We start from the raw sequence: 57,671 nt of genomic DNA, 5'->3' as shown, positions 1-57,671 counted from the left end.
CTCAAAGAGAAAGATATTTTAGATATTGAAGAAGTACAACGAGAAAAATTGAAATTCAGAAAAGATTAATGGCTAAAAAGGTTTTTGTTTTTCTTCCTGATGGTGTAGGGCTCCGGAATTTCGCTTATACCAATTTTAACACCCTTGGCCAAGAACTAGGTATGGACGTGGTATATTGGAATAATAGTGTTTTTCCTTTACAAGAACAATTGGGGCTGGAAGAGGTTAAAATCGAACCAAAAAATGTGCATAAGTTTACGCCTATCTATTCCAGAGCACGGAAACGAATAGAACTTAATTTATGGCATAAGGAATTCGATGATTCGGTGTATCAGACCTATAAATTCCCTTTTGAATACAGCAATTTTAAGAAAGCTACACGTAGTTTTTTAACTCGATTTTTAATTGCAAAACATAATTCTGAAAAAGGATTAATTGCAATTAAAAAACGTATCGATAAATTAGAACGACAAAATCCTAAATATGAATATTGCAAAAAGCAACTGGAAAAGCATAAACCCGATTTAATATTATGTACCAGTCAGCGTTCTACCCAGGCGATTAGTGCTTTGTTAGCTGCTAAAGATTTAGTAATTCCCACGGCTACGTTTATTTATAGCTGGGATAATGTACCTAAGGCGATGTTAGTGGTGGATACCGATTATTATTTTGTTTGGAGCGATTTGATGAAAGCTGAAATGCTGAAGTATTATCCATTCCTAAAAGATCATCAGGTTATTGTTACTGGTACCCCTCAATTTGAGCCTCATTTTAATCCGGATTTAATTATACCTAAAACTAAATTTTTTGCAGATTACGGATTAGATGAAACAAAAAAGTATATCTGTTTCTCAGGAGACGATACAACTACATCTCCACTAGATCAATATTATTTAGAAGATTTAGCCATTTCAGTACAAAATCTTAATAAAGAAGGTTATAATTTAGGAATTATATTTAGAAAAGCTCCGGTAGACCATACAGGAAGGTATCAAGAAATTATAAAAAAATATAAACAAGAAGTTACGGAAATAGCACCGGCATGGAAAGCAATGGGGAAACAATGGAATACAATTCTTCCTGAACCTTACGATTTTTCATTGTTAGCAACAGTTTGTGAGCATTCAGAACTTGTGGTGAATATTTGTTCTTCTATGGTTTTCGATTTTGCAATTCATAATAAGCCTTGCATCTATATAAATTACGAACAACCGCAACTAAAAGCAGGAATTCGAGATATAGGGCAGAATTATAAGTATGTTCATTTTAGATCGATGCCTTCAGAAAACGCAGTGGCCTGGGGAACTTCAAAAGAAAGTTTACAAGTTACATTAGAAAATTTACTGAATAATCCTAAGCCTATTGTAACCCAGGCAAAAAACTGGTTTACAGTTGTGGCAGGTGATCATCCGGAAACGGCTTCATTAAAAATCTGGGAAACCATTGATAATATTTTAAACTAATGCATATAGGTTTTCTAACTCCTGAATATCCACACCTAAAAATAAGTCACTCTGGTGGTTTAGGAAGTAGTTTGCAAAATTTAGTACTGTCTTTACAATCACAAGGAGTAACTATTAGTGTTTTTGTATATGGGCAAAAAGCGGATCTCGAATTTGAAGAAAATGAGATTCATTTTTACTGTATTAAACAGAAAACCTATAAAATTGGCGGATTTTATTTCTATCGAAAATACATAAATAAAAAGCTGAATTATTGGATTCAGCATACTAATATAGGTGTATTAGAAGTTCCGGATTGGACGGGGATTACAGCTTATATGAACTTTTCAATTCCAGTAATAATGCGATTTCATGGTAGTGATACTTATTTTTGCCATTTAGAAAATCGATCCCAAAAATTCAAAAATAGATTTTTTGAACAGCAGGCGGTAACTAATGCAAATGCTTTTATTGCTCCCACTACTTTTGCCGGAAATGTTTCAAAAGAATTGTTTCATATTAAAAATAAAACCATAAAAACCATTCATTATGGATTGAATTTGGAACAATTCAATAATGAAAATTCAGAGCAATTTGAAGTATTTACAATTTTATATTTGGGTACCTTAATTCGCAAAAAAGGAGTTTTAGAATTACCTACTATTTTTGAAAAAGTTCAGCAGCAATATCCAAAAGTAACGCTATTATTGATAGGCGGCGATAGTCCAGATATTAAAACAGGCAGTACATCAACCTGGGCATTACTTCAGCAAAAGATAAAAGAAAAAAAACTTTCTGGAATAAAGTACTTAGGAAAAATGCCTTATTCTGACGTGAAAAACCATATCAAAAACGCACATGTTTGTATTTTTCCATCCTATGCAGAGACTTTAGGCATGGTGACTATAGAATCGATGGCTTTACAAAAGGCTGTGGTAAACACTAATATTGGTTGGGCACAAGAAATAATAACTGATGGAAAAGATGGATTATTAGCACATCCGGCAGATCATGATGCCTTTGCAAATGCAATAAACAAAATATTTGAAGATGATCTTTTAAGAGAAAAACTTCAAAAAAATGCTAGATTAAAAGTTGAAGAAAGATTCGATATTCAAAATAAAGCTATTGAAAATATTGAATTTTATAAGGAAATTTTAGCTATGCAAAACCATGATTAAGTTAATTCATCAAAATAATAGTAAAGTGGCTGCTATTTTCAAAGATGAAGAGCAGTTAAGTGGATATTCAGAAAATATAACAAAAACTTTTTGGAAACTGGCTGAGGATTTTCCGAGAGAAAAAATAATATGGATCGAAGAAGCACAACAGAATAATATAAATGAAGAAGCTTTTGCTGAGGTTTTTCATCATGACTTAATAATGGTTTCTTGTGCAGTTAAGACTAGCTTTTTTAGCGAAGATATTGGGTATGTCGATCAATTTCCTTTCGCAAACGTAAATTGGTCAGTACTTTATCCCACTTGGTTAATGAGTAGCGATATTGGAGGGATTTATGCTTCGGCAGTTTTAAAATTTAAAAAAGAATTTCAGCAAATATCGAATTTTGAATATTTATTAAATGCTATTGCCAAGTTAGGCCAGCACCATGGCTTATTTTGTTATCATGCACCGCAATTAGCTATAAAAAAAGCGACAGAATTAGAATATAAAGCTACAACGCAGGATTTGTTTTCTTTTACTTTTCAATTTTATAAAAAGGCAAGAGGAATTATTTTATTATGTTGTTTTGCGCAATATAAAAAAAGATATCCTTTAAGGTCACTTATTTCAACTGGTTTAAAAAGGAATTTTTTTAATACTGAAATTGATTTTGCTGATATTGAAGTTAAATCTTCTAAATCAGTTACCAATAATTCAATAGATGTGATAATTCCCACAATTGGTAGGCCAGAACATTTGCTGAATGTTTTAAAAGATTTAAAGAAACAGAGTTTGCTTCCGCAGAAAGTTATTGTAGTTGAGCAAAATCCGGATATGGGGAGTACAAGCGATTTTAATTTTGCTGCTGACGATTGGCCATTTAAAATTCAGCATATTTTTACGCATCAAACCGGAGCCTGTAATGCAAGAAACATAGCTTTACAAGAAGTTACTGCATCGTGGGTGTTTTTTTGTGATGATGATATTCGATTTAAAAGTAACGTTTTACACAATGCGTTTATGAGTTCAGTTCAATTTGGGGTTAATGTATTAAACTTGAATTGTAAACAGGAAAATGAAGTAAATACCTATCTTAAAGTAAAACAATGGGCGAGCTTCGGTTCAGGTACCAGTTTTGTTTATTCAGAAAAACTGAAAAACTTAAAATTTGATCTGGCTCTAGAGTATGGCTACGGCGAAGATATGGACTTTGGAATGCAATTACGCAATCAAGGAGTAGATATTATTTACCATCCAGATATTAAAATTGTTCATTTAAAAGCTCCAATGGGAGGTTTTAGAGCTAAAACCATTAAACCTTGGGAAAAAACAGAGCCAATTCCAAAACCTTCCCCAACGGTGATGACTTTTATTCAGAAAAATTATTCAATACCTCAGATAAGAGCATACAAATTTATTTTATGGCTTAAATTTTACAAAGCTCAGGATATTAAAAATCCTTTAAAATATAAAATAAACATGCAGAAGCGCTGGGAAGCAAGTGAAGCCTGGGCAAGAAAAATTGCTAACAAATAATTTTAAAGATGGAAAGTAAGTTTTCTCTAATAATTTGTACATACCAGCGGCCCAAAGCACTTTTAAAATTACTAAAATCTATAGGCGGACAAAAATTATATCCTCATCAGATCATTATTGTAGATGGTTCCACAAATCTGGAAAGTAAAAATTTAATTATAGAGCATGAATCTAGGAATATTGAATATTATTTAGTTGCTGAAAAGGATCGAGGTTTAACCAGACAAAGAAATTTTGGAATAGATAAAATAGGCCACGATAGCTTGATTACCTGTTTTTTAGATGACGATGTGGTGCTGCAACCTGATTATTTTGAAAAACTAATAGAAACTTATCAGGAGTATCAAGATGCTTTAGGCGTGGGCGGTTATATTATCGATGAAACTATAGAATGGAGAAAAACAAAAAAGAATGAGTCTGAATTTGATGAATTTGAATTTGATGGTTGGAAAAGAAAATTAGGTAGTAGGAATGTATTACGAAAAAAACTGAATTTGTTGAGTGATAAACCACCAGGGATTATGCCCGAATTTTCTCATGGGTTTTCAATAGGTTTTTTACCTCCTAGCGGAAAAACATATCCTGTTGAATTTTTTATGGGTGGGGTTTCTTCTTTTAGGACAAAAGTTCTGAAGGAAATCAAATTTTCAGAATATTTTGAAGGTTACGGCTTGTATGAAGATATGGATTACTGTTTGAGAGTTTCTAAAATAGGACAGTTGCATGTGAACACTTCTGCATGTTTATATCATTATCACGATCCCGATGGACGACCAAATCGATTTAAATATGGAAAGATGGTTATTGAAAATGGATGGCGTGTGTGGCGAACAAAATATGATCAACCTTCCCGAAAAGCAATTTTTAAATGGTATAAAACGGCTGGTATATTGATGATAGTTCGCTTAGTAAATGTATTTTCAACTTCGAAAAAACAAGAGGCTTTTACGGAATTTTTAGGCCGTTTTTGGGGACTTTTTACTGTAACTTTCAAAATGTAATTCTAGTCATGAAATTTGCAGTAATTACCCATGTTATACACAAAAAAATAAATCATAAATTTCTGGCTTACGCCCCTTACGTAAGAGAAATGAATATCTGGTTTAAGTATGTGGACAAGGTAAAAGTTGTGGCACCGCTTAAGCAACAAACAAAATCAGCTTTAGTATCGGCTTATAAGCATTCACATTTAAATTTTATTGAGGTACAGGGATTTTCCCTACTATCTTTGAAAGAAAAGCTGCTAACCATATTTAAACTTCCGCTATTAATATTTCAAATTAGCAAAGCTATGATCTGGGCAGATCATATTCATTTGCGTTGTCCTGGCAATATGGGACTTTTGGGATGTTTTATGCAGATATTTTTCCCTTATAAACCAAAAACAATAAAATACGCCGGCAATTGGGATCCTGACTCGAAGCAGCCCTGGAGTTATAAACTACAAAAATGGATAATTTCTAATCCTTTTTTAAGTCGAAATATGAAAGTTTTAGTTTATGGAGAATGGTCGAATTCTTCTAAAAACATTATTCATTTTTTCACAGCTTCTTTTTCAGAAAATGAAATTGAAAGTTTTAATAAGGATTTTTCAGGTCAGCTTTATTTCTTATTTGTTGGTAGTTTGGTAGAAGGGAAACAGCCGCTTTATGCAATTCGTTTAGTTGAAAAATTGAGGAGTGAAGGAAAAAAGGTCAGTTTGAAACTTTTCGGTGAAGGATCATTAAAATTGGATTTAGAAAAATATATTCAGGAAAATAATTTGAATGATTTTATACAAATTTGTGGAGGTGTTTCTTTGGAAGAATTAAAAGCTGAATACAAAAAATCTCATTTTTCAATCTTACCATCCAAAAGTGAAGGCTGGCCTAAAGCAGTTGCTGAAGCGATGTTTTTTGGATGTATCCCAATCGCTACCAAAGTTTCTTGTGTACCTTGGATGTTAGGAAATGGGGATCGTGGAATTTTACTTTCAGGAAAATTAGAGCAGGATTTGAATAATATTCTTGAAGCTTTGGATAATACTACGCGATTAAAAATGATGTCTAGTAATGCGATGAAATGGTCTCGAAACTATACTGTTGAATATTTTGAAAAGGAAATAGCAAAGCTATTATGAGAGTTTTACAGTTAATCGATTCTTTACATCCCGGGGGTGCTGAAAAAATGGCGATTAATTTATTTAAAGAATTAAATAATAGCGGTATTGAATGTTTTATTTGTACCACTAGACAAGAGGGACTGCTTAAATCTGAGATTATTGATTTTTCTAAATACCTATTTCTTAAAAAACGAAATTCAATTGATGTCAAAGCTTTGCGTTCTTTGTATTTATTTATTAAATCTAAAAAAATCAACATAATACATGCTCATGGAACATCTTATTTTACTGCATTTCTGATAAAATTTGCTTTTTCTAAAAAAGTAACACTTATATGGCATGATCATTATGGGAATAGCGAATTTTTAGAGCATCGGCCTTATAAGATATTGCGATTTTGTTCCAAATGGTTTGATGGTGTTGTATGCGTAAACAACGTGCTATTAACATGGTGTAAATCCAAACTTTTAGCAAGTAAATATTTAATGATCAATAACTTTGTAAGTTTGCCAGAAGGAAAAGTTGATTCTCTTCAATTAAATGGAAGTCAAAGTTTTAAATTGATTTGTATAGCCAATTTAAGACCTCAGAAAAATCATCATTTTCTTCTAAACGTTTTTAACGAAATTGTTGATCATTATGAAATTAGCTTACATTTATTCGGAAAGGATTTTTATGATGCCTATAGTGAAGAAATTAAAAAGAAGGTCGACGAAATGAGCAATGTATACTATTATGGATCGCAGAAAATAACTAAAGCTATACTTAAACAGGCAAATGTAGGACTATTGGTTTCTAAATCTGAAGGCTTACCTTTAGCTTTGTTAGAATATGGTATGGCAGGTTTGCCTGTTATTTGTACAGTAGTAGGAGAGTGCCGAGAGGTGATAGGGAATTTTGGATTATTAATTCCTTCAGATGATGAAAAAGCTTTAAATATTGCAATTAAGACTTATTTTACGGATGAAAATATGAGAAATGAGCATAGTAACCGATTAAAGGATCATATATTTAATAGATTCGGTGCTCAAAAAAACATAGGAGAATTTATTGATTTCTACGAACAGTGCAGTTAATTATAAACCAAAATAGAAACCAATATTTACAGTTATTGCTTCTGCATATTGCTATGGCTTTTGCCATCTATTTATATAGACCTATTTCTGTACTTCTTTGTCATGGTATTCTACTGTTTTGGTTAATTTATATTCTACAGAAAAAGAATAAAAATAACGAGGCTTTAATGGCGGCCGCTTATGTTGCGGGCAGTGAAGTATATTTTAGAATGACAGCCGGCATGATTTTTTATGAAACCGGAAAATATATGGTTGTTGTTTACTTGCTTTTAGGAATGTTTTTTAAAGGAACTTCTTCTAAAACAATCCCTTATTGGTTGTTTATACTAATGATGGTACCCGGCATTTTAGTTTCAGCAATTAATATTAGCTATGATGCTGAATTTAGGAAATTGGTTGCTTTTAATTTGAGTGGACCGGTTTGTTTGGGAGTGGGCGCCATCTATTGTTATTACAAAAAAATAAGAAAAGGCGATTTTGAGAAAGTGATTTTAATGCTTCTTTTGCCCTTGATATCCAATATGTTCTATTTGTATCTTTATACACCAAGTTTAAAGGAGTCTTTGATCAATGTATCGGCCAATTATACTGCTACTGGTGGTTACGGTCCTAATCAGGTCTCGACTATTTTTGGGATGGGTTTTTTCCTTATATGTACCCGATTGTTTTTAGTAAAAGATAAACTAATAAATCTTATAGATTTTATGTTGCTGGGATTGATGGGGTATAGGGCAGTGATTACGTTTTCTCGTGGTGGCGTTTTTACAGGGATTATTTGTATAACTACTTTTCTAATTTTTTATTATTATAAAATAGATAGAAGATCAAGATCGTCTGTATTTAGGAAAATTCTATTTATAGGTGCTGTTGGATTAGGAGTTTGGACGTTTAGTTTAGTGAAAACTTATGGATTAATTGGTAATAGATATACAAATAAAGATGCTTCGGGTAAATTGAAGGATGATATTACGACAGGTAGGTCTGAATTGATTGAAACCGAATTACATGCATTTATAAATCATCCATTACTAGGAATAGGTGTCGGGAAGGGAAAAGAGTATAGAGAGGAACAACTCGGGATAGAAATTGCCACTCATAATGAAATTAGCCGCATGCTTTCAGAGCAGGGTTTGCTTGGCTTGATCAGTTTATTGATATTAATTTTTGTTCCTGTTATATTTTGGTTTAAATTCGAAAACAATTATTATTTTTTAGCCTTTTTAGCATTCTGGTTTTTAACAATTAATCATTCCGCCATGCGAATAGCTTTGCCGGCATTTGTATATGGTTTGGCATTACTTTACATAGTAGATGACAAAAAAGATCCTGTATATAGGAAACGACTTGCGGGTAGATAGTTTTACGGCTACTTATATCTCTTTCTTAAGTAAAATGCTGCGCAAAGAAGGATTTAAAGTGAAAACTGCATCAGCAAAAAATAATAAGCTTGTCCGTTTGGCCGAAATGTTGTGCCTAATTTTTAAATATCATGCTACTACAGATATTGTAATTATAGATACTTACGGAGCAACTAATTTCTATTATGCATATTTAGTCGGGCGTTTTTGTCAGTCATACAAAATTCCTTATGTACCTATTCTACATGGAGGGAACTTACCAGAACGTTTAGATAAAAATCCCAAATTGAGTAGTAACCTTTTTCGAAATGCTTATGTAAATGTGGCGCCTTCAAATTTTCTTAAAAATGAATTTGAATCAAGAGGGTTTAACGATTTAAAATTGATTCCCAATTCTATCGATCTTAAAGATTATCCTTTTAAAAGGAGAGAAATTTTTCGACCAAAATTATTATGGGTGCGAAGATTTCAGCGTAGATATAATCCTAAAATGGCATTGAGAGTTTTAGAATTGCTCTCTATTGATCATAAAGATGCCGAGTTATGCATGGTGGGGCCAGAAAAAGACGGTAGTATGCAGGAATGTAAACGACTGGCTAATAAAAAGAAGCTTAATGTTAAGTTTACAGGGAAATTAAAAAAGAAAGAGTGGGCAGCGATTTCTACTGAATATGATTTTTTTATAAACTCGACCACCATTGATAATACGCCTATAAGTGTGATCGAATCTATGAGCCTTGGGCTTCCCATTATATCCACCAATGTAGGTGGAATGCCAATATTGATTGAGCATTCGAAAGATGGTATTCTGGTCAATTCTGAAGATGAACAGATGATGCTTGCAGAGATTAAAAGGATTATTGATAATCCTGAGATTGGAAAGAAATTAGCCTTTAATGCCAGAGAAAAGGCTGAATCTTTTGGATGGAAAAATGTAAGAAAAGATTGGTTAGAAGTAATTAATCATGTCGGGTAAAAAAAGTATTCTTTACATAGGGAACAAACTCGCTAGCCTTAACCGCACTCCAACAGCTGCCGATATTATGCCGAGTTTGTTAGAACATGAAGATTTTAAGGTATACTCCTTTTCTTCAAAAAAGAATAAATTTTTTCGACTTATAGATATGCTATTCAGGACTTTTGTTTTGGCTTCTAAGGTAGATTGGGTAATTATAGATGTCTATAGTACGCAAAATTTCTGGTATGCTTATCTCTGCGGAAAGATATGTACGCTAAAAAAGGTCTCTTATATTAATATTTTACATGGCGGTAATCTGGAAAGTAGACTAAAGAAAAGATATTTTCCTTTCTTCAATAATGCTCGTTTTAATATAGCCCCTTCTAAATTCTTGTTTTCTAAATTTGCTGGTGAGGGATTACAAAACTTAAAGTTTATACCAAATTCCATAGATTTAAATCAATATAAGTTTAAGCAGCGTAAAAAGTTAAGACCAAAACTAATATGGGTTAGAGCATTTGCAGAAATTTACAATCCTTTTTTAGCTATTCAATTATTAGAAAATTTATTGCAGGATTACAAAGATGCAGAACTTTTTATGGTAGGGCCAAAAAAGGATAATAGTTTTGATAAATGTAGGTCGTATGTTAAAGAACATAATTTGCCGGTATATTTTACCGGTAAACTAGAAAAAAATGAATGGCATCAACTTTCAGAAAAATGTGATATTTTTTTAAACACTTCAACTATAGATAATACTCCGGTTAGTATTGTTGAGGCCATGGCCTTAGGTTTGCCTGTTGTGAGTTCAAATGTAGGAGGGATTCCTTTTTTGATTGAAAATCAGATGGATGGAGTGTTGTTTGAGAATGGAAATCTTCAAGATTTTACCAATAAAATTACCGATTTATTAGAAAATAGATTAGATGCTATGAATATTAGTACAGAAGCTCGAAAAAAGGTTGAAAAGTTCGACTGGGGAATTGTTAAGAAACTGTGGGTTAATGTTTTAAGTTAAAATGTTATCTTAGCCAAAGAAATTTTCTAGAAATGGCAGACAAACCCCTACTACATTTCGAAATTTCAGAAAGAAAAGTACTTCTAAGAATTTTAGATGCTCTTTTTGTTCTGATGGCATTACTTTTATTAAGTGATCTTACTGATTTTGATTATTTTAGAATCACTAAGGATTTTTGGTATTGGACGGTTTTATTGGTTGCTTATCTTGAATTATTCGCTCATATTTTTGAACTCTATGATCTTCAGAAAGCCAGTAAGTTTGATACGGTTCTTAAAAACGTTGTTTTAACAACCTCGGTTACTGTTCTCTTCTTTATCCTTACCCCGGTTTTTAGTCCCAGTTTGCCAAATAACCGATTTCAAATTTTATATTTTTTTTTAACAATCACTTCTACGCTTTTAATTTGGCGAGCAGCTTACATTTGTTTGATCGCTTCACCAAGATTTAATAAGAAGGTAATTGTCGTTGGTGATAGTTTTGACATTCAAATGATTGCTGAAGCTTTTAAAAAAGCCGATCCTAATTATGAAATAGTAGGTTTTGTAAATACTGATGGTAGGAAAGAGCTTGCTAACGATAAACTTATGCAGTTTGAAGTTAAGGAGCTTAGAAATGCGGTAGAAAAATACCATATCAAAGAAATTGTGGTGGCCAGTGGTTATAGAACAGGATTGATGTTACCGCTCTATAATGAACTGAGTTTTCTGCTAAATAAAGGATTTCCTATTAGGGATTATATGCAGGTCTATGAGGAAATTACAGCGAGAATTCCCGTGCAAAATGTAGATCATGATTTTTATCGTTACTTTCCATTTAGCCGAAGTAATCAAAATAAATTTTATTTATATGGATTGCGGTTCTTTGACATTGTTATTTCAGTAATTGGTATTTTATTCGGAATTATTTTAATGCCAATAGTACTAATTGGTAATGTTCTGGGAAATCGAGGGTCTTTATTCTATATTCAGGAAAGAATAGGTCAAAATGGTAAGCCTTTTAAAATTGTGAAATTTAGAACAATGGTTAAAGACGCGGAAGCTCTGGGCCCACGTTATGCCGAGAAGAATGATTATCGAACTACTACGTTTGGTAAATTTATGCGTCGGGCAAGAATCGATGAAATTCCACAGTTTCTTAACTTATTAAAAGGTGAAATGAGCTTGATTGGCCCAAGACCAGAAAGGCCTGTTTTTGTTCAGGAGTTATCACATTCGATTCCTTTTTATAATATCAGACACGTTATAAAACCCGGACTTACCGGTTGGGCGCAGGTTAAAGGTGATTACAGTGGTGAGGAAGCAGGGGCCTTGGAAAAGTTACAATACGATCTTTTCTACATAAAGCATAGAAGTCTGTTCCTGGATATTAATATCATACTTAAAACCCTTAGTACCGTTTTATCCATGCGAGGACAATAAATTGGTTTGAATAAGTTTATTTTAAATTAGACCTTCTTCACTTGGGAAATCAAGAATCTAGAGTCAAGATGCAAAACAGAGAAAGCAGACGAATAGAAATAGATCTTTTCCTCTCAAATTCTAGATAGAACTTATACAGGGATGAAATTTGTAATTCGCAGGTTTTTCTTAAACCTTTCTACTGAAAATGTTTACTGCGCTTAAAACCTACAATAGCAAATAAAAATATAAATAAAGCCAAAAATTTCGAAATTCTGGCGATATAATCACCATGTTTTGCATAGAAGGTTATTTTATCGTTTAGGATAACTTCTCCAGTTAGCGTGCCCTGTTTTGCATATCCTAACTGCTGTGTGACATTTCCAACAGGATCAATAATTTCTGAAATTCCGGTGTTCGCACTTCTGGCAACAGCTCTTCGGGTTTCTATGGCTCTCAATTTGGCGTAACTGGCATGTTGCCGGTGTCCTGCAGTATCGCCCCACCAGGCATCATTGGTAATAATACTTAAAAATTGAGCACCGTTTTTCGCATAACCCGTAACATATTCGCCATAAATAGATTCATAACAAATAATAGGAGCGGTCTTCACGCGATCTTTTAAAGTAAAAACCTCGCGGTCTGGCTGTGTGGTTTTCATAGCTACAGTTCCACCCAAATCGATCATGATATCACCTAATATTGGTTTTAGGAGGCCCTGATAAGGAAAATTTTCTACACCTACTACTAATTTTGATTTGTGATAGATCTGGTTTTCTGAAAAATTATTGATTAGAAATGCCGAATTGTAATCGTTAAACCAATCGTTTTCTCGTAATAGATTGGATTGCGGACCAACTTTAGAGGGATCTGAAAATCGCTCGTATAAAGAAACACCACCTAAAAAGCTTAAATTGGGTTGAAGCGAAGCAATTTGTCTTCCAAAAAAAGCAGCTTCAGAATTATCGAATCTTGGCAATATGGTTCCGTCAGCAAACACAGTTTCGGGGGCTAACACAATAGAAGTTGAATCGGTTATGCTTTCCCGACTCATATTCAGTAATAATTCACCTATTTTAGTGTCGTTGGTGTTATATTTTTCGGTGTAGGGATTAATATTTGGCTGTAAGATTAAAGCATTTATATGGTTTTTAGGCATTTCATAATTCCACAGAATAAGATATGATGCAAGGATGGGTAAACCCATAAGTAAAACCGATTTTAGGGCTGCGCGAAATAAAATTCCATTTTCCTTGAATTCAGAATAAGAGAGAATTGCTTTGAATATGATAAAGTTTACGAGCAATATCCATAAAGTGCCACCAAAAGTACCGGTGAATTCGTACCACTGAATCCAATTAGTATAAGCAGAAAATCCATTTCCTAAGTTTAGCCAGGGCCATGAAAAATCCCATCCAAGATGAATTTTTTCAAAAACGATCCAAAAACTTATAAAAAAACTGGCAGAAGCTTTAAAACCAGTCCGTTTAGCTACAATATGGTAAATAAGAAATACCACAGACATGAGCAGTGAATTGGCCAAAATGGCGAAGGCACCGCCAAAAGGCGTTGAAAAATAAATCCAATAAGTAGTAAGTAGATTCCAAACGAAAAATGCCAAATATGAAACGCCAAAAATTTTCCATTTTATAAATTTTGCGTTAGAGTTTCGAATATTAAATTCGGCAACGAGTAAAGGCACAAAACCTAAAAATAGTAAAAGCGGAAATCCATTTACAGGCCAACCAAAAGCAAGTAAAAGTCCGCTTAAAATGGCTAAAAAAAAGTTTTTCATAAAGGTTTATTTTCTCGGCTGAACGCATTTTAATAAAGCTGATTTCAGTGCCGTAAAATCGCTTTTGCTTTCAGACCTCAAAAATAATAAACTAAGGTGCGAAAAAAGGTTTTAAGGAAATTTTATTAGACATTGAGGTGTAAATACCTATTTTAGTTGCACTGAAATTAACCAATCAATGAAAAAACATATTCCTAACCTTATCACGCTTTGTAATTTATTTAGTGGTAGTCTTGCAGTAATTTTTGCCGTTCAGGGTAATTTGATCGCCGCAGCTTTTTTTGTAGCGCTAGGAATATTTTTTGACTTTTTTGATGGGTTGGCTGCGAGGGCTTTAAATGTAAAAAGTGATGTTGGTTTACAATTAGATTCGCTTGCAGACGTGGTGACTAGCGGTGTAGTGCCGGGTATCGTAATGTTTCAGTTATTAACTATGGCGTTGCCGGGAGAAGATGGATTAGAGCAATGGACAGCAGATACTAACTGGTTGGAATTTACTTTTAATCCTTTAGCTCTTTTTGGGTTGTTAATCATTTTAGGTTCAGCTTTTCGATTGGCAAAATTTAATGTAGATGATCGCCAAACCGATTCTTTTATTGGCCTGCCAACACCAGCAAATGCATTATTGGTCCTATCCTTACCATTAATCTTAACTTTTCAGCCTAATAGTTTTGCAACAGGGATTATCTTAAATGAATGGTTTTTATTTGCACTAACGATTATTAGTGTGATTATTCTTAATGCAGAATTACCGTTGTTTGCTCTAAAATTTAAAAACTGGGGTTTTAAAGGAAATGAAATAAGGTATATTTTCCTAATCCTTTGTGTGGTTTTAATTGTGCTTTTTCAGTTTTTAGCGGTACCTATGATTATACTGAGTTATGTGTTGTTATCGGTTTTCTTCGGAAATAAAAAATGATGTTGAAATGATACAATTTCAGCTAGTGGTCTATTGAAAAAGTTTCTTCTTTCTAAGTTCGAAATTTTGTCCTAGATAAACTTTTCGAACCATTTGATCTTCTGCAAGTTCTTCTGGGATACCATGTTTAAGGATACTTCCTTCAAACATTAAATAGGTGCGATCTGTTATCGCTAAAGTTTCCTGAACATTGTGATCTGTAATTAAAATCCCAATATTCTTATTTTTTAACTGCGCTACAATACGTTGAATATCTTCCACCGCAACAGGATCTACACCCGCAAATGGTTCGTCTAAAAGAATAAATTTAGGGTCGGTTGCCAAAGCACGGGCAATCTCTGTACGGCGACGTTCCCCACCACTTAAAAGATCACCGCGGTTAGTACGAATATGATTTAATCCAAATTCTTCAATTAGGGATTCCATTTTCATGTGGCGCTCTTTTTTAGAAAGCTTAGTAAGCTGTAAGACACTCATGATATTATCTTCGATGCTCAATTTTCTAAAAACAGAGGCTTCCTGAGCCAGGTATCCAATACCATGCTGCGCCCTTTTGTACATGGGGAAATTAGTGATATTTTCCTTATCAAGAACAATACTACCACTGTTTGGTTTTATAAGTCCGACAATCATATAAAAAGAAGTTGTTTTTCCGGCTCCGTTTGGTCCCAAAAGACCTACGATTTCCCCCTGATTTACTTCAAGGGAAATTCCTTTTACTACTTTTCTTCCTTTGTACTGTTTTACAAGATTGTCGGCTCTTAATTTCATGCTGCAGGTTTAATTCAGTATAAACATAAATTATACCGATTTATTTTTCGGTATTTGCTTCTTCCAAAGATTCCCAGTATTCAAAAGCTCTTCTTAAATGTGGGATTACAATAGTACCTCCTATTAAGGTTCCAATACTTAAGGTTTCCATAACTTCTTCACGCTTTAACCCTTCATTAAAACTGCTTTCTAAATGGTATTTCACACAGTCGTCACATCGTAATACTAGCGAGGCTACAAGACCTAAAAGTTCTTTAGTTTTTTTATCTAAAGCTCCTTCAGAAAAAGCATTGGTGTCTAAATTAAAAATACGTTTTAGAACTTTATTATTCTCTCCAAGAATTTTATCGTTCATTTTTTGGCGATACGAATTGAATTCGTCAACCTGATTGATCATAGCTTATTTTTTATCTGTAATTTCTCTTTTATAAATGATCTTAGAAATAATAATACTTACCTCGTAAAGAATAAGTACTGGAACAGCAACGATAATCTGACTTACAATATCTGGAGGAGTTATAACCGCAGAAACTATAAGAACAATTACCAGTGCGTATTTTCTATAAGTTTTTAAAAACTGAGGTGTTACCACGCCCACTTTTGTAAGGAAATAAATAAGAATAGGGAGCTCAAAGATAAGTCCGGTTGCAATAACCGAAGCTCTTACCAGACTTATATAACTACTTAAGTCGAATTCGTTTAATACTACCTCACTAACCTGATATTTCCCAAGGAAGTTGATAGAGAGAGGAGTAACTACATAGTACCCAAAAAGAACACCTAAAAAGAATAAAAATGAGGTTACAAAAATAAAACCTTTAGCGTGTTTACGTTCATTTTCATGCATTGCCGGTGCTACAAACTTCCAGAATTCGTAGATCACAAAAGGGAAAGCGATAATAAAACCAGCGGTTATAGATGTCCATATATGAGCAGAAAACTGCCCACCCATGGTTCTACTTTGTATCGTAAATGGTAATTCCTCAAAGCAAAAGCCACCATCAATGCCCACCATTTCAGATAATTTGCAAAGCATACTATACGACCAGAAATCACCTTTACTTGGGCCAAAAAGAAGAACATCAAAAATAAACCCTTTAAGAAAAAAAGCCACGGTTGCAGCAATGACTACGGCAAGAACAGATCGTATTAAATGCCATCTTAATTCTTCAAGATGATCTAAAAAAGACATTTCCTGTTCTTCCTGGGGCTGGCCTATTTTTTTCATTATAAAATTCCTTCTCTTATTAAATTATGAATATGAACCACACCACTATACTTTCCGTCTTTGGTAGCCAACAACTGAGATATTTTATTTTCCTCTAAAAGATCAAGCGCCTGGGTAGCCAAAGCTTCTTCATCGATACTTTTAGGGGAGGTACTCATAATATCCTTAGCAGTAAGATTCTTAAATTCTTCATTGTTTTTTAGCATTCTACGAATATCGCCATCGGTTATAATACCAACAATTTTATCGTTTTCCAAAACGGCAGTTACTCCCAGCATATTTTCAGAAATAACCATAATGGCATCGGTAACAGTGGTTTCTGGAGAAACACTTGGTTTCATATTTTGCTGTGCGATATCCTTAACGCGCAAATATAGTTTTTTTCCAAGACTGCCTCCGGGATGATATTTCGCAAAATCTTCACGGGAAAATCCTTTTAACTCTAACAAACAAATAGCCAAAGCATCACCAATAACCAACTGTGCCGTGGTGCTGGTTGTAGGGGCTAGATTGTTAGGGCAGGCTTCTTTTTCTACATAAGAATTTAAGATGAAATCTGCCGATTTTCCTAAAGACGAATCACTGTTAGCAGTGATCGCGATAAGGGTATTATGAAAATCCTTGATAAAGGGCACTAAGACCTTAATTTCTGGACTATTCCCACTTTTGCTAATGCATATAACGATATCGTCTTTTTGAATAATACCAAGATCACCGTGTATGGCATCTGCGGCATGCATAAATATGGCAGGTGTTCCGGTAGAATTTAAAGTAGCAACAATTTTACTTGCAATAACAGCACTTTTTCCTATCCCCGTAACAATTACCCTTCCCTTAGAATTGTAAATATTTTCTACAGCTTCTACAAATTCATTATCAATAAGATGTTCTAAATTTGCAATCGCTTTAGCTTCAATTTTTACAGTTTCTTTGGCGACATTTAAAATTTTTTGCTGAAGTTTCAAATTTTGAAATAATTAAGGATTGCAGATACTAAAGAAATATGTATATTTAGATGTGCAAATGTATGTAAAATTGTAACACAATTGAATGAGTTTGACTGAAATTGATTTACATAAACAACTGAAGAAATATTTTGGCTTTAGCCAGTTTAAAGGTCTTCAGGAGGATGTTGTGGCCAGTATCGTAAATAAGAACGATACTTTTGTAATAATGCCAACAGGAGGAGGTAAGTCCCTATGCTACCAGTTACCTGCATTGATCGAAGAAGGAACAGCAATTGTAGTATCGCCCCTAATCGCCTTAATGAAAAATCAGGTAGATGCCATTCGAGGAATTTCTCCGGAATATGGCGTTGCCCACGTTTTAAATTCTTCGCTTAACAAGACCGAAGTAAAACAGGTAAAAGAGGATATTATCAATGGTGTAACCAAACTTCTATATGTAGCGCCAGAGTCGCTTACCAAAGAAGATTATGTTGATTTTCTAAAAGAGCAAAAAATATCTTTTTTGGCGATAGACGAAGCGCACTGTATTAGCGAGTGGGGACATGATTTTAGACCAGAATATCGAAATTTAAGGCATATTATTAAACGTATTGGAGAAAATATCCCAATCATTGCCTTAACAGCTACTGCCACTCCAAAGGTGCAGGAAGATATTCTTAAGAATCTGGGGATACCAAAAGCTAAAACGTTTAAAGCAAGTTTTAACCGACCTAATTTATATTACGAGGTAAGGCCAAAAACAAAAAATGTGGATGCCGATATTATTCGTTTTGTAAAACAGAATAATGGTAAAAGCGGAATTATTTATTGCCTTAGCCGAAAGAAAGTTGAAGAGCTTGCGCAAACGCTCCAGGTTAATGGAATAAATGCTATTCCTTATCATGCCGGTTTAGATGCCAAAACAAGATCGAAACATCAGGATATGTTCCTGATGGAAGAAGTAGATGTTGTAGTAGCAACCATTGCTTTTGGAATGGGAATCGATAAACCCGATGTACGTTTTGTAATTCATCATGATATTCCAAAAAGTATAGAAAGTTATTATCAGGAAACGGGTAGAGCCGGTCGTGATGGCGGAGAAGGGCATTGCCTTGCATTTTATGCATATAAAGACATCGAAAAGTTAGAGAAGTTTATGAGTGGTAAGCCTGTTGCAGAGCAGGAGGTTGGCCATGCGTTACTTCAGGAAGTTGTAGCTTATGCAGAAACTTCGATGTCTCGACGAAAATTTATTCTTCATTATTTTGGGGAAGAATTCGACGAGAATAGTGGTGACGGAGCTTCGATGGATGATAATGTTCGAAATCCTAAAAAGCAGCACGAAGCAAAAGAGGAATTAGAACTTCTTATAAAGGTAGTTAAAGATACAAAGGAGTTATACAAATCTAAAGAGGTTGTGAAAACCCTTATGGGAAAAAGTAACGCTTTAATTTTATCCCATAAAACCGATGCCAATCCGCTTTTTGGAAAAGGAAAAGACAAGGACGAAAGTTTTTGGATGGCTTTAACCCGGCAGGCCCTTGTGGCTGGTTATTTAAAAAAGGATATCGAAACCTATGGCGTGATAAAATTAACGCCAAAAGGAGAAGAGTTTTTGCAACATCCAGAGTCATTTATGATGACTCATGATCATGTTTTTGACGAAAATACTGATAATGCAGCGGTAACTTCCAAAGCTTCATCTGGAGTCGATGATAAGTTGGTAAGTATGCTTAAGGAACTACGAAAAAAGGTGGCCAAGAAAAATGGTGTTCCTCCTTTTGTAGTATTTCAGGATCCTTCTATAGACGATATGGCATTAAAATATCCCGTGGATCTAAAAGAACTTGGGAATATTCATGGTGTTGGCGAAGGAAAAGCTAAAAAATATGGTAAAGAGTTTGTAAATCTTATTGCAAGATATGTAGAGGATAACGAAATTATTAGGCCAGATGATTTGGTTGTGAAAACGACCGGAGCAAATAGTGGCTTAAAATTATTTATTATCCAAAGTGTGGATAGAAAATTACCTCTAGACGATATTGCTTCAGCAAAAGGTATGGAAATGCCTGAATTTATTAAAGAAATGGAAGCTATTGTATATAGCGGAACGAAGCTGAATATCGATTACTATCTTGAAGATATTTTAGATGAAGATCAGCAAGAAGAATTATACGATTATTTTCTTGATGCTGAAACCGATAAAATTGAAGCTGCTCTTGAAGAGTTTGATGGGGACTATGATGATGAAGAGCTTCGGTTGTATCGTATTAAATTTATAAGTGAAGTCGCAAATTAAATCAAGATGAATAAAAGAATTAACTTAATAAAAAAGAACGCTAAAATTTTAATAGTACTTGGTGTGTTATTAATCGCCATAGCAAATATTTTAAAACATGCTGAAAAAATATCAGACGTGTCAAATGGTTTAATGAGTGGTGTGGCTATAGGCTTTTTAGTTGTGTCAGTAATTACTTTAGCTAAAAAACGACAAAGTTTCAAGTAACTTATAACTATATCATAAAATATAAAAACAGCCTTTTTGAATTTTCAAAAAGGCTGTTTTTATATTTGCAAAATTAGAATATTATTTTCCGCCGTTGGCTTGAAGATCAGCAATACATTTTGGGCCTAATACTGGTGGTGTGCCCCGAATCTGATCGATGATTCCCGAGCCAAATTCTAGTGAAGCCCGCATTAAACAGTTTTCTTCGGTACAATGTCCATCAGATTCTGCATCTTCATGATCGCTTTGAAGCTCGGTACCCACGTTAACTAAACCAAATAAATGCCCAAATTCATGATTTAAGACCGCGGTTTCTATAACACTTTTGCTCGGCGCATTTACTCTGGCTGCAAACTTCTCTATGGTTTTTCCATAAATAACCATAGACGTATTGCGATAAGCCGATCCTAAAACGTAACGTTCATCGGTGTCATCTTCATTGCTGCCGTCAGCAAAATAAATATAGATGCTAATTTCGTCTCCCACGTTAAAGGTGCTGCGCTTATCGTCTTCGATATCTGCGATTTCCTGAATCTCAAAAGGAGCCAGTCCAGAAGATTCTACTTCGCGGTAGCTAATAGAAATACCATCTGGTTTATAGGATCGTTCTTCCAGAAATTCCTTAAAATTATCCATAGCAGCAACGGTAGGCTGATATCCACTTACGTATAGCACTTCGATGTTCATCGAGGTATAGGCATCATCACTTAATAAATCGTGGGCAGAGTCGCCAAGTCCTTTTCTATTTAATGATTTATCGATTACTGGTTCGTCATCACTAGGATCATCAATTCCATTACCATCACTAGAACAAGAGGTGATGGCTACAAATAAGCAAAGTGTATAAAAATACTTGTAAAACTTCTTCATTGATTATATAATATAGTGTTCAAATTTAATCATTTTTAATAGTAAGTTTTGCTAAATAATCGTAATGCTCTCCTTCGACTATTAATTCGCAATTAAAATCATTCTTTTGTGCTGCTAATTTAAGCAAATCAAAATCCATATAAAGCCATGGGAAATAATCAGATTTTTCTCCTTTATAGCTAATACAAAAATCAATCTCTCCTATATATTTACGATTTAAGTCATCATTTGGTTCTTCATCATCTTCCAGAAAACTAAGATCTGAAGAATCGATTAAAATCTGTCCGTCAGGTTTTAAAACTTCTTTACAAATGTTTAGAAAGTTATCGGTGTTAATAAGATTACCAATAATTCCGGTGCCGTTCATCAAGAATAATAAGGTATCATATTTGCCACTTTCAGCATAAAAATCTTTTACTTCAGCATCTAGTACACCACGTTCTTTGGCAATATCTATCGCTCCTTCAGAAGTATCAATAGCTTTTACCTTAATATTTTTTTGCTGAAGATAAAGGGTATGGCTTCCGGCGCCACAGCCTACATCAAGAACATCTCCGTAGGCAAGTTTTAAAGCCTGCTGTTCGGTTTTGGGCATTTCAGAAAAATTCCTGAAAAGGTATTTAATCGCTATCTCGTCGTCATCAAAATCTGGCGAGTGTACTATAATCGGAGTTTTATCTTTTTTGAAATAATAGGCCTTCATTGCCATTCCGAAGATATCTTTTTCCTTCATAATCTTATTATCTTTGCGGCATGCAGGAAATTTTAAAAGAGCTGCCGGGAAAGGCCAAAGATAAGCAGAAGGAAAATAAAAAGTTTTTTTCTAAGCTAAAGAAACGACCACCAAAAGATTTAGACGTTAAAATGCAGCAATTGCATGAGGAGGAGTTTGCCAGAACCAGTTGTTTGGACTGTGCAAATTGCTGTAAAACTACGGGGCCGCTTTTTACCAATAAAGATATAGAGCGAATTAGCAAATTTTTAAAACTGAAACCACAGCAATTTATCGATCAATATCTTCGAATAGATGAAGATAAAGACTACGTCCTGCAAAACGTTCCCTGTACTTTTTTAAGTCATGATAATTATTGTTTAATCTACGATGTGCGACCTAAAGCCTGCCGGGAATATCCACATACCGATAGAAAAGACTTTCATAAAATATCGAATCTTACCATTAAGAATACCGCGATTTGTCCTGCCGCTTATCATATTGTAGAAGAAATGAAACGCCGAATAAAAGTTTAAATTCGATAATTTTGAACTATAACTTTTCGGCGATAAAACGAAGTACAGATCCGGTGCCATTGTGATATAAACCTTCTTGAAGCGCTACAGGCTTTTCTTCTAAAAGAATCACTTTAAAATCGTTAAAATCCTGCTGTATTTCTTTTTTAGAAAATAAAGAAGCCTGATCCTTAGGGCCACCAACATTAGGATTTTCCTTGCGATATTTTAAATGATGTTCTCCAAAAGCTTCAAAAATAATACGACCACCTGGTTTAAGAAGAGTGCTTAATATTGAATGGAATTTTTTACGAATTTCGGCAGGAAAATGAGCGTAGATTAATGCTATAACATCAAAGTGGTTAGGTTTAAACTTTAAATCGGGGAGACGACCAACCCTATAATCAATATGAACTTGATTTGATTTTGCCAATTTTAAGGCCTTATTTTTACCTTCAGTACTAATGTCGAAAGCTGAAACATTCCAGCCCTCTTTAGCTGCATAAACGGCGTTTCTTCCTTCACCTTCAGCCCCAAAAAGTATTTTTCCCGGTTTAAAGTGGTTAAGTTGCTGTGCTAGAAACTTATTTGGTTCAATTCCGTAGGCGTATTCCTCTTTTTGAAAACGATCTTCCCATCTTTGTAACCATTCATTTTCCATAGTTTTTCTTTTTATTGATAGAGCAGGTATTTTTCTCTTTTATTTTTAAATTCCTGAAGTCCCGCTTGCCAGCTTTCCCTTATCTCTTTTTCGCTTACCCCATTTTCGATTTGTTGTTGAAGTTGCTGTGTACCGGCAAGTTTTGTGAAAAAACTATTGAAAAAATCAGCCTTATTTTTAGTGTGATTATACGCTTTGATAAGCCATTTTAAATTAATTTTCTCTAAATGCTCGCTATGGCTAAGATCTTCCCCAAAACATTCTTTGCCTAAGTATTTAGGGTTTTTTGCGCCATCCATTGATGTTGGCGTGTAGGTATATGAAAACTCTTTAGCATCTAAAAAAGGCGACCCAAAAACCTGAAATTGTTTATGGGTACCACGGCCGGCGTTTACATTAGTTCCTTCAAAAAAACAAAGACTTGGATATAGATTTATAGATTGATCATTGGGTAAATTAGGAGAAGGTTTTACCGGTAAACTGTATTTTTTTTGATGGTTGTAATTACTCATTCTAATTACTTCTAGATCACAATTAATCCCGTTTTTTAGCCAATTTTCTCCATTAATCATTTTTGCATATTCCCCCATGGTTAGTCCATGTACAACGGGGATAGGATGCATCCCTACAAAACTATGATGTTTTTTTTCCAGAATAGGCCCGTCTATATAATGACCGTTAGGGTTTGGACGATCAAAAACCAAAAGTTTAATGTTATTTTCAGCACAAGCTTCCATCACATAGTGTAGCGACGAAATGTAGGTGTAAAAACGAGCTCCTACATCCTGAAGGTCAAAAATCAGTACATCGATATCTTTTAGTTGTTCTGGTTTTGGCTTTTTATTATTTCCGTAGAGCGAAATTACCGGTAATCCTGTTTTTGGATCTTTACCATCTTCAACTTTTTCGCCGGCATCGGCTTTCCCTCGAAAACCATGCTCAGGAGCAAAAACTTTTTTTATCGCTACGTTGAGTGCTAAAAGCGAATCGACCAGATGAACAGATTCTTTATTTTTATTTAGGATCAAAGAAGATTGATTTCCTACGATACCAACTTTTTTACCGTGAAGCATAGGCATATATAAATCTGTTCGATTAGCACCAACCACAATATCGCCTATAATTTCTTTGGAAGAAGTGAGTTCGTCCTTATTTTTTGATGAAGATGGCTGTGTTTTATTTTTATCGGCTTCTATGTTTCCGCAAGAAAGAATTGCGATAAGACTGAATAAAAATGTACTTTTGAAGAACCGGTTAATCATATAATTGTAAATCTTGAATTTCGAGTTATTTGTAGTTAAGCGTTTAATAAACGCCAATAAAGATAAAAGTAGTATTTCCTCGCCTATTATAAAAATTGCGATTACGGCAATAGCAATTGGGGTAGTGATGATGCTGGTATCTTTTGCGACAGGTTTGGGATTACAAGAAAAGATTAGGGATAAGATTGCTGCTTTTAACGGGCATATTATTATCACCAATTACGATAATAATAGTAGTGAAGTGACGCTACAGCCGGTTTCTAAAGATCAGGATTTTTACCCTGAATTTAAATCGGTTGCTGGGATAACCCACGTGCAGGGGACAGCCACCAAGGCGGGTATCATTAGAACTACAGATGATTTTGAAGGAGTCATTGTAAAAGGAGTAGGGAGTGATTATGATTGGTCTTTTTTCAAAGATTTTTTAGTTGAAGGGAAATTACCCGATTATTCATCGAATCTTAACGATGAGGTTTTAATTTCCAGGTATCTTGCTAACAGGCTTCATCTAAAAGTTGGTGATCGTGCACCTACTTATTTTCTTAGGGAAGGCCGGGAAAGACCTTTTGTACGCGGATTCAAAATTGTTGGAATTTACGATTCGGGCTTTCAGGATTTTGACGAGCTGTATTTAATTGCCGATTTACGGCATATCCAAAAATTAAATGGCTGGAAAGATGATGAAGTGGGTAATTTTGAAGTTTTTATCGACGATTTTGATCAGTTAGATGAAAAATGGAAAGAGGTGTATCTTAATACCGGATCATTTTTAGATGCACAGCATATTGGACAGAAATACTATAATATTTTTGAATGGCTTTCTCTTTTCGATTTTAATATCGGCCTTATTATCGGGATCATGATTTTGGTTGCCGGGATAAATATGATCACCGCTTTATTGGTTCTTATTTTAGAGCGCACACAAATGATCGGGATCTTTAAGGCATTGGGAACCCAGGATTGGTCGATTAGAAAGATGTTTTTATATAATGCCGGTTACCTGATTTTACTTGGTTTATTTTGGGGGAATGTGATTGGATTGGGAATACTTTTTATTCAGAAGTATTTTAAGTTGATTCCTTTAGATCCAGAAACGTACTACGTAAGTGAAGTGCCAATTTTTATACATTGGGACTATATTTTAGCAGTGAACTTGGGGACGCTTATTTTATGTATGCTCATGCTACTTATCCCTTCGATGATTATTTCTAAAATATCTCCGGTGAAATCGATAAAATTCGAGTAAAAGTTATCGAATTTCAGTTGTCAGGATGATGAAGTTTTGTAAGACATTTATATAAAACTGCGTGTTGTTTTCTTCGGATGGATTCCTTTTTTGAATTTCAGAATATAAAGAAAGAAATCAGTCGATGCGTTCTATAACTTTTGGAAGGTGTAAGTTTTAATACTGTCTTTTTCTATGCGTGCCACTGCTGGATTTTTCCAGGATAATACTTTATCTAAAAAAACAAATTTCTGATTATTTAAAATAATTAAAGAATCATTCTCATTCCATTGGTATTGGCCAATTTCAGTTTTAATTTCACCGGCAATACTGTCATTTTCATTATAATTTTGTGCAATTTTATAAGAGCCATCTGGTTTTAATTCCAGATTAACAATGATTCCCTTACAATCTTTACATGGTAAAGTAACTTGATAAGTGCCGGTATATTCCCATTTTTCTTTCGGCCCCTTCTCTTGCCATTCGCTTTGAGAATCTTCTGTTTTTTCTCTCTGGTCATGCTGGCAGGAAACATTAAATAATAAAGTGGTGATCACCAGAAATATTAACTGTTGTGCAATAAAGCTCCTCATGATTTTTTTGCGCAAAAGTATATCGATTTTCAAAATTTCAAATCTAAAAAATTACTAAAATTTCATCCTAAGTTTTAATTTTTCTTAAACAGAATTATCGTTTTGGATTCCCTAAATTGTGATTTCAAAAAAAATACATGACCTACGCCGAGAATATCCTGGAAACCATTGGGAATACCCCTTTGGTGAAAATGAACAAACTCACAGCAGAAATAGAAGCTCTTGTCCTTGCTAAATACGAAACTTTTAACCCTGGTAACTCGGTTAAAGATCGCATGGCTTTAAAAATGGTAGAGGAAGCGGAAGCCAATGGATTACTAAAACCGGGCGGAACCATTATTGAAGGAACCAGCGGTAATACCGGTATGGGACTTGCACTTGCTGCGATCGTAAAAGGCTATAAAATGGTCTGTGTCATGTCAGACAAGCAAAGTAAGGAGAAAATGGATATTCTAAGAGCTGTAGGTAGTGAAGTGGTCGTTTGCCCAACCAATGTAGCTCCAGACGATCCACAAAGTTATTATTCGGTAGCGAAAAGAATGGCTAAAGAAACACCAAATTCGTGGTACGTTAATCAATACGATAATTTGGCCAATTCTAAAGCGCATTACGAAAGTACCGGCCCGGAAATCTGGAAACAAACCGACGGGAAAATCACCCATTTTGTAGTTGGTGTTGGTACTGGCGGAACTATTTCTGGCGTAGGAAAATACCTGAAAGAGCAAAATCCTAACATTAAAGTATGGGGAATCGATACGTACGGTTCGGTATTCAAAAAATATCATGAAACCGGCGAATTTGATGAGAATGAAATTTATCCTTATGTTACCGAAGGGATCGGGGAGGATATTATTCCTAAAAATGTAGATTTTAGTGTGATCGATGGGTTTACCAAAGTAACCGATAAAGATGCGGCCATCTACACCCGTAAGCTGGCCAGGGAAGAAGGTTTCTTTTTAGGAAATTCTGCCGGGGCCGCCGCCAAAGGCCTTTTGCAGTTAAAAGAACATTTTACTAAAGACGATGTTGTGGTTGTTTTATTTCACGATCATGGCAGTAGATACGTTGGTAAAATGTTTAACGACGACTGGATGAAACAACACGATTTTTTATAGAAAACCGGTTTACATCCTAAAACATTCATATTTAGCGAATTATTCAGCTAAAATTATAGCTGAAATAAAATTTAATCTAATTTATTTATGCGAAGAAATTACATTGTTTGTTTTATAGTAATTCAATGCTTTTTCACTTCATTATTAGCACAAAACGAAACTGATTTTCAGGTTTCAGTGGCAACTAACAATCCTTCTCAGGAAATTAATGATGCAGAAGCCATAGTGAAGGTAAACGGAGGAAAGCCACCGTATCAATATAAATGGAGTCAAAAGGAAACACCTTTAGATGCTAAAAAAGCTACAGGTTTTGTAGAAGGTTTAACGCATCAGGTAACCGTTACCGATGCTAATGGTGAAGAGGTAAAAAAGACTTTTAAAATAAAAGCTACATCTATAACCGAAAAGGTAAATAGCCGCGCCCAACCGGCGGTAGATTTTTTAGAAGGAATTTTATTTTGGGATCCGTTTGAACCTTTAGGCCTTTATGATCCTGTGGTGTATACCGAGGAGCGACCAATTTTGATTCCTGATTTTGATGCTAAAACCGAGCAAAAATATACCCTTCAAAAATGGTTAATAGGAGAAGGCGAAAAAATTGAAAAAGATGATAAAATAGCTATCGTACAAAAAGGGAAGGAGAAGCAAATTCCCGTTTATGCGCCAGCCGGTGGAACTTTAGAACATACGGTTAAAAAAGGAGCAGCTATTTTTGATCCTGAAGATAAAGAAGATGTGATCGAGCAAAATGCGCATCAGGTAGCCAATATCATTTATGATGATCCGCAGCCTGTGTTGTATCCCAATGGGGATGTTCGTAAAAACGCAATCCCGTTTATTGTAATTTGGCTTATTTTGGGAAGTATCTTTTTTACGCTTCGTCTTGGGTTTGTAAATGTAAGAGGATTTAAACATTCTATAGATTTAGCAAAAGGGAAATACGATAATCCAGATGCGCCGGGTAGAATAACCCATTTTCAGGCCATGACCACTGCAGTTTCAGCAACTGTTGGTTTGGGGAATATTGCCGGTGTGGCGGTAGCCATTTCTTTAGGAGGCGCAGGCGCTACCTTTTGGATGTTTATTGCCGGTTTTTTTGCAATGTCTTTAAAATTTGTAGAGTGTACACTTGGTGTAAAATACCGTCATATTAATAAGGAAGGCCGAATTTTTGGTGGCCCAATGAATTACCTTCGTTACGGCTTGGAAAAAAGAAATATGAAAGGTGCTGGTAAAGTACTGGCGATTGTATTTGCCGTTTTAGGCGTTGGAGCTTCTTTTGGTGGCGGGAATATGATTCAGTCTAACCAGGCGTTTAAAATTGTTTCAGATCAGCTTCCGTTTTTAGAGGGAAATGGATTTTGGTTTGGGATAGGTTTTGCGGTTTTAGTAGGTATCGTCATCATTGGTGGGATAAATAGTATCGCTAAAGTAACCGGTAAAGTAGTACCGTTTATGGCTGCTGTTTATATTTTAGGATGTTTTGTGGTGATTGGGACCAATATCGAAAATATTGGGAATGCGTTTCATGCGATTTTTGATGGTGCTTTTTCAGCCAGTGCCATGAAAGGTGGTTTTATAGGAGTATTAATTGTAGGATTACAGCGGGCCGCATTCTCTAGTGAAGCCGGCGTAGGATCGGCTGCGATTGCACACAGTGCTTCTAAAACTAAAAATCCTATTGCAGATGGTTTTACATCCTTGGTAGAACCTTTTATCGATACGATGGTGGTTTGTACCATGACGGCTTTAGTGCTTATTTTTACCGGAATGCATGAAGTTGATGGGATGGGCGGTGTAGAGCTTACTGCCGATGCTTTTGGAAGCGTGATTTCCTGGTTTCCTGCCGTTCTTGCTTTTGCTGTTTTTCTATTTGCTTTTTCTACAATGGTGTCCTGGTCTTATTATGGGATGCGCTCGTGGACTTATCTTTTTGGACGAAGTAAAAAATCTGAACTTATTTATAAAATCATGTTTCTTTTATTTGTGGTTGTAGGAGCTTCTGTAAGTTTAGGTGCAGTGCTCAGTTTTTCAGATATGATGATCTTAGCAATGTCTTTCCCTAATATTATAGGGCTTTATGTAATGTCTTCTGAAATTCGTGGAGATCTAAGGAATTACATGAAGCGTTTACGTAATAATGAGATTTTTATTAATCCGAAATTCAGGGAAGCAGATTAATTTTTCGGCATAAATGAAGGAAGTAAAGATCTTAACTTATGATAGTAAAAGATGCGAAATTCCGATTATTTTTGTCAAATGACGAGGTGAATTTTCCAGATTATTTAAATTCAATTTTAGACATATCTACTTTTAAAATATAAAATACATGATAAAGTTCTTACCATATTTAATTGTTGCTGCATTCATTGTTACCGGATGCAGTTCTTCCAAAGCCACCCAAAATAATAATAAAGAATCAGGTTCTGAAGACTCGAATGCACCTAAATATAGCTACCTGGCGCTTGGTGACTCATATACTATTGGAGAAAGTGTAGAAGAATCTGAGCGTTGGCCGGTACAGCTTACCGAAGCATTACGGGAGCGTGGCTATGCGATGGCCGCTCCCAAAATTATTGCAAGAACCGGTTGGACTACGGCCGATCTAATAGCGGGAATAAATTCAGAATTAAATGTGCAGCGCGATTTTGATCTCGTTTCCATTTTAATTGGAGTTAATAACCAGTATCAAAACAAGCCCATTACAGAATATGAAGAAGAGCTACGGGAAATCTTTCGAAAAGCTATTAACCATTCTAAAAAGATGGAAGCCGGTGTTTTTGCTGTTAGTATCCCAGATTACGGTGTGACGCCTTTTGGTTCGGCCAATCAGGATGAAATTGGGCGGGATATCGATGCTTTTAATGCAGTTTTTAAGCGTGTGGCGCAAGAATATAATGTAGATTTCTATAATATCACCCCAATCTCTAGAAGGGCAGCTGATAATCCAGATCTTATTGCTGCAGATGAGTTACATCCTAGTGGATTAATGTATCGCTACTGGGTAGAAGATTTTATATTAAACGTTGTGGAAAAATTACCTCAGGAAAACTAATGTATGTTTTTATAAAATTGATTTTAAATATATTAAGTAATTCTTTCTTAACTTTAGCAAGTGAGGGAAGAATTTTTACATTATATATGGCAATTTCAAAAGTTTGAAAAAGCGCAGTTAAAAACAGTTAGCGGAGAACTGCTCGAAATTTATCATCCCGGCACTCTTAATGATCAAAGTGGCCCCGATTTCTTTGCTGCAAAATTAAAAATAGGTGATCAATTATGGGCTGGGAATGTAGAAATTCATTTAAAGTCTTCAGACTGGTATTCCCATACACATCAAACCGATACCAATTATGATAGTGTAATTTTACATGTCGTTTACGAGCACGATCTTGATATTTTTAGAAAAGACGAATCTATTATTCCTTCCCTTGTTTTAAAAGAAAAAATACAACCCGAAGTTCAACAAAATTATCTACAATTACTTGAAAAGGATCACAATTGGATTAATTGTGAAAAATTCTTTCCAGATTTTAATGAATTTGATATAGAAAGCTGGTTAACCAGATTATACATAGAGCGTCTTGAAGGGAAAACACAACTGATCTTTGATTTATTGAAGCAAAGTAAAAACGATTGGGAGTCGGTGTTATTTAAATTACTGGCTAAAAACTTTGGCTTAAACAAAAATGGTGACGCTTTTTTAAATCTGGCAAGCACTATCGATTTTGAAGTAATCCGTAAGCTTTCAAAATCTCAATTTCAGTTAGAGGCTGTTTTGCTGGGACACGCCGGGCTGCTGGAAAAAGATGTTGAGGATAATTATTTTAAGGCGTTAAAAAATGAATATAAATATCTTCAGAATAAATTTAAAATAGGCTCTCCCATACAATTGCGCCCGGTTTTCTTCAGGTTACGCCCGGATAATTTTCCTACCATCCGATTAGTACAATTAGCGGCAGTTTTTGCAAAGTCTTCTGCATTATTCGGTATACTTGCCAAAGCGCAGACCAAAGCCGACATTTATAAAATTTTTAAAATAGAGGTGCCTAAATTCTGGAAAACCCATTATAACTTCAGTAGTTCTCATCATCCAAGGCAAAAGAAGCTTACTAGATCATTCATTGATCTGGTGATTATTAATACGGTTGTTCCTATGCAGTACGCTTTTGCGAAAAGAAGCTTAAATGAAAATGAGTATTATCTAGATCTAATTGCTGAGCTGAGTCCTGAGAAGAATACTGTTATTCAGCATTTTCAGCAATTAAAACCCAAATTGTTTAACAATGCCATGCATTCTCAGGCACTCCTTCAATTGAAAAGAATGTATTGCGACGAGAATAAATGCTTAACATGCGCTTTAGGCGCAAAGTTTATAAAAGGGAAATATTAGTTATATTTGGTGCGTGAGAAAAAATTTTTACAATTTAAGATACTATCTGGAGCGTAATGGTTTTTACGTTTCTTCGCGCCTTGCCGATAAAATTGGGATGCGTGCCAAGAGTGTGAGGCTGTTTTTTATTTATGTTACATTTTTCACTTTCGGGATAGGTTTTGCGGTTTATCTTACCCTGGCCTTTTGGCTAAAGCTTAAAGATCTGGTATATACTAAAAGGACTTCGGTATTTGATCTTTAGAATGATTCTTTTAGAAAATTAGGGGGGGTAATTGATATTTTTATTAAGTTTCATTAACAAAACCTTGACATTTTAACGACATAAAATTTGAATTAGCCTATTTTTTTAGCATCTTGCTGAGCGGAAAAAACAAATCTAAATTAAACACTAATCTGTATATGAGAAAGTACTTACTTTCAATGTTATTGCTACTTCCTGTGGCATTACTTCAGGCGCAGGAGCTGGAAGTAAAAACAAAAGTCGGAAACCCCACAAATCAAATTAACGACGGATTTATAGACGTTGAAGTAACCGGAGGAACCCCACCTTACACTTATAAATGGTCTAATAAAGACACCCCACTTAGTTCTTCTAAAGCTGAAGGTCTTACTGAAGGAGTTCCTTATACGGTGGTCGTTCAGGATAGTAATGGAAATACAACTACGGTAGAAGCTAAGGTGAAGGCCGAAGCAATTACTGAAAAATTTAATGGAACGTTTACGCCAGCTGTTGAAGGATTAACAGCTGTTCTTTTTTGGGACCCTTTTGCCGCATTAGGTATTTATGATCCTATTGTTTATGCTGACGTGAAAAATGTAGAGACTCCGGGCTGGAGTGCAGACGTTCAGGATAAATTTGTACTTAAGGAATGGCTTATAGCAGAAGGTTCTCATGTGGATAAAGGAGATCAGATAGCTATAGTAAGTTCTACCAAAAGCGGGGATGTACCCGTTTATACAAGTGCTTCTGGTACTTTAAAGTATCTGGTAAAAGAAGGAGGTAGTATTTATGATTATCAAAATACTGAAGATTTAATTGAAACAGGGGCACATTATCTGGCTCAAATAGAGTATGATGAGCCGGTTATACTTACCCATCCTAATGGAGACCCACAGTCGCACCCAATACCTTTCATCGTAATATGGCTGGTTTTTGGAGCAACTTTCTTTACCATAAGAATGGGCTTTATTAATATTAGAGGATTTAAGCATTCTTTTGAACTTGCCAGCGGAAAATATGATGACCCGGATGCACCGGGTACTATTACCCATTTCCAGGCCTTAGCTACTGCAGTTTCTGCAACTGTTGGTTTAGGAAATATTGCCGGGGTAGCTGTAGCCGTTTCTCTTGGTGGTGCGGGAGCAACTTTCTGGATGATTATTGCTGGTTTATTGGGAATGTCCTCTAAGTTTGTTGAATGTACACTTGGGGTAAAATATAGACATATTAACTCTGAAGGACGAGTATTTGGAGGCCCTATGAATTATTTACGTTACGGTCTGGAAAAACGTAACATGAAAAGTTTTGGTCGTTTTCTTGCAGGTTTCTTTGCTGTTTTAGGTGTTGGAGCTTCTTTTGGAGGGGGAAACATGTTTCAGGCCAACCAGTCTTTCGAGATTTTGTCTGGTCAATTTCCAATGTTGGCAGGAAACGGATTTTGGTTCGGTATTATCTTAGCTGTCCTTGTAGGTGTTGTGATTATAGGTGGTATCAATAGTATTGCTAAAGTTACCGGTAAGATTGTTCCGATAATGGCGGCCGTTTATATTATTGGAGCGTTTGTAGTTATTGGTATTAATATTGAAAATATTGGTCCGGCATTTACTGCCATCTGGGATGGTGCATTTAGCCCTTCTGCTCTTAAAGGAGGAGTTATTGGAGTGTTGATTGTTGGATTCCAGAGAGCGGCATTCTCTAACGAAGCCGGTGTAGGTTCTGCAGCAATCGCCCACAGTGTGGTAAAAACAAATAACCCACCTTCTGAAGGTTTTGTTGCATTATTGGAGCCTTTTATAGATACAGTTGTAGTTTGTACCTTAACTGCTTTGGTGCTTATCTTTACCGGTATGCACGAAGTTGAAGGAGTAGGTGGTACGCAGTTAACATCAGATGCTTTTGCAAGTGTGATCGACTGGTTCCCTTATGTACTTTCTGTAGCGGTGTTCTTATTTGCATTTTCTACCATGATTTCGTGGTCGTACTACGGAATGCGTGCATGGACTTTCCTTTTTGGGAAGAGTACAAGAACTGAATTGATCTATAAAATCTTCTTTTTAGTGTTTGTTGTGATAGGAGCTTCTATAAGTCTTGGTGCCGTATTGGATTTCTCTGATATGATGATCTTATCAATGTCTTTCCCTAATATTATTGGTCTTTATATAATGAGTGGTGAAGTTAGAGAAGATCTTAGAGAATACTTTAGAAAATTAAAAGCAGGAGAGTTATTTACTAAAGATGGTAAGCCAAAGACCACTATGCAATAACAGTGTAGTCTAAACATATAAGTATGAAATACTGGAAATCCCATTTCGTTTTCAATAAAAGTGAACGGAATGGGATTTTTGTTTTAGTCATTCTTATTATAATTCTTCAGATTCTTTATTTTAAATATCCTTTTTTTAGTGCTGAAGAAAAGGTTTCAGAAAAAACAAGTACTGAAATCACCCAATTTCAGCATAGCTTAGATAGTTTAAAGCAGAAGAATAGTAAAAAAGATACTATTTATCCCTTCAATCCTAATTATCTTACCGATTATAAAGCCTATCGGCTGGGAATGTCTGTAAAGGAGATCGATCGGTTATTAGATTTCCGTTCTTCTGGAAAATGGATAAATTCTGCTGAAGAATTTCAGGAAATCACCAAAATATCAGATTCTCTTTTTGTAAAATTATCTCCTCATTTTAAATTTCCCGATTGGGTGTCTACTGCTCAAACTTCAAATTCGATAAAACAAGCCCCTATTTTAAAGCTTGATCTTAATCTTACTACTGCTCAGGAACTTCAAAAAGTAAAAGGAGTAGGACAAGTACTTTCCAACCGAATAGTAAAGTACAGGGAACTTATAGGTGGTTATAGAAGTTTAATTCAGCTGAAAGATATTTATGGCTTGCCCGACGTTACTCGAAAAGAGCTTTTAAAATATTTAAATAAAATTCCGCCTAATTTCGATAAAAAGAATATCAATACCATCGGTATTTTAGAACTTTCAGAACTGCCTTATTTCAATTATGAATTGGCAAGGGCAGTAATAGAATATAGAAACCTTCATAAAGGAATAGATTCTATTGAAGTTTTATCAAAAATCGATGATTTTCCTCGTTCTAAATTTGATAGAATTCAATTATATTTAAGTTTTAATTGATATATTGTAAAAAAATACTATATTCTTAATTTTAAGTTCATTTTATAAGGTAAATCTAAAAATGAATTTAATTTAGCGGTATTTTTTACAGAAATAGATCGACTATTTTTTACACTATTAAGATTAAATGAATTCCATGTATTTTACTGAAGAGCATGCTCTATTCAGAGAGAGTTTTAAAGAGTTTTTACAAAAGGAGGTAGTTCCACACATTGATAAATGGGAAGAAACGGGAACTATTGAAAGATTTATTTGGGAGAAGTTTGGTGAGATGGGATATTTTGGTTTATTCCAGCCTGAGGAGTATGGAGGATTAAATCTTGATATTTTTTATACCATTATATTTCTGGAAGAATTACAAAAAATAAATTCTGGTGGTTTCGCAGCAGCCATGTGGGCGCATGCTTATTTAGCGATGACCCATGTGAAAGTAGAAGCCAGTGATGAGCTAAAAGAAAAGTATCTTACCACTAGTATCAGCGGAGAGAAAATAGGCGCGCTTTGCGTAACAGAACCTTTTGGAGGCTCTGATGTTGCAGGAATGCGATCTACCGCAGAGAGAAAAGGGGATACCTATATATTAAACGGTTCTAAAACTTTTATCACTAATGGGGTTTATGCCGATTATTTAGTGGTAGCCGCAAAAACAAGTCCTGAACTTAAGAGTAAGGGAATGAGTATTTTTATTGTAGATAGAAATGCCAAAGGAGTCTCGGCTTCAAAATTGAATAAACTGGGTTGGAGAGCTTCAGATACGGGAGAGATCGCTTTCGATAATGTAGAAGTTCCTGCCAGTAATATGTTGGGAGAAGAGAATAAAGGTTTTTCTTATATCATGCAGCATTTTGCGATGGAGCGTTTAATTATGGGAGTAAATGCACATGCAAGGGCAGAGTTTGCCTTGGATTATGCCATTAACTACATGAACGAGCGAGAAGCCTTTGGTAAAAAAATAAACGAATTCCAGGCTTTAAGACATAAGATCGCTGACATGGTAAGCGAAGTAACAGTGATTAAGGAATTTAATTATGCTACCGCGTATAAATTAGGAAATGGAGATTATCCGGTGAAAGAAGCCAGTATGTCTAAACTTTTGAGTACTAAAATTGCTGATGAAGTGATTTACGGAAGCTTGCAGATGTTAGGCGGGTATGGTTATATGGAAGACTATCCACTAGCCAGAATGTTTAGAGACAGTCGTCTTGGTCCAATAGGTGGTGGTACCTCTGAAATTTTAAGGGAAATTATCGCCAAAATGGTGATTGATAAAAAGGAATACAAAGCTCCGGTAAAGGAAGTTTTTAAATCGTAAAGTATTTTGGCGAAAATGATCCTAAATTATCGCCAAAATGGTGATTGATAAAAAGGAATACAAAGCTCTGATAAAGTAAGTTTTTAAAAGAATTTAGAATTAAACAAAATATTTGTTGGTTGTAAGTAAATAACGATTATATTTGCAGCCTAATTTTCAAAGAAAGGAGGTGGAACTATGTTAATAATACCAGTAAAAGACGGAGAAAACATTGATAGAGCGCTTAAGCGTTTTAAGCGTAAATTTGATAAAACAGGAACAATGCGTCAGCTAAGAAGTCGTCAGCATTTTACAAAACCGTCTGTAGAACGTAGGGCGCAAGTTCAAAAAGCGCAGTATATTCAGCACCTTAGAGATCAGGAAGATATCTAGTATTTCCTTTCTTTCTTAAGATTGAATGTATGCAGAGAAGCCCTGCTTCTTTGGTAAAAATATAACTGTTGATAGATAAAGTTTTTTAACTTTGTTTGTCAACAGTTTTTTTATGTCTATACCTCAGTTTAAAGACTATCTTCTTTTAGAGAAAAATTATTCGCTTCATACCATTAAAGCTTATGAAGCCGATCTTCTTTCTTTTCAGGAATTTCTATCCACTGAATTTGAATATTCAGATTTAAAAGAGGTGGATTATTCCCAGATCCGGAACTGGATCGTTTTTCTGTCAGAATCTGATATTTCTAATAGAAGTATCAATCGTAAAATATCCTCTTTAAAATCATATTATCGTTTTTTACAAAAGGTAGGAGAGCTTGCTATTTCTCCTTTGCAAAAACACCGTCCGCTTAAGATGGCAAAAAAGGTACAGGTGCCATTTTCCAAAGTAGAGGTGGTAAATGTAATTAATGATATAGATACACATAGTTTTGAAGGTATACGGGATAAGGCGATTATAGAATTGTTTTATTCAGCAGGGTTAAGGCGGATTGAGTTAATTAATCTCCAATTAGTAGATTTGGATCTCGTAGGACGAAATATTAAAGTTCTTGGAAAAAGAAATAAAGAAAGATACCTGCCGTTATTAAATAGTGTAGCGAAGACGATTGAGTTGTATATAAAGGAGCGAAACCTTGTTGCGCCTGTTCTTATGGAAAATTCATATTTATTTGTCTCTTCTAAAGGAGATAAAATGAGTGAAAGTCTTGTTTATAGAATAATAAATACTTATTTTAGTAAGGCGTCGGCTAAAGTTAAGAAAAGTCCTCATATACTTCGACATTCCTTTGCCACGCACTTATTGAATGAAGGGGCAAACTTAAATGCGGTAAAGGAACTCTTGGGCCATTCTAGTCTAGCGGCTACTCAGGTTTACACGCATAATAGTATTGCAGAGCTTAAAAATATTCATTCAAAAGCTCATCCCCGTAACAATAAGGACTAGCTTAACCTTTTGTTTAATTAAATTTTTGAAGTTATGAAAGTAAACGTGCAATCTGTAAACTTTAACGCAGATCAGAAGCTGATTGATTTTATTCAGAAAAAAATGGATAAACTAGAGAATTTCTACAGCAAGGTTATTTATGCGGATGTTTATCTGAAAGTTCAGAAAACAAGTGATAAGGAAAATAAGATTACAGAAATTTTGCTAAGTATTCCTGGCGGGGATGTTATGGTGAAAAAAACATGTAAAACTTTTGAAGAGTGTGTAGATGAGTGTGTTAACTCACTGCAGAGACAATTAATTAAACGCAAAGAGAAATCTAAAGCATATGCTTAGATAAAAAAATCTCGAAAATATATTTTGAGATCTAAATAATTTATATACATTTGCAGTCCGTTAGAAATAGCGGACTTTTTTATTGTGAAAAGTAAGTGTTGCCGATGTAGCTCAGCTGGCTAGAGCAGCTGATTTGTAATCAGCAGGTCGTGGGTTCGAGTCCCTCCATCGGCTCTGAAATTTTGAATCTGAAAGCTTTAGTTTAGCTAATTTGTTAAGAATTAATGAACTAGAAATTTTTCGAATTTTTTTTGAAAAAAGCTTTGGATGGTGCTGTAAAATTACTTTAATTTGCAGCCGTTTTGATACCATCATAAAGCTGGCCTTCGGGTTGTAGTTCTATGAAATAATGGTATAGTAATTTTGAGGGGAGATACTCAAGCGGCCAACGAGGACAGACTGTAAATCTGTTGGTTTTACCTTCGCAGGTTCGAATCCTGCTCTCCCCACATAAGCATTCAAAGTTAGAAGATTTAATATTTAAGATTAAATTTTGAATCACTAATATAGAATGAATAAGCGGGAGTAGCTCAGTTGGTAGAGCGTCAGCCTTCCAAGCTGAATGTCGCCGGTTCGAACCCGGTCTCCCGCTCAACAAAATTATTAAATGAGATCAATGATATCCGTAAGCTATTATTAGCTTATGGTTTTTGTTGTTTAAAGCAATTGGATAGTCTGACTATTCATTTTTGCCGACGTAGCTCAGGGGTAGAGCGCTTCCTTGGTAAGGAAGAGGTCACGAGTTCAATTCTCGTCGTTGGCTCTGGTTTAGTATAAAATTGAACACTAATATATAACTAAGATTAAATAAGTATTAATTATGGCAAAGGAAACTTATGATCGTTCCAAACCGCACTTAAATATAGGTACGATTGGACACGTAGATCACGGAAAAACTACTTTAACAGCAGCTATTACTAAGGTGTTAGCTGACGCTGGATATTCTGAAGCTAGAGCTTTCGATCAAATCGATAACGCTCCTGAGGAAAAAGATAGAGGTATTACTATTAACTCTTCTCACGTAGAGTACGCGACTGCAAATCGTCACTATGCTCACGTTGACTGTCCAGGTCACGCCGATTACGTTAAGAACATGGTAACTGGTGCTGCTCAGATGGACGGTGCTATCCTTGTTGTTGCTGCGACTGATGGTCCTATGCCACAAACTCGTGAGCACATCCTTCTTGGTCGCCAGGTAGGTATTCCAAGAATCGTTGTGTTTTTAAATAAAGTTGACCTTGTAGATGATGAGGAGCTTCTTGAGTTAGTAGAAATGGAAGTAAGAGATTTACTTTCTTTCTATGAGTATGATGGAGATAACGGTCCTGTAATTTCTGGATCTGCTCTTGGTGCTTTAGAAGGTGATAATAAATGGACTCAGTCTGTTTTAGATCTTATGGAAGCTGTTGATAGCTGGATCGAGTTGCCACAGCGTGATGTGGATAAACCATTCTTAATGCCAATCGAGGATGTATTCTCTATTACTGGTCGTGGTACAGTAGCAACTGGACGTATCGAAACTGGTGTAGCTAATACTGGAGATCCTGTAGAAATTATTGGTATGGGTGCTGGTAAATTAACTTCTACAATTACTGGAGTAGAGATGTTCCGTAAGATTCTTGATAGAGGTGAAGCTGGTGATAACGTTGGTCTTTTATTAAGAGGTATCGAGAAAACTCAGATCTCTAGAGGTATGGTAATTACTAAGCCTGGATCTGTAACTCCTCACGCTAAGTTTAAAGCAGAGGTTTATATCCTGAAGAAAGAAGAAGGTGGACGTCACACTCCATTCCATAACAACTACCGTCCTCAGTTCTACGTACGTACAACTGACGTAACAGGAACAATTAGCCTTCCTGAAGGAGTTGAAATGGTAATGCCAGGTGATAACCTTACTATTACTGTTGATTTGATTCAGCCTATTGCAATGAATGTTGGTCTACGTTTCGCTATCCGTGAAGGTGGTAGAACTGTAGGTGCTGGTCAGGTAACTGAAATTTTAGACTAATTATAGTTTGAATATATAAGGTATCCTGTGAAGAGCAGGATACCTTCTCTTTATCTTACGGGTTTAGCTCAGTTGGTAGAGCACTGGTCTCCAAAACCAGGTGTCGGGAGTTCGAGCCTCTCAACCCGTGCAAATACTTTAAGGAATGGCAGGAATTGTAAATTATATATCAGAGTCTTATAACGAGTTGAAAAACCATGTTACCTGGACAAGTTGGCCTGAAGCTCAAAGGCTAACAATTCTAGTTGCAGTTTTTTCTATTATTTTTTCTTTAGCTATTTGGGGTGTAGATACGTTGTTTAACAACGTTATTGAGCAATACTTTGAATGGGTAAAATCGTAATCTAGTTATGGCAGACGTTAAGGATAAAAAATGGTATGTAGTTCGTGCCGTAAGTGGACAGGAAAATAAAGTAAAAGATTATATAGAGCGAGAAATTTCCCATATGGGTATGGAAGACTGGGTTGATCAAGTATTGGTTCCCACTGAAAAGGTTATCCAGATTAGAAATGGGAAGAAGATTAATAAAGAAAGAGTTTACTTTCCTGGATATATAATGATTCAGGCCAATTTAGGCGGTGAAATTCCTCATATTATTAAGGGTATTAACGGTGTGATTGGTTTTCTTGGAGAAACAAAAGGTGGAGATCCTGTTCCACTTAGACAGTCTGAGGTTAATCGCATGTTAGGAAAAGTAGATGAGTTATCTGTTAAAACAGATAATGTTGCAATTCCTTTTACTCTTGGAGAGACTATTAAAGTAATTGATGGTCCTTTTAACGGTTTCAACGGAACTGTTGAGAAGATTAATGAAGAAAAGCGTAAGCTTGAAGTTATGGTTAAGATCTTTGGTAGAAAAACACCATTAGAACTTAGTTATATGCAGGTTGAGAAAATATAATTGTTACAAATTTTTTGATAGTTTTTTATTTGCTTCCACTCTAATAAACTATCTTCTAAAAATGTAAAAAATGGCAAAAGAAGTAAGTAAAGTTGTAAAACTACAAGTTCGCGGAGGTGCTGCTAACCCTTCACCACCAGTTGGACCTGCTTTAGGTGCTGCCGGAGTTAATATCATGGAATTCTGTAAGCAATTCAATGGTAGGACTCAGGATAAACAAGGTAAAGTATTACCTGTAGTAATTACTGTTTATTCTGATAAATCATTTGATTTTGTTATCAAAACTCCACCAGCAGCAGTACAGCTAATGGAAGCAGCAAAAACAAAAAAAGGTTCGGGAGAGCCTAATAGAAAGAAAGTAGCAAGTGTATCTTGGGACCAAGTAAAAACTATTGCTGAGGATAAAATGCAGGATTTAAATGCATTTACTATCGAAGCTGCAATGAAAATGGTTGCTGGTACGGCTCGTTCTATGGGTATAACAGTAAAAGGTGATGCACCGTTTTAATCCAAAAAGAATTTAGAAAATGGCAAAGTTGACTAAAAAACAAAAAGAAGCTCAATCTAAAATCGAAAAGGGTAAAGCCTATACGGTTGCTGAAGCTTCTGCTTTGATCAAAGAAGTGGCTAGCGAAAGCTTCGACGCTTCTGTGGATTTGGCGGTACGTTTAAATGTAGATCCTCGTAAAGCTAATCAAATGGTTAGAGGGGTTGTTACATTACCACACGGAACAGGTAAAGATGTTAAAGTTCTTGCTTTAGTTACTCCAGATAAGGAAGAGGAAGCTAAGAATGCAGGTGCTGATTATGTTGGTCTTGATGAATACCTTGATAAAATTAAAGGAGGTTGGACAGATGTAGATGTAATTATCACTATGCCTAGCGTTATGGGTAAATTAGGACCATTAGGACGTGTTTTAGGACCTAGAGGTTTAATGCCTAACCCTAAAACCGGAACTGTGACTATGGATATCGCTAAAGCAGTAGCTGATGTGAAAGCTGGTAAGATCGATTTTAAAGTTGATAAGACCGGTATTGTTCACGCTGGTATTGGAAAAGTGTCTTTTAATCCAGAAAAAATAGCTGGTAACGCGAGAGAATTATTAACTACGCTTGTAAAACTGAAACCTCAGGCAGCTAAAGGTGTATACATTAAAAGTATCCACATGTCCAGTACAATGGGGCCTGGTGTAGCAATAGATACAAAAAGGTTTACTGAGCAATAATAAGGTATTATGACAAGAGAAGAAAAATCAAAAGTAATAGAAGATTTAACTGCCCAGTTAGCTGATACTTCAACTATCTATATTGCAGATATCTCAGGTTTAGATGCCGGAACAACCTCTAATTTACGTAGAGCTTGTTTTAAAGCTAATGTAAAACTTGCGGTAGTTAAAAATACATTACTAACTAAAGCAATGGAAGCTTCTGATAAAGATTTCGGAGAACTTCCAACAACTTTAAAAGGTAACACCTCTATAATGATTGCTGAGACTGGTAATGCACCAGCTAAAGTGATTAAAGAATTTAGAAAGAAAAACGAGAAGCCGATTCTTAAAGGCGCTTTTATTGATGAAGCAATTTATGTTGGAGATGAGTATTTAGAAGCTCTTTCTAATATTAAGTCTAAAGAAGAGGTTATTGGGGATATCATTGGATTACTTCAATCTCCTGCTAAAAACGTTGTTTCTGCACTTAAATCAAGTGGAGGCAAAATTGCAGGAATCCTTAAGACTCTTTCAGAAAAAGAGGACTAGTATAGTACGCACTTTTTAATAAATATAACTTTTACAAAAATTTTAAAACGATAGAAAATGGCAGATTTAAAAGAATTCGCAGAACAATTAGTTAACTTAACAGTTAAAGAAGTTAATGAGTTAGCTGATATTTTAAAAGAAGAGTATGGTATTGAGCCTGCTGCTGCAGCTGTAGCTGTTGCTGGTGGAGCTGCTGCTGGTGGTGATGATGCTGCTGAAGAGCAAACTGAATTTGATGTAATTCTAAAAGCTCCAGGTGGATCTAAATTAGCAGTTGTAAAACTAGTAAAAGAATTAACTGGTCTTGGACTTAAAGATGCTAAAGAATTAGTAGATGGTGCTCCAAAAGCAGTTAAAGAAGGAATTGCTAAAGATGAAGCTGAAGCTTTAAAATCTCAATTAGAAGAAGCAGGAGCTGAGGTTGAGCTTAAATAAGCTTGACGAGAGCAATATTATTTAGGTTTAGACCTTAGGATACGCTCCTGAAGGTCTAAACCCTTTTGCGTATATAGAGCTGTAGCTTTTTTCGCAAGCAATTTTTATATAAATTATAATCCGTCCATTGATGTTAGCAAAGCAAACTGAAAGATTTAGTTTCTCTTCTGTAAAGAACAGACCTGACTATCCAGACTTTTTGGATATTCAGATCAAATCTTTCCAGGATTTCTTTCAATTAGAAACAAAATCAGAAGAGCGGGGAAATGAAGGCCTTTATAACACCTTCCTTGAAAACTTCCCAATTACGGATACCCGTAACCAATTTGTATTAGAATTTTTAGATTATTTTGTAGACCCACCAAGATATTCTATTCAAGAGTGTATTGAGCGTGGTCTTACATATAGCGTACCTTTAAAAGCAAGGTTAAAGCTATATTGTACAGATCCAGAGCATGAGGATTTTGAAACTATCGTACAGGATGTTTATTTAGGGACGATTCCTTATATGACGCCGAGTGGGACTTTTTGTATTAATGGAGCAGAGCGTGTTGTAGTTTCTCAGCTTCACCGTTCTCCAGGAGTATTCTTTGGACAATCTTTCCATGCAAATGGAACAAAATTATATTCTGCCAGAGTAATTCCTTTTAAAGGTTCTTGGATAGAATTTGCTACCGATATTAACAGCGTAATGTATGCTTATATCGATAGAAAGAAAAAATTACCTGTAACAACTCTTTTCCGCGCAATTGGATTTGAGCGCGATAAAGATATTCTTGAAATTTTTGATCTTGCTGAAGAAGTAAAAGTTTCAAAAACAGGTCTTAAAAAAGTTTTAGGTAGAAAGTTAGCGGCTCGTGTGCTTAACACCTGGTACGAAGATTTTGTAGATGAAGATACTGGCGAGGTTGTTTCTATCGAGCGTAACGAGATTGTTTTAGATCGTGATACCGAATTAGATAAGGATCATATAGAAGAGATTCTTGAAACCGGAACTAAAACAATTCTTCTTCATAAAGAAGATAACTCTACCGGTGATTATGCGATTATACATAATACACTACAGAAGGATCCAACAAACTCTGAAAAAGAAGCAGTTGAACATATTTATCGTCAATTACGTAATGCTGAACCGCCAGATGAGGAAACTGCGCGTGGAATAATTGATAAATTATTCTTCTCAGATCAGCGTTATAGTTTAGGAGAAGTTGGTCGTTATAGAATGAACAAAAAGCTTGGTCTTGATATCGGTATGGATAAGCAAGTGCTTACCAAAGAGGATATCATTACCATTGTAAAATATTTAATTGAGTTAATTAACTCTAAAGCAGAGATTGATGATATCGATCACTTATCTAACCGTCGTGTTAGAACTGTTGGAGAACAATTATCTCAGCAATTTGGTGTTGGTTTAGCCCGTATGGCTCGTACGATTCGTGAAAGAATGAACGTTCGTGACAACGAGGTATTTACACCTATCGATTTGATCAATGCGAAGACACTTTCTTCTGTGATCAACTCATTCTTTGGTACCAACCAGTTGTCTCAGTTTATGGATCAAACGAACCCATTAGCTGAGATTACTCATAAACGTCGTCTTTCTGCATTAGGACCTGGCGGTCTTTCCAGAGAGCGTGCTGGTTTCGAGGTTCGTGACGTTCACTATACTCATTATGGAAGATTGTGTCCTATTGAGACTCCTGAAGGTCCTAACATTGGTCTTATTTCTTCACTTTCAGTTTACGCGAAAGTTAATGGAATGGGATTCATTGAAACACCTTATAGAACGGTAGAAGAAGGAAAAATTAATATTTCTGAAGAGCCTATTTATTTAAGCGCTGAAGAAGAAGAAGGAAAGAAAATTGCTCAGGCAAACATTCCTTTAGGTGATGATGGAACTATCGATACCGATAAGGTAATTGCGCGTATGGAAGGAGACTTCCCGGTTGTGGATCCTAAAGAGGTTCATTATACCGATGTTGCTCCTAACCAGATTTCCTCAATTTCTGCATCTTTAATTCCTTTCTTGGAGCATGATGATGCGAACCGTGCATTGATGGGATCTAACATGATGCGTCAGGCAGTTCCGTTACTAAGAGCAGATTCTCCAATCGTAGGAACCGGATTGGAAAGACAAGTGGCTACAGATTCTCGTGTATTGATTAATGCAGAAGGAGAAGGAGAAGTAGAATATGTAGACGCGCAAAAGATTACAATTAAGTACGATCGTACTGAAGAAGAAAGAATGGTAAGTTTCGATTCAGATTCTAAAACTTACGATCTTATTAAATTCCGTAAAACTAACCAGGGAACTTCTATCAACCTTAAACCGATTGTTAGTGTTGGTGATAGAGTGACTAAAGGACAGGTATTATGCCAGGGGTATGCAACCGATAAAGGGGAGCTTGCACTTGGACGTAACATGAAAGTTGCCTTTATGCCTTGGAAAGGATATAACTTTGAGGATGCGATTGTAATTTCAGAGAAAGTTGTAAGAGACGATATCTTTACATCTATTCATATTGATGAATATTCATTAGAAGTTCGTGATACTAAATTAGGTAACGAAGAGCTTACTAACGATATTCCTAATGTTTCAGAAGATGCTACTAAAGATCTAGATGAGCATGGTATGATTAGAATAGGGGCTGAAGTGAAGCCTGGAGATATTCTTATTGGTAAGATCACGCCTAAAGGAGAAAGTGATCCTACGCCAGAAGAAAAACTTCTTAGAGCGATCTTTGGTGATAAAGCGGGAGACGTTAAAGATGCTTCTTTAAAAGCTTCACCATCATTAAGTGGTGTGGTAATTAATAAGAAGTTATTTGCCCGTGCAATTAAAGATAAGCGTAAGAGAGCACAAGATAAAGAAGACGTTGCTGTTTTAGAGAAAAAGTACGAGGCTAAATTTGCTGTACTTAAATCGCAATTAGTAGATAAGTTATTTGCTATCGTAGGTGGAAAAACAGCTCAGGGTGTACAAAATGATCTAGGAGAAGAGGTTCTTCCAAAAGGTAAGAAGTATACATTAAAGATGTTAAATTCTGTTGATGATTATACACACCTTACTCAGGGAATCTGGACAACAGATGATCATACAAATGCACTTGTAGCAGATCTTCTTCATAATTATAAAATTAAAGAGAACGATCTTCAGGGTAATTTAAGAAGAGAGAAATTTACGATTTCTGTAGGGGATGAGCTTCCATCTGGAATTTTAAAACTTGCTAAAGTTTACATCGCTAAGAAACGTAAGCTTAAAGTAGGGGATAAGATGGCAGGACGTCACGGTAACAAAGGTATTGTTGCCCGTATTGTTCGTCAGGAAGATATGCCATTCTTAGATGATGGAACTCCGGTAGATATTGTATTGAACCCACTTGGGGTACCTTCTCGTATGAACATTGGTCAGATTTATGAAACTGTTCTTGGTTGGGCAGGTCAGAAATTAGGTAAAAAGTATGCAACGCCAATTTTTGATGGTGCATCTTTAGACAAGATCAATGAGTTAACAGACGAAGCAGGAATTCCACGTTTTGGTCACACGTATCTATTTGATGGTGGTACAGGTGAGCGTTTCGACCAGAGAGCTACAGTAGGTGTAATTTATATGCTGAAATTAGGTCACATGATCGATGATAAAATGCACGCTCGTTCCATTGGGCCATACTCTCTTATTACTCAGCAACCACTTGGTGGTAAAGCTCAGTTTGGAGGTCAGCGTTTTGGTGAGATGGAGGTTTGGGCTCTTGAAGCATACGGTGCTTCAAGTACCTTAAGGGAAATCTTAACCGTAAAATCTGATGACGTGATAGGAAGGGCTAAAACTTACGAAAGTATCGTTAAAGGAGAGCCTATGCCAGAACCAGGTTTACCAGAATCTTTCAATGTATTGATGCATGAATTGAAAGGTCTTGGACTGGATTTAAAATTAGAAGAATAAAACACTGTTTTTCGGAGCGGTATAGCCGCTCCGAATTTTCAGTATTTTCACAATAATTAGATAGCAGCATTTATTATGGCTAGAAATAATGATAAGAATACAGTACAGAGATTTAATCAAATCTCTATCGGTTTAGCTTCTCCCGAGTCTATCCTCGCAGAATCTCGTGGCGAAGTTCTTAAACCGGAAACTATCAATTATCGTACGCACAAACCTGAGCGTGACGGATTGTTCTGTGAGCGTATTTTTGGTCCTGTGAAGGATTACGAATGTGCTTGTGGAAAATACAAAAGAATACGTTACAAAGGGATCGTGTGTGACCGTTGTGGTGTAGAGGTAACAGAAAAGAAAGTTCGTAGAGACCGTGTTGGGCACATCAATTTGGTAGTTCCTGTAGCTCATATCTGGTATTTCCGTTCTTTACCAAATAAAATAGGGTATTTACTTGGTCTTCCATCTAAGAAATTAGATATGATTATTTACTACGAAAGATACGTGGTAATTCAGCCTGGTAATGCAAAAAATGAGAATGGAGATCCTTTAAAGAAAATGGATTTCTTAACTGAAGAAGAGTATCTTAATATTTTAGACGAACTTCCTCAGGAAAATCAATATTTAGAAGACAGCGATCCAAACAAGTTTATCGCTAAAATGGGAGCTGAATGTCTTATCGAAATTCTTAGAAGAATAGACTTAAATGAACTTTCTTACGAATTAAGACATAAAGCAAATAACGAAACTTCTAAACAACGTAAAACTGAGGCTTTAAAACGTCTTCAGGTGGTAGAAGCACTTCGTGATGCCAATAAAAACCGTGAGAATTTACCAGAATGGATGATTATGAAAGTTATCCCGGTAATTCCACCAGAATTAAGACCTCTTGTACCTTTAGATGGTGGTCGTTTTGCTACTTCAGATCTTAATGATCTTTATAGAAGGGTAATTATTCGTAACAACCGTCTTAAGCGTTTAATGGAAATTAAAGCTCCTGAAGTGATTTTACGTAATGAAAAACGTATGCTTCAGGAATCTGTAGATTCATTATTCGATAATACAAGAAAATCGTCTGCAGTAAAAACGGATTCTAATCGTCCGCTTAAATCCCTTTCAGATTCTTTAAAAGGTAAGCAGGGACGTTTCCGTCAAAACTTACTTGGTAAGCGTGTGGATTATTCAGCACGTTCGGTAATCGTTGTAGGACCAGAACTTAAAATGTTTGAGTGCGGTCTTCCAAAGAATATGGCGGCAGAACTTTACAAGCCTTTCGTGATTAGAAAATTAATCGAAAGGGGTATTGTGAAAACAGTAAAATCTGCGAAAAAGATTATAGATAAAAAAGAGCCGGTGGTATGGGATATCTTAGAAAATGTTCTTAAAGGACATCCTGTATTACTAAACCGTGCTCCTACGCTTCACCGTCTTGGTATCCAGGCATTCCAGCCAAAGCTTATCGAGGGTAAAGCAATACAATTACACCCATTAGCATGTACGGCCTTTAACGCCGATTTTGATGGGGATCAGATGGCGGTGCATTTACCACTTGGGCCAGAGGCTATTTTAGAAGCTCAGTTATTAATGCTGGCTTCTCACAATATTCTTAACCCTGCGAATGGTTCGCCAATTACAGTACCTTCTCAGGATATGGTACTTGGTCTTTATTATATGACCAAACTTAAGCGATCTACTGAAGAAGAGCCTGTATTGGGAGAAGGGTTAACGTTCTACTCGGCAGAAGAAGTAGTCATTGCTTACAACCAGAAGAAAGTAGATCTTAATGCTCCAATTAAAATTAGAGCTAAAGATTATAACGAAGAAGGAAAACTGGTTTACCAGATTATCGAATCTACAGTAGGTAGAGTTTTGTTTAATGAAACTGTACCAGAAGTAGCAGGATATATTAATGAGGTATTAACTAAAAAATCACTTCGTGAGATTATTGGTAAGATTCTTAAATTAACCAGTGTTCCTGAAACGTCAGAATTCCTTGATAAGATTAAATCTCTTGGATATGGATTCGCGTTCCGTGGTGGATTATCATTCAGTTTAGGTGATATTATTATCCCTGCTGAAAAACAAACGATGATCGACGAAGCGAATGAGCAGGTAGAAGGTATTATTGGTAACTATAACATGGGTCTTATTACCAATAACGAACGTTATAACCAGGTAATTGATATCTGGACTTCTACAAATGCCGGTCTTACTGAATTAGCGATGAAGCGAATTCGTGAAGATAAGCAAGGATTTAACTCGGTATTCATGATGCTTGATTCTGGAGCTCGTGGATCTAAAGAGCAGATTCGTCAGCTTACCGGTATGCGTGGTCTTATGGCAAAACCTAAGAAATCGAACTCTGGTGGAGGTGAAATTATCGAAAACCCAATTCTTTCTAACTTTAAAGAAGGTCTTTCGATTCTGGAATACTTTATCTCTACTCACGGTGCTCGTAAAGGTCTTGCCGATACCGCACTTAAAACAGCAGATGCGGGTTACTTAACTCGTCGTTTGGTAGATGTTTCTCAGGACGTTATCGTAAACGAAGAAGACTGTGGAACGTTAAGAGGGGTAGAAGTTAAACCACTTAAAAAGAACGAAGAGATTGTAGAATCTCTTGGAGAAAGAATATTAGGACGTATTTCTTTAAATGATGTATATAACCCAACTACAGACGACCTAATCGTTGAAGCTGGGGCAGAGATTACTGAAGAGATCGTTGAAATTATAGAAAATGCACCAATCGAAAGTGTAGAGGTGCGTTCACCACTTACCTGTGAAGCGAAAAAGGGTATTTGTGTAAAATGTTATGGTCGTAACCTTGCAACGAATAAACTTGTTCAAAGAGGGGAAGCTGTAGGTGTAGTTGCTGCTCAATCTATTGGGGAGCCTGGTACACAGCTTACGCTACGTACCTTCCACGTTGGGGGTATTGCAGGAAACATTTCAGAAGAAAACAAACTGATCACTAAGTTTGATGGTATTGCTGAAATTGATGATCTTAAAGTTGTTAAAGGAGAAGCTCCAGATGGTAGTACATCAGATATCGTAATTTCCCGTACGGCAGAGATTAAGGTTAAGGACAAGAAAACAGGTGTTGTTTTAAGTACAAACAATATTCCTTACGGTTCTGAAATCTTTATCGAAGATGGGGTAGAAATTGCAAAGGGAACTACCGTATGTCAGTGGGATCCTTATAACGGTGTGATTATCTCTGAGTTTGCTGGTAAGATCAAATATGAGAATGTAGAACAAGGAGTTACTTATCAGGTGGAGATCGATGAGCAAACAGGATTCCAGGAAAAAGTAATTTCTGAATCCCGTAATAAAAAGCTTATCCCAACCTTGCATATTTTAGGTAAGAAAGATGAAGTTATTCGTTCTTACAACTTACCGGTAGGTGCCCACCTTATGGTAGATAATGCTGAAAAAATTGGTGTTGGTAAAATTTTAGTGAAGATTCCTCGTAAATCATCTAAAGCAGGTGATATTACCGGTGGTCTTCCAAGGGTAACCGAGCTTTTTGAGGCACGTAACCCATCTAACCCGGCTGTAGTTTCAGAAATTGATGGTGTTGTTTCATTTGGTAAAATAAAACGTGGAAACCGCGAAATTATCGTTGAGTCTAAATTTGGAGAGATTAAGAAGTATTTAGTAAAACTTTCTAACCAGATCTTAGTACAGGAAAATGATTATGTTCGTGCAGGTATGCCACTTTCTGACGGATCTATAACTCCAGAGGATATCCTTAACATTAAAGGGCCAAATGCAGTACAACAGTATCTTGTAAACGAAGTACAGGAAGTTTATCGACTACAAGGGGTGAAGATTAACGATAAGCACTTTGAGGTAGTAGTACGTCAGATGATGCGTAAAGTAAGAATCGTTGATCCAGGAGATACTATCTTCTTAGAAAACCAATTAGTTCATAAATCAGACTTTATTGAAGAAAACGATAAGATCTTTGGAATGAAAGTAATTGAAGATGCAGGTGATTCAGAAAACCTAAAACCAGGACAAATTGTATCGCTAAGAGAGCTAAGAGACGAAAACTCTCAGCTTCGTAGAGAAGACAAGAACCTGGCTTCAGCAAGAGACGTTGTTGCAGCAACTGCAACTCCGGTTCTTCAGGGTATTACCAGAGCATCACTTCAAACCAAGTCGTTTATTTCTGCGGCATCATTCCAGGAAACTACTAAGGTATTGAACGAAGCTGCTGTAAGCGGTAAGATCGATTCTTTAGAAGGACTTAAGGAAAATGTAATTGTAGGACATAGAATCCCGGCAGGTACAGGTATGCGTAAATATGATAGCATCATTGTTGGTTCTAAAGAAGAATTTGACGAAATGCTAGAGAAAAAGCAGGAAGTTAATTATAATTAAAAACAAAGAAATCACTCATTTCTTTATAAAAAAACCTCACAGTAGAAACTGTGAGGTTTTTTGTTTTTAATAACCAGATGAAACACATTGAATTAGGTAGAGATTGTTTAAAAATTTTTAAAATCATCATTCTAAATTCATTTGGAAGTTCATCATACTGATTAATCATTTATAGTAGAACCTGAAAAGAAGTTATGATAGACGAAAATTATCTTTATAGGGAGCTTAGAACACCTCAATATGTTGATTTTTGAGGTAAATTACACAAGATTCATTAAATCGGTTTTGTTTAGTTGTTTAAAGAAACCGGAGTCCGTATGGATAATATCCTCGGCTAACTTCCTTTTACGATCTTGTAATTCTAGTATTTTTTCTTCTATACTATTTGTGCAAATCATACGCAGCGCAATTACTTTATTGATTTGTCCAATTCGGTAAGCCCTGTCAATCGCCTGATTTTCTACTGCCGGGTTCCACCACGGATCTACGATAAAAACATATTCTGCTTCGGTTAAATTTAGTCCTGTTCCACCGGCTTTTAGGCTAATAAGAAATATCCTGACTTCTTCATCTTCCTGAAAAGCGGCAACTTCTGCCTGGCGTTTCGTGGTCTGTCCAGTTAAATATGCGGATTTAATTTTTTCCTTATTCAGACGTTCCCTTATAAGGTTCAGCATTCCCACAAACTGGGAAAAAATAAGTATTTTATGCTCTTTGTGCAGTTTTAGTACCTGATCTACAATTTCTTCCAGTTTTGCAGATTCTTCGCCATAATATTCATGATCAGAAAGTAGGGCCGGACTGTTACAAATCTGGCGTAATTTTGTTAATCCCTGTAAAATATGCATACTGGAATTCTTTAAATCCTCATCATTCTTACCTTCCAGATAGTTCTGAAATTCTTTTTTGTAGCTATCGTAAACACGGCGTTGTTCTTTTCCCATATCACAATAAATGACCATTTCTGTTTTTTCCGGTAGTTCGGTAGCAACTTCCTTTTTGGTGCGCCTTAAAATAAATGGTTTTATTTTTTGCTGAAGTTCTTTTGCGCGGGCTTCATCCTGAAATTTGTCTATAGGTGTGGAATAATCTGCCGTAAATTGCCGTGCACTACCAAATAATCCCGGCATAGCGAAAGAAAGTTGAGCGTATAAATCGAATGTGTTGTTCTCTACGGGTGTGCCGGTAGTCACAATACGCTGTCTGGCTTTTAAAAGCCTTGCTGCTTTATAACGTTTTGAAGCGGGGTTTTTTATCGCCTGGGATTCGTCTAGTACGATAACATTAAAATTAATTTTCTCTAAAATTTCTATGTCTTTTAGCATAATACCATAAGAGGTGATAATAAGGTCATAATTATCAAAAACAATCTCTTTAGTATTACGGTTAATCCCATACACTATTGTGTACTTGATTTCTGGAGCGAATTTTCCTATTTCTGTTTCCCAATTATGCAATAGTGAAGTGGGAACCACTACCAGATTTGGCGCTGTGTACCCTTTATCTAATTGGGAGAGAAAATACGCGAGGATCTGGACGGTTTTCCCTAATCCCATATCATCGGCCAGGCAACCCCCAAATCCAAATTCATCCAAAAAGTTTAACCAGTTTAAACCTTCTTTTTGGTAATCCCGTAAGGTAGTTTTTAATTTTTTTGGTGTTTTTACATTTCTTATAGAATTAAAATTAGCTAACTTTTCACGATAACTCTCCAATTCGGTTTTTACTTCTGAAGAAAGAATTTCTTTTTCGAACAAATCATCGACAAATGTAAACTGTGATTTATGGGAGCGTATGGAATCTGCTTTTATTTCTCCCGATCTAAAATATCGGCTAAACTTTTCGATCCATTCGTTAGGTAAAAATCCCTTTGTTCCATCGCCCAGCAATACAAACCTATTTTTATTAACCAGCGACTTCCTAATTTCTTTAAGGCTCACTTTTTGATCCCCAAAAGCAATATCGGTATGAATATTAAACCAATCGATACCAGAGGTTACCGAAGATCTTACTTTTATTTTATGAGGGTTTAAATTATTGTTTTTTAACTGCTTAAATCCCATGATGGTGTACCCGTGCTCGCGCCATGCCTCAAAAGCATCGATAAACCATCCCTCTTCTAAAAATTCCTGCTTATGTAAATAATAGAAACTTGTTGGAGGATTCTCTTCAAAAGTATGGTGTTGCTCCTGTATATTACGCTTAAATCTATGTTCTGCTTTTTCATCCCTGTCGATCACATACATTTTCCCTTTATCATCTTCAGCGTAAATATTTTGTCTGGATAAAACTGAAGCTTCTATTTCACCGTAGCAAATTACCGGAGTGATAAGTATATAGTCATCAGATTCAGAAAGATATATTTTTTGTTCGGTGACCTGATCCAATGCCTGCTGTTGGATCAATTTTTTAGGGGCTTTTTTTATGAAACTATATTCTACGTTTATTGCATGCTCTAGAGGATCCAGGAATTCTTTTTTAAAATCGGCGAATTTATGTGCTGGTAAAAAAATATCATGTTGATATTTACTAAAAAAACTGAATAACTTTTTAAGCAAAGGCTCTTTTAGAAAATAAAAATTATCCCCTAAACAGATATAGCACTCTATTTGTTTTAAATCGGCAGAATAATAGTTTTTGCCATCTATGGTGATTTTTAATTTTATTAAGTAGAAATCATTTTTTTGAGTAACAATCACTGTGCTTTTAAGATCGATAATAAAAAACTGAATGGGTTTTATTTTGGCAGGTGTTATCTTTTCTTCACGCCAGCTTGATTCGTAATAATAAAAAGGTAATTGTAATGGATTTTTAAGAATGGCCAAGTGGTCATTAAAAGAAAGCTCTTCTTCTTGTTCAAAAAGCATGGTCATAAATAAAAATTCTTCAGGGGTAGAAAGACCTTTAGATTTTTCTTTCAAATTTACCTGCTCTACAGGAGATTTCATCTTACCCGTTTTTGCTAATTGAGCTACCATTAACCGAAATTTAAATCCATAATTCATATAATTTTCCGCTAATATAAATTCCATTTTAGGTTGAACACTCCTAGGTTTAGGAATCTGAAAATCAGAAATCATTTCTTTTTTTAACTTCGAAAGTTCTGAAGGTGAGAGCGATAAAAAATTATATTTTGGCTTGAAATATAGCCTGTCGAAAGCAATAGAAATTTGATAGAAATCGTCTAGATTTTCTACGTTCCCTAATCCCTGCGCATCTGCCTGATCTTTTAGATGTTTAAAGCGAAGCTCTGGATTAAAAGGAAGTTGAAATGTTTCCTGATTAATTATACTTAACAGTAAAGTGCGAAGGTGCTCACAGATTAATGTAGAAGATCCATTTTTGCAACTGCATTCCAAATATAGATTATTGGTATCCTGAATAATATTCAGGCTAAACTTTTTAAAGTAAGAATAGTTAATATTGGCTATGAATTTATTATTAAATATTTGTGCATCAATAATTTCTAATGAGTTTTGCCATGAGGCTTGGCCGGTTTTTTTAGATATATTTTTTATAGTTGTAGCATCTAATTTTAGTATATGTTGATTTTTAAGTATATATGTTTTCCCCTGTTTTTTTATATTTATTGGGGAGTGTGATGGTCTAATTTCTGGTAAATGAAATTCTTGCTCAACTTGTCTATCGGCTTCTACCAAAACATGCGCAATATGCTTACAAAAACCACTCTGGTCGTATGGACAAGAACATTTGGCAGCAATTACCTGATTGTGATCAAATTGTATAGAAACGTTATATTGTCGGGAACCCAAAACTTTCGCCTTAATCTCGAATTCAGCGCATTCTAATGAAACGATTAAAGAATCTGCGTACCTGCTTCTTGTTTTTTGGGTAGTATTATTATTGATAAAAGTTTGGAAAGGTTTAAAATGCAGTTTCATATTTATGTGGTTCCTTTTTAATCGAGACTTGTTTATTGGCACCGCCAAAGGGTTTAACCCCAAGGTAGTTCACTTTAATGAAATCTTTAATCGGCTAAATTTAATAAGGCTTATTGAACATAAAAAACAAAAAGTAAAATGGTTTCAAGGTATTTTTCGTAATTTAGTTTTTCTTAAAGAATTCTAAAATCAAGTCATTGCGTAAATATCTTGCGTAAGAACGTATAATTTTATAAATAATGAGTGACGAAAACAAGCCAAAACAAGGCCAGATTAATATAGAATTAGATGAAGCGGTTGCTGAAGGAACCTATTCTAACCTAGCGATTATTAACCATTCTATTTCAGAATTTGTAGTAGATTTTGTGAATATCATGCCAGGTAAACCAAAAAGTAAAGTGAAAAGCAGGATTATCCTTACGCCACAACACGCAAAACGTTTTTTAAAAGCTTTGGCAGACAACGTAGAACGTTTTGAAAAGCAACACGGTGAAATAAAAGATTATGAAAAAACGCCAATTCCTATGAATTTTGGTCCTACAGGACAGGCTTAAAACAAAATCTTTACCATACGAACCCACAGTGAGAACTGTGGGTTTTTCTTTTCCAACTAATAATTGATTACCTTTAGGTTTAACTAACATGGGATAACTTATTGGCATAAAAATAATATATGACAACACCACAATCTCAACCTGCTAAAAGAATAGCTGCTATAGATCTTGGAACAAATTCCTTTCATGCAGTACTCGTAGATATATACCCTGATGGTAGCTTTCGTACCGTTAATAAATTAAAAGAAATGGTAAGTCTTGCTGAAAAGGGGATGGAAGATCGGTTGAGCAGGCAAGCGATGGATCGTGGCCTTGAAGCCTTAAAAAGAATCAAATTTTTATGTGAAAGCCATAACGTAGAGCAAATTCTGGCCTACGCCACAAGTGCGATTAGAGAAGCGAAGAATGGAGGTGATTTTATTAAAGAAGTTATAGATGAAGTAGGAATTAGAGTTAGGGCGATATCTGGTAAAATGGAAGCTGAAATGATAGGACTTGCTATAAAGCATAGTGTTGTTATTGAGGATGAGATGGTATTGATGATCGATATTGGTGGTGGTAGTGTTGAGTTTATTATTGGTAATCGAGAAGAGTTTGTGTATTATAATAGTTTGAAGCTTGGTGTAGCAAGAATGGCAGCGACTTTTGTCGATTCAGATCCTATTAAAAAAGACACTATTAAATCATTAGAAAGCCATTATGAAGATAAGTTAGCTGACGTTATAAAATTGGCTAAACAGCATGAAGTGAAAACTATTATTGGTTCTTCGGGAACTATGGAAAATATTGCCGAGATGGTGGCGGGACGAAATGATATAACAGCGGCAAGAACCCTTAATGAACTTACTTTTAAGAAAGAGGCTTATATTGATTTTTATCATGAATTTATAAAGCTTGACAAGAAAGGGAGGCTGAAAGAGAAGAAGTTAGAAGGAAAGCGGGTCGATATTATCAATCCCGGTGTTTTGTTATTAAAATTTCTTATTGAAGAATGTTCAATAGAAGAAATTAAAATATCTGAAGGGGCGCTTAGGGAGGGCATGATCATCAATTATATTAACAATAAGAAAGAAGAACTTCATCTAGACCTTGTTGCGAATTTTGAAAATCCACGCCAAAGAAGCGTTTATGAATTGTTACGAAAATGCAATTGGGCTAAAGCCCATTCTATGCATGTAGCCAATTTTGCCCTACAAATTTTTGATGAATTCAAGGAAGAGATGAATTTGGATGAGCAGGACAGGGAACTGCTGGAATACGCAAGTTTGATGCATGATATTGGTTATTATATTTCGTATCGAAAACACCATAAACATGCCTTATATCTTATAAAATATTCAGATTTGTTAGGTTTCAGTGAAGATGAGATTAATATTATGGCCAACGTAGCGCGATATCATCGCAAATCGACACCTCATAAACGCCATAAACCCTATAAAGAACTGAGTAAAAAATTACGTCGTAAAGTTAAAAAGCTTTCTGCAATCATAAGGGTTGCCGATGGATTGGATAGAAGTCATTATCAAAACGTACAGAAATTAGAAATTGACAATACTAAGGGGAAAATAAACTTGCTTATAAGCACCTATAGCGATCCTGAACTAGAAATATGGGGGGTACTCCGTAAAACCGATTTATTAGAAAAAATGACCGGAAAAAAAGTAAGGATATATCAAATAGAACATCAATAGCAATATTTTAACCGTATTTTTTAAAGAAGTGATCTAAACTTTTTTTGAGAGAAAAAAATAGGCTGTGGATATTTGTGTTGCCAAACAAAAAAATCACACAGCCATGTACATCGTACTGTGCAAAGATATAATAGAAAGTGATATCA

At 35.4% G+C, this 57,671-nt stretch carries 49 protein-coding genes and 5 tRNA genes (1 of these 54 running past the window's edge); 43 read left to right on the top strand and 11 right to left on the bottom strand.

All coding sequences use genetic code 11. From position 1 onward, the window contains the following. The 11 genes in view from L1967_RS12770 to L1967_RS12720 are tightly spaced (at most 32 nt apart) and all read left to right on the top strand, a layout consistent with a single transcriptional unit that may run on beyond the window. Nucleotides 1–69, top strand: the 3' end of a protein-coding gene (locus tag L1967_RS12770) for an N-acetylneuraminate synthase family protein (RefSeq protein ID WP_249601947.1). The gene continues 807 nt to the left of window position 1, outside the view; 69 of the gene's 876 nt are visible here — the last part of the coding sequence; the start codon falls outside the window, past its left edge; the stop codon is at nt 67–69. Next, nucleotides 69–1,463, top strand: a complete 1,395-nt coding sequence (locus L1967_RS12765) for a glycosyltransferase family protein (RefSeq protein WP_249601946.1) — start codon at nt 69–71, stop codon at nt 1,461–1,463. The genes L1967_RS12770 and L1967_RS12765 overlap by 1 nt, the downstream gene beginning before the upstream one ends. Further along, nucleotides 1,463–2,623, top strand: a complete 1,161-nt coding sequence (locus L1967_RS12760) for a glycosyltransferase family 4 protein (protein WP_249601945.1) — start codon at nt 1,463–1,465, stop codon at nt 2,621–2,623. The genes L1967_RS12765 and L1967_RS12760 overlap by 1 nt, the downstream gene beginning before the upstream one ends. After that, nucleotides 2,616–4,142: a glycosyltransferase family 2 protein gene (locus L1967_RS12755; RefSeq protein ID WP_249601944.1), complete on the top strand. Its 1,527-nt coding sequence runs from the start codon at nt 2,616–2,618 to the stop codon at nt 4,140–4,142. The genes L1967_RS12760 and L1967_RS12755 overlap by 8 nt, the downstream gene beginning before the upstream one ends. Before the next feature lie 8 nt (nt 4,143–4,150). Next, nucleotides 4,151–5,143 (top strand): glycosyltransferase family 2 protein, encoded by a 993-nt coding sequence (locus L1967_RS12750; RefSeq protein WP_249601943.1) that lies wholly within the window; start codon nt 4,151–4,153, stop codon nt 5,141–5,143. An 8-nt stretch (nt 5,144–5,151) separates the two neighbouring features. Continuing rightward, entirely contained in the window at nt 5,152–6,261 is a 1,110-nt protein-coding gene (locus L1967_RS12745; protein WP_249601942.1) for a glycosyltransferase family 4 protein, read from the top strand. Next, nucleotides 6,258–7,319, top strand: coding sequence for a glycosyltransferase family 4 protein (locus L1967_RS12740; protein ID WP_249601941.1), 1,062 nt, complete (start codon nt 6,258–6,260; stop codon nt 7,317–7,319). The genes L1967_RS12745 and L1967_RS12740 overlap by 4 nt, the downstream gene beginning before the upstream one ends. Continuing rightward, the gene (locus tag L1967_RS12735) at nt 7,310–8,677 is read left to right on the top strand and encodes an O-antigen ligase family protein (RefSeq protein ID WP_249601940.1); all 1,368 of its coding nucleotides are present in this window, start codon (nt 7,310–7,312) and stop codon (nt 8,675–8,677) included. Before L1967_RS12740 ends, L1967_RS12735 begins: the two co-directional genes overlap by 10 nt. Continuing rightward, nucleotides 8,631–9,653, top strand: coding sequence for a glycosyltransferase family 4 protein (locus L1967_RS12730; protein WP_249601939.1), 1,023 nt, complete (start codon nt 8,631–8,633; stop codon nt 9,651–9,653). Before L1967_RS12735 ends, L1967_RS12730 begins: the two co-directional genes overlap by 47 nt. After that, complete coding sequence (locus L1967_RS12725; RefSeq protein ID WP_249601938.1) at nt 9,643–10,653, top strand: glycosyltransferase family 4 protein; 1,011 nt, start codon at nt 9,643–9,645, stop codon at nt 10,651–10,653. Before L1967_RS12730 ends, L1967_RS12725 begins: the two co-directional genes overlap by 11 nt. Before the next feature lie 32 nt (nt 10,654–10,685). Further along, a complete protein-coding gene (locus L1967_RS12720) occupies nt 10,686–12,074 on the top strand; it encodes an exopolysaccharide biosynthesis polyprenyl glycosylphosphotransferase (protein ID WP_249601937.1) in 1,389 nt (462 codons plus the stop codon). A 178-nt stretch (nt 12,075–12,252) separates the two neighbouring features. Here the strand turns inward: L1967_RS12720 and lnt are convergent, their stop codons facing one another. Then, nucleotides 12,253–13,848, bottom strand: a complete 1,596-nt coding sequence (gene lnt, locus L1967_RS12715; RefSeq protein WP_249601936.1) for an apolipoprotein N-acyltransferase — start codon at nt 13,846–13,848, stop codon at nt 12,253–12,255. A gap of 178 nt (nt 13,849–14,026) precedes the next feature. Here lnt and L1967_RS12710 point away from each other — a divergent pair, with 178 nt between their 5' ends. Continuing rightward, nucleotides 14,027–14,767: a CDP-alcohol phosphatidyltransferase family protein gene (locus L1967_RS12710; RefSeq protein ID WP_249601935.1), complete on the top strand. Its 741-nt coding sequence runs from the start codon at nt 14,027–14,029 to the stop codon at nt 14,765–14,767. Nucleotides 14,768–14,797: 30 nt separating this feature from the next. On the opposite strand, the gene lptB is transcribed toward L1967_RS12710, so the two are convergent. The 4 genes from lptB to L1967_RS12690 are packed head-to-tail and all read right to left on the bottom strand — an operon-like array spanning nt 14,798 to nt 17,731. Further along, complete coding sequence (gene lptB / locus L1967_RS12705; protein ID WP_249601934.1) at nt 14,798–15,538, bottom strand: LPS export ABC transporter ATP-binding protein; 741 nt, start codon at nt 15,536–15,538, stop codon at nt 14,798–14,800. Between the two features lie 40 nt (nt 15,539–15,578). Continuing rightward, nucleotides 15,579–15,935 carry a carboxymuconolactone decarboxylase family protein gene (locus L1967_RS12700; protein ID WP_249601933.1) on the bottom strand — a complete coding sequence of 119 codons (357 nt, stop codon included), beginning with the start codon at nt 15,933–15,935 and terminating at the stop codon, nt 15,579–15,581. Between the two features lie 3 nt (nt 15,936–15,938). After that, nucleotides 15,939–16,766 carry a twin-arginine translocase subunit TatC gene (gene tatC / locus L1967_RS12695; RefSeq protein WP_249601932.1) on the bottom strand — a complete coding sequence of 276 codons (828 nt, stop codon included), beginning with the start codon at nt 16,764–16,766 and terminating at the stop codon, nt 15,939–15,941. Then, nucleotides 16,766–17,731 (bottom strand): KpsF/GutQ family sugar-phosphate isomerase, encoded by a 966-nt coding sequence (locus L1967_RS12690; protein ID WP_249601931.1) that lies wholly within the window; start codon nt 17,729–17,731, stop codon nt 16,766–16,768. The genes tatC and L1967_RS12690 overlap by 1 nt, the downstream gene beginning before the upstream one ends. 85 nt (nt 17,732–17,816) lie before the next feature. Between L1967_RS12690 and recQ the strand changes: the two genes are divergently transcribed. Both recQ and L1967_RS12680 read left to right on the top strand, forming a co-directional pair. Then, entirely contained in the window at nt 17,817–20,012 is a 2,196-nt protein-coding gene (recQ, locus tag L1967_RS12685) for a DNA helicase RecQ (RefSeq protein ID WP_249601930.1), read from the top strand. A 6-nt stretch (nt 20,013–20,018) separates the two neighbouring features. After that, nucleotides 20,019–20,219, top strand: a complete 201-nt coding sequence (locus L1967_RS12680) for a hypothetical protein (protein WP_249601929.1) — start codon at nt 20,019–20,021, stop codon at nt 20,217–20,219. A gap of 81 nt (nt 20,220–20,300) precedes the next feature. On the opposite strand, the gene L1967_RS12675 is transcribed toward L1967_RS12680, so the two are convergent. Next, the gene (locus L1967_RS12675; RefSeq protein WP_249601928.1) at nt 20,301–21,089 is read right to left on the bottom strand and encodes a zinc metalloprotease; all 789 of its coding nucleotides are present in this window, start codon (nt 21,087–21,089) and stop codon (nt 20,301–20,303) included. Nucleotides 21,090–21,114: 25 nt separating this feature from the next. Next, nucleotides 21,115–21,822: a class I SAM-dependent methyltransferase gene (locus L1967_RS12670; protein ID WP_249601927.1), complete on the bottom strand. Its 708-nt coding sequence runs from the start codon at nt 21,820–21,822 to the stop codon at nt 21,115–21,117. Nucleotides 21,823–21,842: 20 nt separating this feature from the next. On the opposite strand from L1967_RS12670, the gene L1967_RS12665 reads away from it, so the two are divergent. Continuing rightward, nucleotides 21,843–22,337: a YkgJ family cysteine cluster protein gene (locus L1967_RS12665; protein ID WP_249601926.1), complete on the top strand. Its 495-nt coding sequence runs from the start codon at nt 21,843–21,845 to the stop codon at nt 22,335–22,337. A gap of 16 nt (nt 22,338–22,353) precedes the next feature. Here the strand turns inward: L1967_RS12665 and L1967_RS12660 are convergent, their stop codons facing one another. Further along, the gene (locus L1967_RS12660; protein ID WP_249601925.1) at nt 22,354–22,977 is read right to left on the bottom strand and encodes a class I SAM-dependent methyltransferase; all 624 of its coding nucleotides are present in this window, start codon (nt 22,975–22,977) and stop codon (nt 22,354–22,356) included. Nucleotides 22,978–22,988: 11 nt separating this feature from the next. Further along, nucleotides 22,989–24,239, bottom strand: coding sequence for an exo-beta-N-acetylmuramidase NamZ family protein (locus L1967_RS12655; RefSeq protein ID WP_249601924.1), 1,251 nt, complete (start codon nt 24,237–24,239; stop codon nt 22,989–22,991). Nucleotides 24,240–24,252: 13 nt separating this feature from the next. Between L1967_RS12655 and L1967_RS12650 the strand changes: the two genes are divergently transcribed. Beyond that, entirely contained in the window at nt 24,253–25,485 is a 1,233-nt protein-coding gene (locus L1967_RS12650; RefSeq protein WP_249601923.1) for an ABC transporter permease, read from the top strand. A 131-nt stretch (nt 25,486–25,616) separates the two neighbouring features. Here the strand turns inward: L1967_RS12650 and L1967_RS12645 are convergent, their stop codons facing one another. Beyond that, entirely contained in the window at nt 25,617–26,090 is a 474-nt protein-coding gene (locus tag L1967_RS12645) for a copper resistance protein NlpE N-terminal domain-containing protein (RefSeq protein WP_249601922.1), read from the bottom strand. 104 nt (nt 26,091–26,194) lie between these two features. On the opposite strand from L1967_RS12645, the gene L1967_RS12640 reads away from it, so the two are divergent. The 25 genes from L1967_RS12640 (at nt 26,195) to rpoC (ending at nt 51,378) form a co-directional block, all read left to right on the top strand. Continuing rightward, complete coding sequence (locus L1967_RS12640) at nt 26,195–27,172, top strand: PLP-dependent cysteine synthase family protein (RefSeq protein WP_249601921.1); 978 nt, start codon at nt 26,195–26,197, stop codon at nt 27,170–27,172. An 87-nt stretch (nt 27,173–27,259) separates the two neighbouring features. Beyond that, the gene (locus tag L1967_RS12635) at nt 27,260–29,353 is read left to right on the top strand and encodes an amino acid carrier protein (protein WP_249601920.1); all 2,094 of its coding nucleotides are present in this window, start codon (nt 27,260–27,262) and stop codon (nt 29,351–29,353) included. 148 nt (nt 29,354–29,501) lie between these two features. Further along, nucleotides 29,502–30,227, top strand: coding sequence for an SGNH/GDSL hydrolase family protein (locus L1967_RS12630; RefSeq protein ID WP_249601919.1), 726 nt, complete (start codon nt 29,502–29,504; stop codon nt 30,225–30,227). Nucleotides 30,228–30,287: 60 nt separating this feature from the next. Then, the gene (locus tag L1967_RS12625) at nt 30,288–31,565 is read left to right on the top strand and encodes a DUF2851 family protein (protein ID WP_249601918.1); all 1,278 of its coding nucleotides are present in this window, start codon (nt 30,288–30,290) and stop codon (nt 31,563–31,565) included. 13 nt (nt 31,566–31,578) lie between these two features. Continuing rightward, nucleotides 31,579–31,809, top strand: a complete 231-nt coding sequence (locus L1967_RS12620) for a PspC domain-containing protein (protein WP_249601917.1) — start codon at nt 31,579–31,581, stop codon at nt 31,807–31,809. 158 nt (nt 31,810–31,967) lie between these two features. Beyond that, a complete protein-coding gene (locus L1967_RS12615; protein ID WP_249601916.1) occupies nt 31,968–34,052 on the top strand; it encodes an amino acid carrier protein in 2,085 nt (694 codons plus the stop codon). A gap of 23 nt (nt 34,053–34,075) precedes the next feature. Continuing rightward, nucleotides 34,076–34,930, top strand: a complete 855-nt coding sequence (locus L1967_RS12610) for a ComEA family DNA-binding protein (RefSeq protein WP_249601915.1) — start codon at nt 34,076–34,078, stop codon at nt 34,928–34,930. Nucleotides 34,931–35,057: 127 nt separating this feature from the next. Beyond that, nucleotides 35,058–36,242: an acyl-CoA dehydrogenase family protein gene (locus tag L1967_RS12605; protein WP_249601914.1), complete on the top strand. Its 1,185-nt coding sequence runs from the start codon at nt 35,058–35,060 to the stop codon at nt 36,240–36,242. A 177-nt stretch (nt 36,243–36,419) separates the two neighbouring features. Next, nucleotides 36,420–36,614 carry a 30S ribosomal protein S21 gene (gene rpsU / locus L1967_RS12600; protein WP_013070650.1) on the top strand — a complete coding sequence of 65 codons (195 nt, stop codon included), beginning with the start codon at nt 36,420–36,422 and terminating at the stop codon, nt 36,612–36,614. Between the two features lie 112 nt (nt 36,615–36,726). After that, on the top strand, nt 36,727–37,620 hold the full coding sequence (locus L1967_RS12595; RefSeq protein ID WP_249601913.1) for a tyrosine-type recombinase/integrase: 894 nt from the start codon (nt 36,727–36,729) through the stop codon (nt 37,618–37,620). 33 nt (nt 37,621–37,653) lie between these two features. Further along, the gene (gene hpf / locus L1967_RS12590) at nt 37,654–37,956 is read left to right on the top strand and encodes a ribosome hibernation-promoting factor, HPF/YfiA family (RefSeq protein WP_249601912.1); all 303 of its coding nucleotides are present in this window, start codon (nt 37,654–37,656) and stop codon (nt 37,954–37,956) included. 100 nt (nt 37,957–38,056) lie between these two features. After that, nucleotides 38,057–38,130 (top strand) — tRNA-Thr (locus L1967_RS12585). Nucleotides 38,131–38,323: 193 nt separating this feature from the next. Further along, nucleotides 38,324–38,405: transfer RNA gene (locus L1967_RS12580), tRNA-Tyr, on the top strand. A 70-nt stretch (nt 38,406–38,475) separates the two neighbouring features. Beyond that, a tRNA-Gly gene (locus tag L1967_RS12575) sits at nt 38,476–38,548 on the top strand. A 99-nt stretch (nt 38,549–38,647) separates the two neighbouring features. Then, nucleotides 38,648–38,719: transfer RNA gene (locus L1967_RS12570), tRNA-Thr, on the top strand. A 57-nt stretch (nt 38,720–38,776) separates the two neighbouring features. Beyond that, a complete protein-coding gene (tuf, locus tag L1967_RS12565; protein WP_249601911.1) occupies nt 38,777–39,964 on the top strand; it encodes an elongation factor Tu in 1,188 nt (395 codons plus the stop codon). Nucleotides 39,965–40,021: 57 nt separating this feature from the next. After that, a tRNA-Trp gene (locus L1967_RS12560) sits at nt 40,022–40,094 on the top strand. A 15-nt stretch (nt 40,095–40,109) separates the two neighbouring features. After that, nucleotides 40,110–40,307: a preprotein translocase subunit SecE gene (gene secE / locus L1967_RS12555; protein ID WP_249601910.1), complete on the top strand. Its 198-nt coding sequence runs from the start codon at nt 40,110–40,112 to the stop codon at nt 40,305–40,307. A 7-nt stretch (nt 40,308–40,314) separates the two neighbouring features. Further along, entirely contained in the window at nt 40,315–40,866 is a 552-nt protein-coding gene (nusG, locus tag L1967_RS12550; protein ID WP_249601909.1) for a transcription termination/antitermination protein NusG, read from the top strand. Nucleotides 40,867–40,936: 70 nt separating this feature from the next. Beyond that, the gene (gene rplK / locus L1967_RS12545) at nt 40,937–41,374 is read left to right on the top strand and encodes a 50S ribosomal protein L11 (protein WP_249601908.1); all 438 of its coding nucleotides are present in this window, start codon (nt 40,937–40,939) and stop codon (nt 41,372–41,374) included. Nucleotides 41,375–41,393: 19 nt separating this feature from the next. Then, the gene (gene rplA / locus L1967_RS12540) at nt 41,394–42,092 is read left to right on the top strand and encodes a 50S ribosomal protein L1 (RefSeq protein WP_249601907.1); all 699 of its coding nucleotides are present in this window, start codon (nt 41,394–41,396) and stop codon (nt 42,090–42,092) included. A 9-nt stretch (nt 42,093–42,101) separates the two neighbouring features. After that, on the top strand, nt 42,102–42,623 hold the full coding sequence (rplJ, locus tag L1967_RS12535; RefSeq protein WP_249601906.1) for a 50S ribosomal protein L10: 522 nt from the start codon (nt 42,102–42,104) through the stop codon (nt 42,621–42,623). 57 nt (nt 42,624–42,680) lie between these two features. Next, a complete protein-coding gene (rplL, locus tag L1967_RS12530) occupies nt 42,681–43,058 on the top strand; it encodes a 50S ribosomal protein L7/L12 (RefSeq protein ID WP_249601905.1) in 378 nt (125 codons plus the stop codon). Nucleotides 43,059–43,188: 130 nt separating this feature from the next. Next, nucleotides 43,189–47,001, top strand: a complete 3,813-nt coding sequence (gene rpoB, locus L1967_RS12525) for a DNA-directed RNA polymerase subunit beta (RefSeq protein ID WP_249601904.1) — start codon at nt 43,189–43,191, stop codon at nt 46,999–47,001. Nucleotides 47,002–47,076: 75 nt separating this feature from the next. Further along, the gene (rpoC, locus tag L1967_RS12520; protein WP_249601903.1) at nt 47,077–51,378 is read left to right on the top strand and encodes a DNA-directed RNA polymerase subunit beta'; all 4,302 of its coding nucleotides are present in this window, start codon (nt 47,077–47,079) and stop codon (nt 51,376–51,378) included. Between the two features lie 260 nt (nt 51,379–51,638). Here rpoC and L1967_RS12515 read toward each other — a convergent pair whose 3' ends face one another. Continuing rightward, on the bottom strand, nt 51,639–55,280 hold the full coding sequence (locus L1967_RS12515) for an SNF2-related protein (protein ID WP_249601902.1): 3,642 nt from the start codon (nt 55,278–55,280) through the stop codon (nt 51,639–51,641). A 239-nt stretch (nt 55,281–55,519) separates the two neighbouring features. Here L1967_RS12515 and L1967_RS12510 point away from each other — a divergent pair, with 239 nt between their 5' ends. After that, entirely contained in the window at nt 55,520–55,834 is a 315-nt protein-coding gene (locus L1967_RS12510) for a DUF3467 domain-containing protein (protein ID WP_249601901.1), read from the top strand. A gap of 119 nt (nt 55,835–55,953) precedes the next feature. Continuing rightward, complete coding sequence (locus L1967_RS12505; RefSeq protein WP_249601900.1) at nt 55,954–57,525, top strand: Ppx/GppA phosphatase family protein; 1,572 nt, start codon at nt 55,954–55,956, stop codon at nt 57,523–57,525. The last annotated feature ends 146 nt before the right edge of the window (nt 57,526–57,671 follow it).

It is taken from the genome of Zunongwangia pacifica, from assembly GCF_023499215.1.
Classification (GTDB): domain Bacteria; phylum Bacteroidota; class Bacteroidia; order Flavobacteriales; family Flavobacteriaceae; genus Zunongwangia; species Zunongwangia pacifica.
This window is presented reverse-complemented; position numbering and strand designations above follow the sequence as displayed.

Excerpts from the sequence above, each read along its gene's own strand:
- rplJ (WP_249601906.1), top strand. The coding sequence starts at position 42,102 with ATGACAAGAGAAGAAAAATCAAAAGTAATAGAAGATTTAACTGCCCAG.
- L1967_RS12710 (WP_249601935.1), top strand. The coding sequence starts at position 14,027 with ATGAAAAAACATATTCCTAACCTTATCACGCTTTGTAATTTATTTAGT.
- L1967_RS12635 (WP_249601920.1), top strand. The coding sequence starts at position 27,260 with ATGCGAAGAAATTACATTGTTTGTTTTATAGTAATTCAATGCTTTTTC.
- lptB (WP_249601934.1), bottom strand. The coding sequence starts at position 15,538 with ATGAAATTAAGAGCCGACAATCTTGTAAAACAGTACAAAGGAAGAAAA.
- L1967_RS12675 (WP_249601928.1), bottom strand. The coding sequence starts at position 21,089 with ATGAAGAAGTTTTACAAGTATTTTTATACACTTTGCTTATTTGTAGCC.
- L1967_RS12725 (WP_249601938.1), top strand. The coding sequence starts at position 9,643 with ATGTCGGGTAAAAAAAGTATTCTTTACATAGGGAACAAACTCGCTAGC.
- L1967_RS12760 (WP_249601945.1), top strand. The coding sequence starts at position 1,463 with ATGCATATAGGTTTTCTAACTCCTGAATATCCACACCTAAAAATAAGT.
- L1967_RS12630 (WP_249601919.1), top strand. The coding sequence starts at position 29,502 with ATGATAAAGTTCTTACCATATTTAATTGTTGCTGCATTCATTGTTACC.
- L1967_RS12505 (WP_249601900.1), top strand. The coding sequence starts at position 55,954 with ATGACAACACCACAATCTCAACCTGCTAAAAGAATAGCTGCTATAGAT.
- rpoB (WP_249601904.1), top strand. The coding sequence starts at position 43,189 with ATGTTAGCAAAGCAAACTGAAAGATTTAGTTTCTCTTCTGTAAAGAAC.
- L1967_RS12720 (WP_249601937.1), top strand. The coding sequence starts at position 10,686 with ATGGCAGACAAACCCCTACTACATTTCGAAATTTCAGAAAGAAAAGTA.
- rplL (WP_249601905.1), top strand. The coding sequence starts at position 42,681 with ATGGCAGATTTAAAAGAATTCGCAGAACAATTAGTTAACTTAACAGTT.
- hpf (WP_249601912.1), top strand. The coding sequence starts at position 37,654 with ATGAAAGTAAACGTGCAATCTGTAAACTTTAACGCAGATCAGAAGCTG.
- L1967_RS12680 (WP_249601929.1), top strand. The coding sequence starts at position 20,019 with ATGAATAAAAGAATTAACTTAATAAAAAAGAACGCTAAAATTTTAATA.
- L1967_RS12740 (WP_249601941.1), top strand. The coding sequence starts at position 6,258 with ATGAGAGTTTTACAGTTAATCGATTCTTTACATCCCGGGGGTGCTGAA.
- L1967_RS12665 (WP_249601926.1), top strand. The coding sequence starts at position 21,843 with ATGCAGGAAATTTTAAAAGAGCTGCCGGGAAAGGCCAAAGATAAGCAG.
- rpoC (WP_249601903.1), top strand. The coding sequence starts at position 47,077 with ATGGCTAGAAATAATGATAAGAATACAGTACAGAGATTTAATCAAATC.
- tuf (WP_249601911.1), top strand. The coding sequence starts at position 38,777 with ATGGCAAAGGAAACTTATGATCGTTCCAAACCGCACTTAAATATAGGT.
- L1967_RS12640 (WP_249601921.1), top strand. The coding sequence starts at position 26,195 with ATGACCTACGCCGAGAATATCCTGGAAACCATTGGGAATACCCCTTTG.
- L1967_RS12660 (WP_249601925.1), bottom strand. The coding sequence starts at position 22,977 with ATGGAAAATGAATGGTTACAAAGATGGGAAGATCGTTTTCAAAAAGAG.
- L1967_RS12595 (WP_249601913.1), top strand. The coding sequence starts at position 36,727 with ATGTCTATACCTCAGTTTAAAGACTATCTTCTTTTAGAGAAAAATTAT.
- recQ (WP_249601930.1), top strand. The coding sequence starts at position 17,817 with ATGAGTTTGACTGAAATTGATTTACATAAACAACTGAAGAAATATTTT.
- L1967_RS12655 (WP_249601924.1), bottom strand. The coding sequence starts at position 24,239 with ATGATTAACCGGTTCTTCAAAAGTACATTTTTATTCAGTCTTATCGCA.
- L1967_RS12510 (WP_249601901.1), top strand. The coding sequence starts at position 55,520 with ATGAGTGACGAAAACAAGCCAAAACAAGGCCAGATTAATATAGAATTA.
- L1967_RS12700 (WP_249601933.1), bottom strand. The coding sequence starts at position 15,935 with ATGATCAATCAGGTTGACGAATTCAATTCGTATCGCCAAAAAATGAAC.
- L1967_RS12670 (WP_249601927.1), bottom strand. The coding sequence starts at position 21,822 with ATGAAGGAAAAAGATATCTTCGGAATGGCAATGAAGGCCTATTATTTC.
- L1967_RS12605 (WP_249601914.1), top strand. The coding sequence starts at position 35,058 with ATGAATTCCATGTATTTTACTGAAGAGCATGCTCTATTCAGAGAGAGT.
- L1967_RS12745 (WP_249601942.1), top strand. The coding sequence starts at position 5,152 with ATGAAATTTGCAGTAATTACCCATGTTATACACAAAAAAATAAATCAT.
- rplA (WP_249601907.1), top strand. The coding sequence starts at position 41,394 with ATGGCAAAGTTGACTAAAAAACAAAAAGAAGCTCAATCTAAAATCGAA.
- L1967_RS12755 (WP_249601944.1), top strand. The coding sequence starts at position 2,616 with ATGATTAAGTTAATTCATCAAAATAATAGTAAAGTGGCTGCTATTTTC.
- L1967_RS12610 (WP_249601915.1), top strand. The coding sequence starts at position 34,076 with ATGAAATACTGGAAATCCCATTTCGTTTTCAATAAAAGTGAACGGAAT.
- L1967_RS12730 (WP_249601939.1), top strand. The coding sequence starts at position 8,631 with ATGACAAAAAAGATCCTGTATATAGGAAACGACTTGCGGGTAGATAGT.
- rpsU (WP_013070650.1), top strand. The coding sequence starts at position 36,420 with ATGTTAATAATACCAGTAAAAGACGGAGAAAACATTGATAGAGCGCTT.
- nusG (WP_249601909.1), top strand. The coding sequence starts at position 40,315 with ATGGCAGACGTTAAGGATAAAAAATGGTATGTAGTTCGTGCCGTAAGT.
- L1967_RS12765 (WP_249601946.1), top strand. The coding sequence starts at position 69 with ATGGCTAAAAAGGTTTTTGTTTTTCTTCCTGATGGTGTAGGGCTCCGG.
- secE (WP_249601910.1), top strand. The coding sequence starts at position 40,110 with ATGGCAGGAATTGTAAATTATATATCAGAGTCTTATAACGAGTTGAAA.
- L1967_RS12515 (WP_249601902.1), bottom strand. The coding sequence starts at position 55,280 with ATGAAACTGCATTTTAAACCTTTCCAAACTTTTATCAATAATAATACT.
- rplK (WP_249601908.1), top strand. The coding sequence starts at position 40,937 with ATGGCAAAAGAAGTAAGTAAAGTTGTAAAACTACAAGTTCGCGGAGGT.
- L1967_RS12750 (WP_249601943.1), top strand. The coding sequence starts at position 4,151 with ATGGAAAGTAAGTTTTCTCTAATAATTTGTACATACCAGCGGCCCAAA.
- lnt (WP_249601936.1), bottom strand. The coding sequence starts at position 13,848 with ATGAAAAACTTTTTTTTAGCCATTTTAAGCGGACTTTTACTTGCTTTT.
- tatC (WP_249601932.1), bottom strand. The coding sequence starts at position 16,766 with ATGAAAAAAATAGGCCAGCCCCAGGAAGAACAGGAAATGTCTTTTTTA.
- L1967_RS12615 (WP_249601916.1), top strand. The coding sequence starts at position 31,968 with ATGAGAAAGTACTTACTTTCAATGTTATTGCTACTTCCTGTGGCATTA.